At 61.2% G+C, this 56,057-nt stretch carries 55 protein-coding genes (2 of these 55 only partly in view); 13 read left to right on the top strand and 42 right to left on the bottom strand.

Annotation, left to right across the window (positions count from 1 at the left end):
- The 12 genes from ACMUVN_RS17680 to ACMUVN_RS17625 all read right to left on the bottom strand — a co-directional run.
- Window positions 1–93, bottom strand: the beginning of a protein-coding gene (locus ACMUVN_RS17680; RefSeq protein ID WP_027682592.1) for a hypothetical protein. Its footprint begins 147 nt before the window's first position; the window shows 93 of its 240 coding nt (coding positions 1–93); the start codon lies at window positions 91–93; its stop codon lies off the left edge, out of view.
- On the bottom strand, window positions 93–1,529 hold the full coding sequence (atpD, locus tag ACMUVN_RS17675) for a F0F1 ATP synthase subunit beta (protein WP_028755841.1): 1,437 nt from the start codon (window positions 1,527–1,529) through the stop codon (window positions 93–95). The genes ACMUVN_RS17680 and atpD overlap by 1 nt, the downstream gene beginning before the upstream one ends.
- A 23-nt stretch (window positions 1,530–1,552) precedes the next feature.
- Window positions 1,553–2,437 carry a F0F1 ATP synthase subunit gamma gene (locus ACMUVN_RS17670; RefSeq protein ID WP_028755842.1) on the bottom strand — a complete coding sequence of 295 codons (885 nt, stop codon included), beginning with the start codon at window positions 2,435–2,437 and terminating at the stop codon, window positions 1,553–1,555.
- Window positions 2,438–2,465: 28 nt separating this feature from the next.
- On the bottom strand, window positions 2,466–3,995 hold the full coding sequence (atpA, locus tag ACMUVN_RS17665; RefSeq protein ID WP_028755843.1) for a F0F1 ATP synthase subunit alpha: 1,530 nt from the start codon (window positions 3,993–3,995) through the stop codon (window positions 2,466–2,468).
- Entirely contained in the window at window positions 3,995–4,561 is a 567-nt protein-coding gene (locus ACMUVN_RS17660; protein WP_028755844.1) for a F0F1 ATP synthase subunit delta, read from the bottom strand. The genes atpA and ACMUVN_RS17660 overlap by 1 nt, the downstream gene beginning before the upstream one ends.
- A 255-nt stretch (window positions 4,562–4,816) precedes the next feature.
- Window positions 4,817–5,206, bottom strand: coding sequence for a DUF4345 family protein (locus tag ACMUVN_RS17655; protein ID WP_028755845.1), 390 nt, complete (start codon window positions 5,204–5,206; stop codon window positions 4,817–4,819).
- A gap of 78 nt (window positions 5,207–5,284) precedes the next feature.
- Window positions 5,285–7,501 (bottom strand): primosomal protein N', encoded by a 2,217-nt coding sequence (locus ACMUVN_RS17650; protein WP_028755846.1) that lies wholly within the window; start codon window positions 7,499–7,501, stop codon window positions 5,285–5,287.
- 106 nt (window positions 7,502–7,607) lie between these two features.
- Window positions 7,608–8,498 carry an ABC transporter ATP-binding protein gene (locus ACMUVN_RS17645; RefSeq protein ID WP_047615555.1) on the bottom strand — a complete coding sequence of 297 codons (891 nt, stop codon included), beginning with the start codon at window positions 8,496–8,498 and terminating at the stop codon, window positions 7,608–7,610.
- Complete coding sequence (locus ACMUVN_RS17640; RefSeq protein WP_028755848.1) at window positions 8,495–9,529, bottom strand: ABC transporter ATP-binding protein; 1,035 nt, start codon at window positions 9,527–9,529, stop codon at window positions 8,495–8,497. Before ACMUVN_RS17640 ends, ACMUVN_RS17645 begins: the two co-directional genes overlap by 4 nt.
- Window positions 9,530–9,533: 4 nt before the next feature.
- On the bottom strand, window positions 9,534–10,391 hold the full coding sequence (locus tag ACMUVN_RS17635) for an ABC transporter permease (protein WP_028755849.1): 858 nt from the start codon (window positions 10,389–10,391) through the stop codon (window positions 9,534–9,536).
- Between the two features lie 6 nt (window positions 10,392–10,397).
- A complete protein-coding gene (locus tag ACMUVN_RS17630; RefSeq protein WP_414815343.1) occupies window positions 10,398–11,402 on the bottom strand; it encodes an ABC transporter permease in 1,005 nt (334 codons plus the stop codon).
- Between the two features lie 67 nt (window positions 11,403–11,469).
- A complete protein-coding gene (locus tag ACMUVN_RS17625; RefSeq protein ID WP_097543615.1) occupies window positions 11,470–13,371 on the bottom strand; it encodes an ABC transporter substrate-binding protein in 1,902 nt (633 codons plus the stop codon).
- A 349-nt stretch (window positions 13,372–13,720) separates the two neighbouring features.
- On the opposite strand from ACMUVN_RS17625, the gene ACMUVN_RS17620 reads away from it, so the two are divergent.
- Window positions 13,721–15,346 (top strand): GH39 family glycosyl hydrolase, encoded by a 1,626-nt coding sequence (locus ACMUVN_RS17620; protein ID WP_168333346.1) that lies wholly within the window; start codon window positions 13,721–13,723, stop codon window positions 15,344–15,346.
- A gap of 59 nt (window positions 15,347–15,405) precedes the next feature.
- Here ACMUVN_RS17620 and ACMUVN_RS17615 read toward each other — a convergent pair whose 3' ends face one another.
- Both ACMUVN_RS17615 and ACMUVN_RS17610 read right to left on the bottom strand, forming a co-directional pair.
- Window positions 15,406–16,077 carry a GntR family transcriptional regulator gene (locus ACMUVN_RS17615; protein ID WP_028755853.1) on the bottom strand — a complete coding sequence of 224 codons (672 nt, stop codon included), beginning with the start codon at window positions 16,075–16,077 and terminating at the stop codon, window positions 15,406–15,408.
- Between the two features lie 30 nt (window positions 16,078–16,107).
- Complete coding sequence (locus tag ACMUVN_RS17610) at window positions 16,108–17,133, bottom strand: Gfo/Idh/MocA family protein (protein ID WP_414815342.1); 1,026 nt, start codon at window positions 17,131–17,133, stop codon at window positions 16,108–16,110.
- 243 nt (window positions 17,134–17,376) lie between these two features.
- On the opposite strand from ACMUVN_RS17610, the gene ACMUVN_RS17605 reads away from it, so the two are divergent.
- From ACMUVN_RS17605 to ACMUVN_RS17595, 3 genes are read left to right on the top strand one after another with little or no spacing between them, the layout of a single operon-like run.
- Window positions 17,377–19,086 (top strand): IlvD/Edd family dehydratase, encoded by a 1,710-nt coding sequence (locus tag ACMUVN_RS17605; RefSeq protein WP_097543612.1) that lies wholly within the window; start codon window positions 17,377–17,379, stop codon window positions 19,084–19,086.
- On the top strand, window positions 19,086–19,958 hold the full coding sequence (locus ACMUVN_RS17600; RefSeq protein WP_414815347.1) for an amidohydrolase family protein: 873 nt from the start codon (window positions 19,086–19,088) through the stop codon (window positions 19,956–19,958). The genes ACMUVN_RS17605 and ACMUVN_RS17600 overlap by 1 nt, the downstream gene beginning before the upstream one ends.
- A 14-nt stretch (window positions 19,959–19,972) precedes the next feature.
- The gene (locus tag ACMUVN_RS17595; RefSeq protein WP_047615565.1) at window positions 19,973–20,905 is read left to right on the top strand and encodes a dihydrodipicolinate synthase family protein; all 933 of its coding nucleotides are present in this window, start codon (window positions 19,973–19,975) and stop codon (window positions 20,903–20,905) included.
- Here the strand turns inward: ACMUVN_RS17595 and ACMUVN_RS17590 are convergent.
- Both ACMUVN_RS17590 and ACMUVN_RS17585 read right to left on the bottom strand, forming a co-directional pair.
- Window positions 20,886–21,350, bottom strand: coding sequence for a GNAT family N-acetyltransferase (locus ACMUVN_RS17590; protein ID WP_414815341.1), 465 nt, complete (start codon window positions 21,348–21,350; stop codon window positions 20,886–20,888). The two genes, ACMUVN_RS17595 and ACMUVN_RS17590, sit on opposite strands and share 20 nt — an antisense overlap.
- A 14-nt stretch (window positions 21,351–21,364) precedes the next feature.
- On the bottom strand, window positions 21,365–22,315 hold the full coding sequence (locus ACMUVN_RS17585; protein ID WP_097543610.1) for a GNAT family N-acetyltransferase: 951 nt from the start codon (window positions 22,313–22,315) through the stop codon (window positions 21,365–21,367).
- Between the two features lie 139 nt (window positions 22,316–22,454).
- Between ACMUVN_RS17585 and ACMUVN_RS17580 the strand changes: the two genes are divergently transcribed.
- Window positions 22,455–23,390 (top strand): tyrosine recombinase XerC, encoded by a 936-nt coding sequence (locus ACMUVN_RS17580; protein WP_047615569.1) that lies wholly within the window; start codon window positions 22,455–22,457, stop codon window positions 23,388–23,390.
- Between the two features lie 101 nt (window positions 23,391–23,491).
- Entirely contained in the window at window positions 23,492–24,568 is a 1,077-nt protein-coding gene (locus ACMUVN_RS17575) for a TraB/GumN family protein (protein ID WP_414815340.1), read from the top strand.
- Between the two features lie 12 nt (window positions 24,569–24,580).
- Here the strand turns inward: ACMUVN_RS17575 and ACMUVN_RS17570 are convergent, their stop codons facing one another.
- The 19 genes from ACMUVN_RS17570 to sdhC all read right to left on the bottom strand — a co-directional run bounded on the left by ACMUVN_RS17570 (window position 24,581) and on the right by sdhC (window position 43,417).
- Complete coding sequence (locus ACMUVN_RS17570) at window positions 24,581–25,081, bottom strand: cytochrome b (RefSeq protein ID WP_414815339.1); 501 nt, start codon at window positions 25,079–25,081, stop codon at window positions 24,581–24,583.
- Window positions 25,082–25,186: 105 nt separating this feature from the next.
- The gene (gene lpdA / locus ACMUVN_RS17565) at window positions 25,187–26,593 is read right to left on the bottom strand and encodes a dihydrolipoyl dehydrogenase (protein ID WP_047615572.1); all 1,407 of its coding nucleotides are present in this window, start codon (window positions 26,591–26,593) and stop codon (window positions 25,187–25,189) included.
- Window positions 26,594–26,690: 97 nt separating this feature from the next.
- Window positions 26,691–27,443 carry an SDR family oxidoreductase gene (locus ACMUVN_RS17560; protein ID WP_063473446.1) on the bottom strand — a complete coding sequence of 251 codons (753 nt, stop codon included), beginning with the start codon at window positions 27,441–27,443 and terminating at the stop codon, window positions 26,691–26,693.
- Window positions 27,440–27,967, bottom strand: coding sequence for a hypothetical protein (locus ACMUVN_RS17555; RefSeq protein WP_414815338.1), 528 nt, complete (start codon window positions 27,965–27,967; stop codon window positions 27,440–27,442). The genes ACMUVN_RS17560 and ACMUVN_RS17555 overlap by 4 nt, the downstream gene beginning before the upstream one ends.
- Window positions 27,964–28,713 (bottom strand): DUF4241 domain-containing protein, encoded by a 750-nt coding sequence (locus tag ACMUVN_RS17550; protein ID WP_097543603.1) that lies wholly within the window; start codon window positions 28,711–28,713, stop codon window positions 27,964–27,966. The genes ACMUVN_RS17555 and ACMUVN_RS17550 overlap by 4 nt, the downstream gene beginning before the upstream one ends.
- 13 nt (window positions 28,714–28,726) lie before the next feature.
- The gene (gene odhB / locus ACMUVN_RS17545) at window positions 28,727–29,989 is read right to left on the bottom strand and encodes a 2-oxoglutarate dehydrogenase complex dihydrolipoyllysine-residue succinyltransferase (RefSeq protein ID WP_047615577.1); all 1,263 of its coding nucleotides are present in this window, start codon (window positions 29,987–29,989) and stop codon (window positions 28,727–28,729) included.
- Window positions 29,990–30,028: 39 nt separating this feature from the next.
- Complete coding sequence (locus ACMUVN_RS17540) at window positions 30,029–30,337, bottom strand: YciI family protein (RefSeq protein ID WP_047615578.1); 309 nt, start codon at window positions 30,335–30,337, stop codon at window positions 30,029–30,031.
- Window positions 30,338–30,352: 15 nt separating this feature from the next.
- Window positions 30,353–33,337, bottom strand: coding sequence for a 2-oxoglutarate dehydrogenase E1 component (locus tag ACMUVN_RS17535; RefSeq protein ID WP_063473907.1), 2,985 nt, complete (start codon window positions 33,335–33,337; stop codon window positions 30,353–30,355).
- A 172-nt stretch (window positions 33,338–33,509) separates the two neighbouring features.
- Window positions 33,510–34,412 (bottom strand): succinate--CoA ligase subunit alpha, encoded by a 903-nt coding sequence (gene sucD / locus ACMUVN_RS17530; RefSeq protein WP_063473779.1) that lies wholly within the window; start codon window positions 34,410–34,412, stop codon window positions 33,510–33,512.
- Between the two features lie 13 nt (window positions 34,413–34,425).
- Window positions 34,426–34,917, bottom strand: a complete 492-nt coding sequence (locus tag ACMUVN_RS17525) for a DUF1579 family protein (RefSeq protein WP_414815337.1) — start codon at window positions 34,915–34,917, stop codon at window positions 34,426–34,428.
- Window positions 34,918–34,925: 8 nt separating this feature from the next.
- Window positions 34,926–36,119, bottom strand: a complete 1,194-nt coding sequence (sucC, locus tag ACMUVN_RS17520; RefSeq protein ID WP_047616019.1) for an ADP-forming succinate--CoA ligase subunit beta — start codon at window positions 36,117–36,119, stop codon at window positions 34,926–34,928.
- 34 nt (window positions 36,120–36,153) lie between these two features.
- A complete protein-coding gene (gene mdh / locus ACMUVN_RS17515) occupies window positions 36,154–37,116 on the bottom strand; it encodes a malate dehydrogenase (protein ID WP_007822364.1) in 963 nt (320 codons plus the stop codon).
- A gap of 177 nt (window positions 37,117–37,293) precedes the next feature.
- On the bottom strand, window positions 37,294–38,457 hold the full coding sequence (gene zapE, locus ACMUVN_RS17510) for a cell division protein ZapE (protein WP_183905962.1): 1,164 nt from the start codon (window positions 38,455–38,457) through the stop codon (window positions 37,294–37,296).
- A gap of 47 nt (window positions 38,458–38,504) precedes the next feature.
- Window positions 38,505–39,023, bottom strand: a complete 519-nt coding sequence (locus tag ACMUVN_RS17505) for a protease inhibitor Inh/omp19 family protein (RefSeq protein WP_047616025.1) — start codon at window positions 39,021–39,023, stop codon at window positions 38,505–38,507.
- Between the two features lie 136 nt (window positions 39,024–39,159).
- Window positions 39,160–39,978, bottom strand: coding sequence for a DNA polymerase beta superfamily protein (locus ACMUVN_RS17500; RefSeq protein WP_414815346.1), 819 nt, complete (start codon window positions 39,976–39,978; stop codon window positions 39,160–39,162).
- Window positions 39,979–39,983: 5 nt separating this feature from the next.
- Window positions 39,984–40,763 carry a succinate dehydrogenase iron-sulfur subunit gene (locus tag ACMUVN_RS17495; protein ID WP_003567268.1) on the bottom strand — a complete coding sequence of 260 codons (780 nt, stop codon included), beginning with the start codon at window positions 40,761–40,763 and terminating at the stop codon, window positions 39,984–39,986.
- Window positions 40,764–40,781: 18 nt separating this feature from the next.
- Window positions 40,782–42,623 (bottom strand): succinate dehydrogenase flavoprotein subunit, encoded by a 1,842-nt coding sequence (gene sdhA / locus ACMUVN_RS17490; RefSeq protein ID WP_183904472.1) that lies wholly within the window; start codon window positions 42,621–42,623, stop codon window positions 40,782–40,784.
- A 7-nt stretch (window positions 42,624–42,630) separates the two neighbouring features.
- Complete coding sequence (sdhD, locus tag ACMUVN_RS17485; protein ID WP_047615588.1) at window positions 42,631–43,011, bottom strand: succinate dehydrogenase, hydrophobic membrane anchor protein; 381 nt, start codon at window positions 43,009–43,011, stop codon at window positions 42,631–42,633.
- Window positions 43,012–43,021: 10 nt separating this feature from the next.
- Window positions 43,022–43,417, bottom strand: coding sequence for a succinate dehydrogenase, cytochrome b556 subunit (gene sdhC, locus ACMUVN_RS17480; protein ID WP_047616030.1), 396 nt, complete (start codon window positions 43,415–43,417; stop codon window positions 43,022–43,024).
- 315 nt (window positions 43,418–43,732) lie between these two features.
- On the opposite strand from sdhC, the gene ACMUVN_RS17475 reads away from it, so the two are divergent.
- On the top strand, window positions 43,733–44,227 hold the full coding sequence (locus tag ACMUVN_RS17475) for a hypothetical protein (protein ID WP_414815336.1): 495 nt from the start codon (window positions 43,733–43,735) through the stop codon (window positions 44,225–44,227).
- Window positions 44,228–44,386: 159 nt separating this feature from the next.
- On the opposite strand, the gene ACMUVN_RS17470 is transcribed toward ACMUVN_RS17475, so the two are convergent.
- The 6 genes from ACMUVN_RS17470 to ACMUVN_RS17445 form a co-directional block, all read right to left on the bottom strand.
- Window positions 44,387–44,740 carry a RidA family protein gene (locus tag ACMUVN_RS17470; protein ID WP_047616157.1) on the bottom strand — a complete coding sequence of 118 codons (354 nt, stop codon included), beginning with the start codon at window positions 44,738–44,740 and terminating at the stop codon, window positions 44,387–44,389.
- 175 nt (window positions 44,741–44,915) lie between these two features.
- Entirely contained in the window at window positions 44,916–45,785 is an 870-nt protein-coding gene (locus ACMUVN_RS17465; protein ID WP_174824500.1) for a LysR family transcriptional regulator, read from the bottom strand.
- 132 nt (window positions 45,786–45,917) lie between these two features.
- Window positions 45,918–46,982 (bottom strand): ABC transporter ATP-binding protein, encoded by a 1,065-nt coding sequence (locus ACMUVN_RS17460; protein WP_183904474.1) that lies wholly within the window; start codon window positions 46,980–46,982, stop codon window positions 45,918–45,920.
- Window positions 46,983–46,992: 10 nt separating this feature from the next.
- The gene (locus tag ACMUVN_RS17455; RefSeq protein ID WP_414815335.1) at window positions 46,993–47,832 is read right to left on the bottom strand and encodes an ABC transporter permease; all 840 of its coding nucleotides are present in this window, start codon (window positions 47,830–47,832) and stop codon (window positions 46,993–46,995) included.
- Complete coding sequence (locus tag ACMUVN_RS17450; RefSeq protein ID WP_063473784.1) at window positions 47,829–48,713, bottom strand: ABC transporter permease; 885 nt, start codon at window positions 48,711–48,713, stop codon at window positions 47,829–47,831. Before ACMUVN_RS17450 ends, ACMUVN_RS17455 begins: the two co-directional genes overlap by 4 nt.
- Before the next feature lie 93 nt (window positions 48,714–48,806).
- Window positions 48,807–49,883, bottom strand: coding sequence for an extracellular solute-binding protein (locus ACMUVN_RS17445; RefSeq protein WP_414815334.1), 1,077 nt, complete (start codon window positions 49,881–49,883; stop codon window positions 48,807–48,809).
- Between the two features lie 260 nt (window positions 49,884–50,143).
- On the opposite strand from ACMUVN_RS17445, the gene speB reads away from it, so the two are divergent.
- The 5 genes from speB to ACMUVN_RS17420 all read left to right on the top strand — a co-directional run bounded on the left by speB (window position 50,144) and on the right by ACMUVN_RS17420 (window position 54,670).
- Window positions 50,144–51,205: an agmatinase gene (speB, locus tag ACMUVN_RS17440; protein ID WP_063473786.1), complete on the top strand. Its 1,062-nt coding sequence runs from the start codon at window positions 50,144–50,146 to the stop codon at window positions 51,203–51,205.
- 84 nt (window positions 51,206–51,289) lie between these two features.
- The gene (locus tag ACMUVN_RS17435; protein WP_047615601.1) at window positions 51,290–52,087 is read left to right on the top strand and encodes a transporter substrate-binding domain-containing protein; all 798 of its coding nucleotides are present in this window, start codon (window positions 51,290–51,292) and stop codon (window positions 52,085–52,087) included.
- A 141-nt stretch (window positions 52,088–52,228) separates the two neighbouring features.
- Window positions 52,229–52,897 carry an amino acid ABC transporter permease gene (locus tag ACMUVN_RS17430; protein ID WP_063473787.1) on the top strand — a complete coding sequence of 223 codons (669 nt, stop codon included), beginning with the start codon at window positions 52,229–52,231 and terminating at the stop codon, window positions 52,895–52,897.
- Window positions 52,894–53,541 (top strand): amino acid ABC transporter permease, encoded by a 648-nt coding sequence (locus ACMUVN_RS17425; protein WP_414815333.1) that lies wholly within the window; start codon window positions 52,894–52,896, stop codon window positions 53,539–53,541. Before ACMUVN_RS17430 ends, ACMUVN_RS17425 begins: the two co-directional genes overlap by 4 nt.
- A gap of 157 nt (window positions 53,542–53,698) precedes the next feature.
- The gene (locus ACMUVN_RS17420) at window positions 53,699–54,670 is read left to right on the top strand and encodes an ornithine cyclodeaminase family protein (RefSeq protein ID WP_414815332.1); all 972 of its coding nucleotides are present in this window, start codon (window positions 53,699–53,701) and stop codon (window positions 54,668–54,670) included.
- Window positions 54,671–54,806: 136 nt separating this feature from the next.
- On the opposite strand, the gene ACMUVN_RS17415 is transcribed toward ACMUVN_RS17420, so the two are convergent.
- Window positions 54,807–55,490, bottom strand: a complete 684-nt coding sequence (locus ACMUVN_RS17415; protein ID WP_063473790.1) for a GntR family transcriptional regulator — start codon at window positions 55,488–55,490, stop codon at window positions 54,807–54,809.
- A gap of 112 nt (window positions 55,491–55,602) precedes the next feature.
- Between ACMUVN_RS17415 and ACMUVN_RS17410 the strand changes: the two genes are divergently transcribed.
- On the top strand, window positions 55,603–56,057 hold the 5' portion of the coding sequence (locus tag ACMUVN_RS17410; protein WP_176707326.1) for a GntR family transcriptional regulator. Its footprint extends 199 nt past the window's final position; the window shows 455 of its 654 coding nt (coding positions 1–455); the start codon lies at window positions 55,603–55,605; the stop codon falls past the right edge of the window.

The following is a 56,057-nucleotide window of genomic DNA, read 5'->3' as shown; positions in this document are numbered from 1 at the left end:
GCGATAGATAGTCGGCGCGGCTGGTTCCGGAAGATCCGCCACGACCCCTTTCAGGGAGTCGCAGCAGAATATCTCGTCCAGCGCGTCGCTCATTAAGCAGCTGTGAGCTTCTTGGCCTTTTCGACCGCTTCTTCCATCGATCCGACCATATAGAAGGCAGATTCCGGCAGGTGATCATATTCGCCGTTAACGAGGCCCTTGAAGCCCTTGATCGTATCTTCGAGAGCAACGAGCTTGCCCGGCGAGCCGGTGAAGACTTCGGCGACGAAGAACGGCTGCGACAGGAAACGCTCGATCTTGCGGGCCCGGGCAACCGCGATCTTGTCCTCTTCGGACAGTTCGTCCATGCCAAGGATCGCGATGATGTCCTGCAAGGCCTTGTAACGCTGCAGCGTCGACTGGACCTTGCGGGCGACTTCGTAATGCTCTTCGCCGACGACCAGAGGGTCGAGCATGCGCGAGGTGGAGTCGAGCGGATCGACGGCCGGATAGATGCCCTTTTCGGCGATCGAGCGCGACAGAACCGTCGTTGCGTCAAGGTGCGCGAACGAGGTTGCCGGAGCCGGGTCGGTCAAGTCGTCGGCCGGGACGTAAATGGCCTGGACCGAGGTAATCGAGCCGGTCGTCGTCGTGGTGATGCGCTCCTGCATCTGGCCCATGTCGGTTGCGAGCGTCGGCTGATAGCCGACGGCCGACGGAATGCGGCCGAGCAGAGCCGACACTTCGGAACCTGCCTGCGTGAAGCGGAAGATGTTGTCGACGAAGAACAGAACGTCCTGGCCCTGGTCGCGGAAATGTTCAGCGACTGTCAGGCCGGTCAGGGCGACACGGGCGCGGGCGCCCGGCGGTTCGTTCATCTGGCCGTAAACCAGCGCAGCCTTCGAACCTTCGCCGCCGCCATGCTTGTTGACGTTCGATTCGATCATTTCGTGATAGAGGTCGTTGCCTTCGCGGGTACGTTCACCGACGCCCGCAAAAACCGAATAACCACCATGCGCCTTGGCGACGTTGTTGATCAGTTCCATGATCAAAACGGTCTTGCCGACGCCAGCGCCGCCGAACAGGCCGATCTTGCCGCCGCGTGCATAGGGAGCGAGAAGGTCAACGACCTTGATGCCGGTGACGAGAATCTGCGATTCCGTCGACTGCTCGACATAGGACGGCGCATCCTGGTGGATGGCGCGCTTGTGAGCGGTGACCAGCGGACCGGCTTCGTCGACCGGCTCGCCGATGACGTTCATGATGCGGCCGAGCGTCTCGTTGCCAACCGGAACCATGATCGGAGCGCCGGTATCGGCGACTTCCTGGCCGCGCACGAGACCGTCGCTCGAATCCATCGCGATGGTACGGACGACGTTTTCGCCAAGGTGTTGCGCAACTTCGAGAACCAGGCGGTTGCCATTGTTGCTGGTTTCCAGCGCATTCAGGATCTTCGGCAGTTCGCCTTCGAAAGCAACGTCGACGACGGCGCCGATAACCTGGGTGACTCTGCCGACAGAGCCGATCTTGGGGGTAGCTGCCTCAGCCATTTTCTGACCCTCTTTTCCTAGCCTCAGAGCGCTTCCGCGCCCGAAATGATTTCAATGAGTTCCTTGGTGATCTGCGCCTGACGCTGGCGGTTGTAGCTCAGCGTCAGCTTATTGATCATCTCACCGGCATTACGCGTCGCATTGTCCATCGCGCTCATCTTGGCGCCCATTTCACCCGCGACGTTCTCAAGAAGCGCGCGGAAGACCTGGACGGAGATGTTGCGCGGGATCAGATCTTCAAGGATCGATGCCGGATCCGGCTCGTATTCGTAGACAGCGCCTGCATGGGCGGCATCTTCGGCCTGCACAGCTCCCGTTGAAGCCGGGATGAGCTGCTGCGCTGTCGGAATCTGGCTGATCACCGATTTGAACTCGGAATAAAACAGCGTGCAGACGTCGAATTCGCCGGCAGCATACATCTCGATAAGGCGTTTACCGATCTGATCCGCATTCTCGAAGCCGACCCGCTTGACGTCCCGCAATTCCTTGCGCTCGATGATCAGCGAAGCGAATTCGCGGCGAAGAATGTCGTAACCCTTCTTGCCGACGGTGAAGATTTTCACCGTCTTGCCCTCGGCAACCAGCTTGCGCACATGTTCGCGCGCGAAGCGCGCAATCTGCGAGTTGAAACCGCCGCAAAGACCGCGTTCGGCCGTGCACACCACCAGCAGATGAACCTGGTCCTTGCCGGTGCCGGTCATCAGCGCCGGCGCGCCATCGGCGTCGGTGACAGCCTTGGCGATATTCGCCAGAACTGCACCCATGCGCTCCGAATATGGCCGAGCGGCCTCGGCCGCCTCCTGCGCGCGCCGAAGCTTCGCCGCGGCGACCATTTTCATCGCCTTGGTGATCTTCTGCGTCGCCTTGACGGAGGCGATCCGGTTTTTCAGATCCTTAAGTGAAGGCATCCGTTATCCGTCCTAACTTAGGGCCCGATTACGAGAAAGACTTTGCGAAGCTATCGAGAGCAGCGGTAAGCTTGCCCCTGGTATCGTCGCTGATTGCCTTTTCCGTGCGGATCGCGTCGAGGATGGCGGAGCCTTCCGAACGCAGATATGAGAGGAAGCCCTGCTCGAACTTGCCGACCGAAGCGACCGGCAGCTTGTCGAGATAGCCGTTGACGCCTGCAAAGATCACGGCGACCTGCTCTTCCGTCTTCAGCGGCGAGAACTGCGGCTGCTTCAGGAGTTCGGTCAGGCGTGCGCCGCGGTTCAGCAGGCGCTGCGTCGCAGCGTCGAGGTCCGAACCGAACTGGGCGAAGGCGGCCATTTCGCGATACTGGGCGAGTTCGCCCTTGATCGAGCCGGCAACCTGCTTCATCGCCTTGATCTGTGCCGCAGAGCCGACGCGGGAAACCGACAGACCGACGTTCACGGCCGGGCGGATACCCTGGTAGAACAGGTCGGTTTCAAGGAAGATCTGACCGTCGGTGATCGAGATCACGTTGGTCGGAATGAAGGCCGATACGTCGTTGCCCTGCGTTTCGATAACCGGCAGAGCGGTCAGCGAACCGGCGCCCTTGTCGTCGTTCATCTTCGCAGCGCGCTCGAGCAGGCGCGAGTGCAGGTAGAAAACGTCGCCCGGATAGGCTTCGCGGCCCGGCGGGCGGCGCAGCAGCAGCGACATCTGGCGGTAGGACACGGCCTGCTTGGACAGGTCGTCGTAACCGATCAGCGCATGCATGCCGTTGTCACGGAAATATTCGCCCATGGCGCAACCGGCAAACGGAGCCAGGAACTGCATCGGCGCCGGATCGGACGCGGTGGCGGCGACGATGATCGAGTACTTGAGCGCGCCGCGCTCTTCGAGCACCTTGACGAACTGCGCGACGGTCGAACGCTTCTGGCCGACAGCGACGTAGACGCAATAAAGCTTCTCGCCTTCCGGACCGTTGTCGTGAATAGCCTTCTGGTTGAGGAAGGCATCGAGAAGGATCGCGGTCTTGCCGGTCTGGCGGTCGCCGATAACAAGCTCGCGCTGGCCGCGGCCGACCGGGATCAGCGCGTCGATGGCCTTGAGGCCGGTCGACATCGGCTCGTGAACCGACTTGCGCGGAATGATGCCGGGAGCCTTGATGTCGACGCGCGAACGGCGCGTCGCGTTGATCGGGCCCTTGCCATCGATCGGATTACCGAGCGCGTCGACCACGCGGCCGAGCAGCTCAGGGCCGATCGGAACGTCGACGATGGCGCCAGTCCGCTTGACGGTGTCACCTTCCTTGATGTCGCGGTCGGCGCCGAAGATGACGACACCGACATTGTCGGCTTCAAGGTTCAGCGCCATGCCGCGGATGCCGCCCGGGAACTCGACCATTTCACCGGCCTGGACATTGTCCAGACCATAGACACGAGCGATACCGTCACCGACGGAGAGAACCTGGCCGACTTCCGAGACTTCTGCCTCTTTGCCGAAATTTTTAATCTGGTCTTTGAGAATTGCGGAAATTTCCGCGGCGCGGATATCCATCAGCCAACCTCTTTCAATGCGAGCTTAAGGGTAGAGAGTTTGGTACGAAGAGACGTATCAATCTGACGGGACCCGACCTTCACGATCAGACCACCAAGAATTGACGGATCAACCGTGACGGCAATCGTCACGTCTTTGCCGGTAACGCTCTTGAGTGCCACCTTCAATTCGGTTTCCTGCGCTTGTGAAAGCGCATGCGCCGAGGTGACCTCGGCGGAGATTTCACCGCGATGGTTCGCGGCGATGATGCGGAAGGCCTTGATCATGCCCGGCAGGGCGAACAGGCGGCGATTGCGCGCCACGACCTTCAGGAAATTGGCGAAGAAACCGCTGATGCCAGCCTTCTCGCTGATGGCGACGATCGCCTTCAGCTGGTCGTCGGCGGAGAAAACCGGGCTTACGACGAAGCGCTTAAGATCGGCGCTCTCATCCAGCATCGCCTGGAAACGGTCAAGATCTGCGGTTACGCTGTCCACGGCGCCCTGCTCGAGCGCCAGTTCGAAAAGCGACGAGGCATAGCGCTCGGCAACGCCAGAAGTAAGCTGGGACGTGTCTGCCACTGGCACAAATTTCCCTGATTTCAACCCAAAATCCGGCTCTCGGCGGGCGCCGAACCTATGATCTTGAATTCGTTTTGATTTCCCCCAGAAATCACAAGAGAAGCCTCTTGCTTCTTCCGAAATTCGGGGTCCGTCTAACATAGGATGTTCGGACTCGCAACACGCGTAATGCCCGAATACGCCTTTCACATGAATTTCTGTCCGCAAAATTGCGCAATGGCCTGAAAGCAGGCCACGGAAGCCGTCTGCCGGCAGCAAGAGTTACGTCTGGGTGAAGCCGAAAACGTAGAGCAGTGGTAACGCGGCCAAAGCGATCTGCACAACCAGGAGTAAATAGTTGACGATATTACTCCCCTTATCGGACAGGATCGAGATGATCCGGGCAAAGGCAGCCATGGCGAAGGAGGCACCGAGCGCCATGTAGATCCAGTCCTGGGCGAGCATGATCGCCGACAGGCCGAAGCCGAGATAAAAGCCGCCCATCGAGCGTCCCTCGCCGAAGCCTTCCGGCCGCCCCTCCTGTGCCTGCAGACCGAGGAGACGGAAAGTTTGGCCCGGGGCGAACATCATGATGAAGCCGGCGAGCGCCGTGAAAGCGGCGGAGCAAAAGGCAAGCTGCTCGCCAAGCTCGGTCGGAAAATAAAACTCCATGCGTCAGCCCCAAATCACCCGGATGAATCAGTGTTTTATGGCATGCGCCGAAAAAGGATGAAATGGCGACGTTCTGTTTTAGAGAAAACTCTGCGGATCGATATCCAGCTGCACCTGCACCGATCCGCGCTCCTTGGGCGATTGCGACAGCATCACCCGCAAGAACCCCTGCATGTCGGAGTTCCGCCGCCCGTGCACCAGCAGGCGGAAACGGTGGCGGCCGCGCACCAGCGCGAGCGGCGCTTCGGCCGGGCCGAGGACCGAGATGCCCGACACCTGAGGTGCGGCGTTGCGCATGCCGCGCGCATGGTTTTCGGCGTCGTGGCGGGTTTCGGCCGAAACGATAATCGAGGCGAGCCGGCCGAAGGGCGGCAATACGGCGCGTTCGCGTTCGGTGATCTCGCGCTCATAGAAGGCGTCGGAATCGCCTGACACGATCGCCTGCATGACCGGATGCTGCGGCTGGTAGGTCTGCAGCAGCCCATGGCTCTTGAGGCCGGTGCGCCCGGCACGGCCGGTCACCTGCGACAAAAGCTGGAAGGTGCGCTCGGCCGCGCGCGGGTCGCCATTGGCAAGGCCGAGATCGGCATCGACGATGCCGACCAGTGTCATCAGTGGAAAATTATGCCCCTTGGCGACGAGCTGGGTGCCGATGACGATATCGGCCTCGCCCTTGGCGATCGCGTCCAGCTCCAGCCGCAGCCGCTTCACCCCGCCCATGATATCCGAGGAAAGAACGATCGTTCGCGCCTCCGGGAAATGCCGCTCCACCTCCTCGGCGATGCGCTCGACTCCCGGCCCGCAGGCGACGAGATGGTCGAGCGTACCGCATTCCGGGCACGCTTCCGGCGTGCGCTCGGCATGGCCGCATTGATGGCATTGCAGCTGCTTGCGGAAGCGATGCTCCACCAGCCAGCTCGAACATTGCGGGCACTGGAATCGGTGACCGCAGACCCGGCAGAGCGTTAGCGGCGCATAACCGCGCCGGTTGAGAAAGAGCAGTGCCTGTTCGCGCTTCTCCACCGTCTTGCCGATCGCCCGGATCAGCACCGGCGACAGGAAGCCGCCTCGCTCCGGCGCATGCCGGCGCATATCGATGAGATGCAGGTCCGGCAGCGCCGCATCGCCGAAACGCGTCGGCAGGTGAACGGTGCTGTAGCGGCCGCTCTGCCCGTTGACCTGGCTTTCGACCGACGGCGTCGCCGACACCAGAATGACGGGAAAATCGCCGATGCGGCCGCGCACGACGGCCATGTCGCGGGCATTGTAGAAGACGCGATCCTCCTGCTTGTAGGCGGGATCGTGTTCCTCGTCGACGATGATCAGACCGAGATCCTCGAAGGGCAGGAAGAGCGCCGAGCGGGCGCCCGCCACCACGCGCACTTCGCCGGTCACCGCCTGGCGCCAGACCTTTTCGCGCATGCGCGGCGCCAGATCGGAATGCCATTCGGCCGGCTTTGCCCCGAAACGATCCTGGAAGCGCTCCATGAAACTTGCCGTCAGCGCGATCTCCGGCAGCAGGATCAGCACCTGCTTGCCGCGCTTCAGCGTCTCGGCAATCGCCTCGAAATAGACCTCCGTCTTGCCGGAGCCGGTCACCCCGTCGATCAGCGACACCGAAAACTCGCCCTTGCGGACGTCGGAAACGATCTCCTCGGCCGCCTGCTTCTGGGGTCCTTCGAGACGGGCTGCGGCAAAATCCGGATCCGGCATCGCCACCACCGGCGGCGGCGGCAAAAATATCGTCTCGAAGATGCCGAGCGTGATCAGCCCATCGACGACACTCGTCGAAACGCCCGCCGCATGCGCCAGGCCGCTGCGCGTCCAGGAAAAGCCGTCGGAGGCCGTGTCGAGCACCCGGGCGCGCGCCGGCGTCATCCGCTCCGGGTCGCCGCCGACGAACTTCAACCCCTCCACCATCGGTTCCGGCTCGAAGGCGTTCGGCGCCCGCAGCGCCATGCGCGCGACGAGGCCGGGCGGCGAGAGCGTATAGGTGGCCACCCAATCGATGAAATCCCGCATCTCTTTGGAAAGCGGCGGGCAATCGAAGACATGGCTGATCGGCCGGAGCTTCTTCGGATCGACGCCGTCCTCGCCGCCGTCCCAGACGACGCCGATCACCTGCCGCGGGCCGAGCGGCACCTGCACGACCGAGCCGGGCTCGACCGCCATGCCATCCGGCACCGAATAGGAATAGGGCTTTGGCGCCGGCATCGGCACCAGCACCGGAACCGTTCGGTTCGCGGGCGGTGCCTCGAAAAGCGCGCCAAAGAGATCGGACGAATCTGTGCTCATCGGGCGAGACCATGCCCGCAAATCGATGGAATTGGAACCGCAAAGACAGAGCGATGGGTTCCGGGGCGTCGCGACGATTTGACGACCGAAGCTCAGAGCGCCAGCTTCATCTGGCCAAGCGGTCGCCATCGCCGGAATAGGCTTCATTTGTCTCGCCGTTGCGCTGCCGCAGGCGGATGATCGCCGACGCGTCGCGAGGATTGGGCGGTAGCACCGCGTTCTTCAAGGCGATCGAATAGGCGTGTTTCGGATGTTCCAGCACGTCCCTGGCATCTCCGCTCTCCACCACCACACCCTTGCGCATGATCACCACGCGATCGGAAATGTAATAGGCGGTCGCAAGATCATGGGTGATGTAGACGATCGAGACGTTGAGAGAGTCGCGCAGATCGCGGAAGAGATTGACGATCGACATGCGAAGCGATGCGTCCACCATCGAGACGGGCTCATCGGCGACGATCAGCTTCGGCTCCGGTATCAGGGCGCGGGCGACGGCAATGCGCTGCAACTGACCGCCTGAAAGCTCATGCGAGAAACGACCTTTTATCTCCGCCATCGAAAGGCCGACGCGCTGAAGGGCAACGTCGGCAAGCGCCTCTTTCTCGGCGCGGCTCTTCGCGCCCTTGAAGCGATGGGCGGTGGCCAGCAGATACTCGTCGATCCGGGTCAGCGGATTGAAGGCCTCGAACGGATTTTGGAAGACCGGCTGGACCTTTGCCATGAAAGCCTCGCGGTCCCTGCGGGAATGCACCGACTTCACATCAGCGCCGTCGAAGCGGATGCTGCCCCGATCGGCCTTTTCATTACCGAGGATCATCTTTGCCAGCGTCGATTTGCCGGAACCGGATTCACCGACGATCGTGAATATCTCGGGCTTGTCGGCGGCAAGGGCGAAGCTGACATCGTTCACCGCCTTCATCTTTTCGCGCGAGAAGAAACCGCCGATCGGAAAGAGCTTGGTCACATGGTCGAGTTCGAGGAGGAAATGGCTGCTCATTGGATCTGGTACTCCCCGGCGCGGAAGCATGCGACCCGCCCGCCTGTGGCGCTCGGCAGCATGGCCGGCACTTCACGGGCGCATTTGTCGATCGCAATCGGACAGCGTGGATGGAACCGGCATCCTGAAGGCGGATCCGAAAGCGCCGGCGGCTTGCCTTTAAGGCTCTTTCGCGTCGAGACGTCGCCGATGCGCGGCAGGCTGCCGATCAGATGGACGGTATAGGGATGCTGGGGATTGTCGAAGATCGCCTGCGTCGGCCCCTCCTCCGCCAGCCGGCCCGCATACATGATGGCCAACCGGTCGGTGATGGCGGCATGCACGGACATATCGTGCGTCACGAAGATGACCGAGGACTGCATGCGCATCTGCACTTCCTTGATCAGCGCCAGCACGTCCTGCTGGACGAGCACGTCGAGCGCCGTCGTCGGCTCGTCGGCGATGATGAATTCCGGCTCGCAGACAGTTGCAAGGGCGATCGTCAGACGCTGGCGCATGCCGCCCGAAAGCTGGTGCGGAAAGGCATCGAGCACATGGGGATCGAGATGCAGCCGGGCAAGATGTGCTTCGACACGGGCGTGGAAGGCAGCGGGATCGAGGTTCATATGGCGGGAGGCGAAATCGGTGAAGGCGTGTTTGACCCTTCTGACCGGGTTCAGCACGTTCATCGAGCCCTGCATGATGTAGGAAAGGTGGCGCCAGCGTGCCGCCTTCATCTTGTCCGGTTCGGCATAGACATCGATGGGCCCGTCGGCAAAATTGAATTTCACCGTTCCGCCGACGACGCGCATCGGCGGGCGGATGGCGCCGGCCAAAGTCTTGATCAGCGATGTCTTGCCGCTCGAGGATTCGCCGGCAATGCCGTAGATCTCGTTTTTGCGGATGGTCAGGCTGATATCGTCGACGGCGCGGATCTCCCGCCGCACGCCGAAATAATCATTGACGTAGTAGCATTTCAGCCCATCGATCGTCAGGGCGTCCATGGCGTTTTCGGCAAGGGTCAACGGCCGCCTTCTCATCAGATTCTGCATCTCCTTAAGCTCCCATCCGGGCCAGGCGCGAACGCGGGTCGATATATTCGTTCACCGACATGGCGAGCATGAACAGGCCGAGGAACAGGATGACGACGAAGAGCATCGGGAAGGCGACCCACCACCATATGCCCGATACCATTGCGGAATGCGCATTGGCCCAGTAGATCATGCCGCCGATCGTCGGCCGGTTGATGTCGGAAAACCCAAGCACCGAGAGCGTCACCTCGAGGCCGATCGCCCAGATCAGGTTGTTCATCGTCGTGAAGAAGACGATCGGCATCACATAGGGCAGATGCTCGCGGATGAGGATCTGCCGTGTGCGCATGCCCGAGAAGACCGCGTGCCGGGTGAATTCCCGGTGGCGGAGAGACAGGGCGACGGAGCGGATCAGACGACTGTCATGCGTCCATCCAAGCAGCGCTGCGGTGATCGCCAGCATGAACCACGTCATCTGGTCGCGAAGCACGAAAACCAGAAGCAGCAGGATCGGAATATTCGGCAGGGCGCCGAGCGTATCGTTGACCGCCATGATGATCTGGTCTGTCCGGCCGCCGATATAGCCCGAGATCAGCCCCACGGCGATGGCGATGATGCGGCTGACGAAAGCGACGATGATGCCGAAGAACAGCGTGTTGCGCATCGAGGCGGCGATCTGCCAGAAAACCTCCTGGCCGCGCGAGGTGGTGCCGAGCCAGAATTCGGCCGAAGGCGGCATGTCGGGCGCGACGACATAGATGGCGTTCTCGTCATAGGGCGAGAAGAACGATGCCACGATCAACGCCAGGATGAGGCAGATCAGGACGGTTCCGAGCAGGAACTCCTTGTTGTAGCGCAGCAGGTCTCTGAGGACTTTGAACATCACGGATTATCCCAGTTTCACGCGCGGATCGATCAGCGGATAGATGATGTCGATCACGAAAACCGCGGCGGCGACGGCGATGATGGCGATGGTGGTGACGCCGAGCACGAGGCTATAATCGCCGGAATAAATGCCGGAGATCAAAAGCTTGCCGATCCCGGGATAATTGAAGACGAACTCGACGATGACGGCGCCGCCGAAGACGTTGCCGAGACTGAGCGCCAGGCCGGTGACCTGCGGCAGCATGGCGTTGCGCGCGACATATTGTGAAAAGATGCTGCGCGAGCGCACGCCGCCGAGTTCAGCGTAAACGACATGATCGTCGGTGACGATGTTGGATACGAGCGAGCGCATCGAGATGAACCAGCCGCCGACGCCGACGAGCACGAGGGTCAGGGCCGGCAAGATGCCATGCTCGATCACCGAGCTGATGAAGGCCCAGTTGAAGCCGGGCGGGAGATTGACCTGTGCGCCGTCGCTGATCGGCAGGATAGGCCAGATGAAACCGAAGAGGATCACCAGGCTGAGGCCGATGATGTAGGTCGGGATCGGCTGTAGCGCCATGATGACGACACCGGCGACCTTCAGCAACTTACTGCTGTGGAAATAACCGGCAAGCGCGCCGAGGAAATTGCCGATGATCCAGGAAATGATCATTGCGAGCGTCAGAAGCCCGACCGTCCAGGGAAGAGCCCGGCCGATCACGGTCATGACGGGGGTCGGGAAGGAAGAGAGCGATGGACCGAAATCGCCGGTCAGGACGCGGCCCCAGAAGGTGACGTACTGGTCCAGCAACGGCCCGCCGGTGCCGTAGAGTTCACGCAGCGATTCGCGAAGGATCTCGACGGCCTGCGGATCGGTGGAGCCGAAGCTCGTCAGCAGCGACACGGTCTGCTCGATCGGATCGACCGGCGAAAAATGCGCGATCAGGAAGGCCAGCGTGATGCCGGTGAAGACCACGAAGAGAAATTGCAGAAAACGTTTTGCCGCATAGATCAGAAAGCCATTCATGACATCGACCCTTCAATAGCAGAACGGAAACAGCCGGCGGCCGGCTGTCTCCTTTATGGTGCCCCGATCAAGGCTTCGGCGTATCCGGGTTGGCCTTCAGCCCGACCACCATGTAGCGGATGTTCGACCAGTTCGGACCCGAGGCCGAATAGGGATTGTCCGCGCTTGGATAATTGGTCCAATAGGTCGTATCGAGCGGCGCGAACTTGTTGTAGGCCATCAGCGGGATCATCGGCATTTCCTCGACGGCGAGCTTCAGGAAGTCCTGACCGAGCTTGGCGACATCCGGCGAATCGAAGGCGATCGATCGGTTCTTCTCGATGAGCAGGTCGAGACGCGGATCCTGCCAGCGCTGCAGATTGCGCGGCGGCTGGATCTGCCCGAGCGGCTTGATGAACTCCGAATGATAGCTGTCGAGGAAGAAGGAGAGATCGGGATGACCGCCCCAGGTCTCGATGCTCCAGTAGATCGCCGTCTCGAAATCGCCTGTGCTGAGGCGTTGACCGTTGGTTGGGCCGGCGACATCGACCTTGGTCGCGATGCCCGCCTGCGTCCATTGCTGAGCAATCACCGTGCCGGCGCGGGCCAGTGTCGGAATGGCATCGCCTTCCACCTGCAGACGGATCGTAAAGGGCGTTCCGTCAGGCTTTACCCACTGGCGACCGCTCTTCTTGAAGCCTGCCTTCTGCAGCAGTTCGGTGGCGGCCTGAACGTCCTTCTTCCACCAGCCGAAGCCGAATGTACGCTGTAGTTTGGCCGGATCCGTCGGGATCTGATCGGCCCATTGGCTGCGCACCATATTGGCGATCTGCGCCGAGATGTTCGGATCGTAAGGCTTGATCTTGCGGGAACCGGTGTCGAGCTCGAAATTCGTCAGCCAGTCTTGCATCGGTGCGTAATAGTCGTCAGGGGCAGAACCCGTCGGTGGCGTGGCTAGGGCTGCGATATTGGCCGCACCGCGATAGGAGCCGAGCGCCACTTCGCGGATATCGATCAGCAGCGCGAGAGCCCAGCGAACATCCTTATTGTCGAAGGGCGCCTTCTTCGTATTGAAGAGAACGGAAGGCAGCGTCGGATCCGGATGCGCGAAAGGGAAACCCTTCAGCCACGAGGCCGTACTCTTGCTGTTACGCATGATCGAGAACATGCCCTCGGGCGCCATGTCGTTGATGACGTCGAGATTGTGGTTGCGCTGTTCGATAACGCGGGCTTCCGGATTGCCGGCGGCGCGATAGACGACGTATTTGACCTCGGGCGGCTGTTTCGCAGCCAGGCCGATCGACGTGCGCTGCCAGTCGTCGCGCAGCCTCCAGATCGTCCAGTTGCCGCCCTTGTCATAGCTTTGCAGCTGATAGGGCCCGAGCGAGACCGGCGGGTTGTTGTTGAACGACAGCGGATCTGCAGCCTTCTCGAAGACATGCTTCGGCATGATCCAGGCGGCATTCCAGCGAACGGTGAAAAGCGTGTGGAAGCGCGAGTTCGGTTTCTTCAGATGGAAGACGACCGTTTGCGGATCCGGATTTTCCATGCTCGCGACATTGACGGTGAAGGGCGCGCTCCAGGCCATGCCGGGATGATCGATCTGCGTCTGCACGGTATAGACCACATCGTCACTGGTGAATTCGACACCGTCGCTCCAGAAGATGCCCTTGCGCAGCTTCACCGTCATCTCGGTGAAATCGGCGTTGTAGCTCGGGGGCTCGCTGGCAAGGGCGTTCTGCCAGGCGTCCTTGCCGCCTTCGGGATTGATGAACCATAGCGTATCGGTGGTCAGCTGCTGCAGGCCGTTGAGGTTTGCCGCCGCCCCGCCCCCAGGAGCCCAGAGGTTGAACCAGTCGGCATTCTGCTGCGGCGTGCCTTGGATAATCAGCGTTTCGTTGCGCGGTATGCCGGCAATGAAATCCTGCGCAAATGCCGGAAGGGCCATAAGAGACATTAGCGCGATGGCTGCATATCTACGGAACTTCATCGGATGTTCCTCCTCCTCAACTCGCCACGGCGAGCGCTTCCCGTAATCAATTGACGATGCGTCCAGCAAACCCCTGCCTGCGCGTGCCGCAGGGACACATGCACTCCTCGACGGCGGGCGAGCTCACGCCACAGTTATCGACAATTTTTCAAGAAACGGCAACCGATAATTTTGGTGACTATAAAAAATAGCGCATTTTCAGGCATTTTTGACGCTCAATGATAAAGCATATTTTTATATTATTGACAAAGTGAGCATTTGGCTTAGCTTTTGCGGCGAGCGCGGCACCCTCCCAAGAGGCCGTACTTCATCACCAGACAGGTCGGCCGCTTTCGGGAGGGGCTTTGGCATGATCGTTCAAGAGGACACCACGATGAGCAGCCCTTATGACGTGACGATCTCCGTTCACGCCAACCGGCCGACCGGCAAATACGAACCCTTGTGGAACTGGTTCGGCTACGACGAGCCGAATTACACTTACTCCCCACACGGCAGGAAGCTGCTCAAGGAACTCACAGAACTCAGCCCCGAGCCGCCCCGCATCCGCGCGCACAATCTTCTGACCAGCGGCGACGGCCTGCCTGCCCTCAAATGGGGTTCGACCAATGCCTATACCGAGGATGCTGACGGCAATCCGGTCTACGACTGGACGATCATCGACAAGATCTTCGACACCTATGTCGAAGCCGGCAACATTCCGCTGATCCAGATCGGCTTCACACCGGAAGCTCTCTCCGATTTCAACGGTCCTTACCGTCACCAATGGGAGCCGGCCGATAAATACGCGACGATCACCACCGGCTGGACGGCTCCGCCGAAGGACCTGAAGAAATGGAGCGACCTGATCGAAGCATGGGCGCGCCATCTCGCCGAAAGATATGGCGAGGCCGTCGTTTCAAGCTGGCCGTGGGAAGTCTGGAACGAGCCGGACGGTCACTACTGGACCGGCACCATCCCGCAATTCTGCGAAATGTATGATGTCAGCGCCAAGGCTCTGAAGCGTGCCTTGCCGAATGCCCGTGTCGGCGGACCGCATACCTGTGGCGCCTTTGCCAACGAAAAGGCCCAGACCTTCCTGCGTGCCTTCCTCAAGCATGTCGTCGAGAACAAGTCGCCAATCGATTTCCTCGCTTTCCACGCCAAGGGCAATCCGGTGATCTATGAGGGTCACGTTCGGATGGGCCTGCACAAACAGCTCCGTGACATCGAGACAAACCTTGCCATCATCAATGAATTTCCGGAACTCCGGCACCTGCCCGTGGTAATCGGCGAATCCGATCCGGAAGGCTGCGCGGCCTGTTCCGCACGCGTCCATCCCCAGAACGGCTATCGCAATGGTCCGCTCTACGGCGTCTATATCGTCGAGAGTATGATCCGCACCTATGAGCTTGCAAGACGCGCCAACATCCATATCGAAGGGGCGGTCACCTGGGCCTTCCTCTTCGACGACCAGCCCTATTTCGACGGTTTCCGCGATCTTGCGACCAACGGCGTCGACAAGGCCGTTCTCAATGGCTTCCGCATGCTCGGCAAACTCGGCGGCGAGTGGCTGGAATCGGAAAGCGATTATCGCCGCGACATCGAGGATATCATGAACCACGGCGTGCGCGGCAAGCCCGATGTCAATGTCGTGGCGACCCGCGACGATAAGGGCGTTTCCATTCTGCTCTGGCATTATCACGACGATGATGAAGCCGGGCCGTCCGCAGACATTTCGGTCAATCTCGACGGCTGGGGCGACAAGTCCGCGTCACTCAGGCATTTCAGAATGGACGAGGAACATTCCAACGCCTTCGGCGTCTGGACGGCGATGGGCAAGCCGCAGAATCCGACCGGCGAAGGTTATGCCAGGCTGGAAGCGTCGGGAAAGCTCGCCGAGATCGACGAGGCATCGGTTAAGGTTGATGGCGGCAAGATCGTCCTCAAGGTCTCCCTACCGCGTCAAGGCGTGTCTCTGCTGCGCCTCGATTGGTGAGCCGGTAGGCGAAGGGAGCGCAATCGAACGATGCGCTCCCCTTCAAACGGCTAGCCGCGTCAATGATCGCTGACATAGGCGAGATAACGTTTCTTGCTGGGCTGCAGATGGTCGACACAGAGCTGGGCGAGAACCCAGTTGTCAGTGCCGCGCAGCATCTCGATCATCAGCCGGTGATGCTCATGCGAGATGCGCAGCGACTCCTTGCTCGACATCGAATTGGCGCGCACCGGCAGGCTGAGACGCATATAGAGCTCGATCGATTGCACGAGATGCGCATTGCCGCAGGCGCCGAAAAGCGTCAGGTGGAATTTGTCGTTGGCCTCGTGCACGCCTCTGAGATAACCGGATTCGACGTGACGGCCATGCTCCTCGTGCAGCGCCAGCAGTTCCTCGATCAACGCTTCAGGTGCCGGCAACTTTATCCACAGCGCAGCCTGCCGTTGCAGCAACTCACGGACATCGTAGATTTCCTGAACCTGGCGAGCAGTCAGCGAGCGGACGGTCGCCCCTTTGTTGCGCTCCCGAACCACGATACCCATCGTCTCGAGCTGCACGATCGCCTGGCGGGCGAAATGGCGCGTGACGTGAAAGCGGGCTAGAAGCGCGTCTTCGGTCAGACGGGTCCCGGGCGCAAGCCGGCCGAAAATAATGTCCTCCTCCAGCGCGCGGGCAATGCTTAGATCATCATGCTCGATGCCGTCTTCGCGGCTTTCGTTGAGCGTCTGCAATGTCATCTCCTCTGACGGGCGCGCGCCATATTACCGTGGATTGCGCTCCGGGTCGAACCGGCTCAAGCGATAGATATCCTCGACAAGAGCAAGCGTCTTCATGTTATCGCCCGGCGATGTTTCCATCGCGACCTTTCCATCGAGACTGTCGAGGAAATGCACAATGGTCGCGTCATAAGCGCCTTGGTAGGTCTCGTCGAGATCGAAGCTCTCCCGGCGCTGCTCCGCACCCTGCGCTAAGAGCAGATTGCCTTGGAGTTCGAGCGTGGCGCGCGTTCCGAAGATGCGTAAGTGATCACGCGGCACCGGCGGAGCGCCATGCGCGGCGAGATTGGCGTTGACGGTGACAAGAACGCCGTCGCCCAGCCGGCGCAGGACGACGCATGCCACATCCTCCGCGACGATATCGCGATTGCTCCTCTCAAGCCGCGCACCGACCACCTCCATCTCGCCCAGAAGATATCTCAGCGTATCGAGATGATGAATCATGACCTCCATGACCAGCAGCCGCTCCTGCGTCCGGAAGAAGGGTTGGCGCACCAGCGCCGGCCTTCGCCCCTCTGCATCCGCTAGCATGCCGCTGGACAGGAATTCGAACTGCGCCTGACGGACATCGCCTGCAAGTCCTTCGTCGAGCCATGCCTTCAGCCGCCGATAATAGGCGCGGAACCGCCAGTTCTCGTGGATCATCAGCCTGCCCTTGCCGGAAAGCTCTGCCAGCAGGTGAACAGCCTCGTCGTAGGAAGAGGCGAGCGGCTTCTGACAGATAATATCGAGCCCCCTTGCCGCCGCCAGCCGGACCAGTTCGGCGTGAAACTCCCGCGGCGCGCAGATATCGACGGCATCGAGCTGCTCGGCTTCCAGCATCGCCTCAGCGCCCGCATAGTTGCGCGCGACCTCGAAGGCGGTCAGCCGGGCCTCGATCGCGCTCCGCGACGGGTCGGCGATCGCCACGACCTCGGCGCGATGCAATTGCCGCCTCCATGCCGATAGATGGTAGGCGCTGACCCAGCCGGCGCCGACCATTCCGATACGCCGTCGTCTCGTCCCCGTCATGGCGCTTCCCTCTGCTTCAAGTTCATTTTATCAATAATCTATCCGGCTTCCTCATGAAAGCCAATCATCGACTCATCAAAATAAGGCGACGATCGATCGATATTTCCTTGGAAATTTATGAGTATCGCTGAAGATATCCAAAAATACGATATGGTGCCGCCATCTTATTTATTGACAATCCTCCATATCCCACTACGCTGACAGCACATTGGCCATGGTCAAGTTGGCGAGGGAGGAACAGGTTTGTCGAACGGTCTTCGTCGCAAGCTGACGAGTTATGGCGATCAGGGATTCTCCCTTTTCCTGCGCAAGGCATTCATCAAGGCCATGGGCTATTCTGACGATGCACTCGACCGTCCCATCGTCGGCATCGCCAATACTTACAGCGATTTCAATCCCTGTCACGGCAATGTGCCGCAACTCATCGAGGCCACCAAACGCGGCGTTATGCTGGCGGGCGCGATGCCCATGGTGTTTCCGACCATCTCGATCCACGAGAGCTTTGCCTCGCCGACCTCGATGTATCTGCGCAATCTGATGGCGATGGAAACGGAAGAGATGATCCGCGCCCAGCCGATGGATGCCGTCGTGCTGATTGGTGGCTGCGACAAGACCTTGCCGGCCCAGATCATGGCGGCCGCCAGCAGCGAGATACCGGCGATCTTCCTGCCGACCGGTCCGATGGCCGTCGGCCACCACAGGGGCGAACGGCTTGGTGCCTGCACGGATTGCCGCCGTTTCTGGGGGCGCTTCCGCGCCGGAGAGATCGACGAGGCCGAGATCACCGAGGTCAATAACAAGCTGGCCAGCTCGATCGGCACCTGCACGGTGATGGGCACGGCGAGCACCATGGCGAACCTGACCGAAGTCATGGGTCTCTGCCTTCCCCGCGCCGGTTCGGCACCCGCCGTCGAATCCGAACGCGTCCGCCTTGCCGAGGAGACCGGCCGTGTCGCCGCACGGCTCGCCGTGGATGAGGCCGCCCCGACGGTGCGCGAGATCCTGACGCCACAGGCGATCCGCAACGGCCTCGTGGCGTTGCAGGCGATGGGCGGCTCGACCAATGCCGTCGTGCATCTTGCCGCAATCACCGGCCGCCTCGGCCGTCGCCTCGACATGGCCGAACTCGACCGGCTGGGCCGGAGCATACCCCTGCTCGTCGACTTGCAGCCGTCCGGCCAGCATTATATGGAGCAGTTTCACGAGGCGGGCGGCGTCCCGGCGCTGTTGAAGGCGGTGCGTCATGAAATCGATGGCAGCGCCCCGACGGTCTACGGCAGGACGATCGGCGAGATTATCGACAACGTCGTCGACGAGCCGGGCCAGACGATCATCCGCACCGTCGAGAAACCGTTAAAGCCGATCGGCACGATCGCCGTCCTGCACGGCAATCTTGCGCCGCGCGGCGCCGTCATCAAACAATCCGCCGCCTCCAAGGATCTTCTCCAACATATTGGCCGCGCCGTCGTTTTTGATTCCGTCGAGGATATGACGCTGCGCATCGACAGCGACGATCTCGACGTCAAGGCCGACGATGTTCTGGTCCTGCGCAATGCCGGGCCGAAAGGCGCGCCCGGCATGCCGGAAGCCGGCTATCTACCCATTCCCCGCAAACTCGCCCGGCAGGGCGTGAAGGACATGGTGCGGATTTCCGATGCCCGGATGAGCGGCACGGCTTTCGGTACGATCATCCTCCACATCGCGCCTGAAGCCGCCGATGGCGGCCCGCTGGCGATCGTCCGTACCGGCGATCGCATTCGCCTCGATGTCGAGGGCCGGCGCATCGACATCGATATCGACCAGGCGGAATTCGATCGCCGCATGCTGGAGATCATCGACCGACCCTCCCCTGCCCCGTTGCGCGGCTATGCAAAACTTTATCAGGAACGCGTGCTCCAGGCTGACGAAGGCGCCGATTTCGATTTCCTGCAAAGCGACGAGCTCGACGCATGATGAGTACCGCTGATATAGAGGCCCCGCTTTGCCTGCCCCGCCGGCAACTGGCGCGCTTGCCGCGGCCGGCACTGCCGCAAGGCACGGTCGATACGCATTTCCACGTCTTTCGCGCCGACGCTCCGCTCAACACCCCGCGCAGCTATACGCCTGACATCACGACGATTGCCGACTGGATCGAATTCTCAGAAAGCCTTGGCATCGCCAAGGGCGTATTGGTACAGCCAAGCGTCTATGGCCTCGACAATAGCGTGCTGCTGGAAGCGCTCGCCGCCTTTCCGGGCCGTTTGCGCGGCATCGTCGTCATTGATCCCGAAACTGGAGAGACCGAGATCGAGCGGCTCCACCGGCACGGCGTGCGCGGAGTGCGGATCAACACACGCAACAAGGGCGGCCTTCCCTTGGCTACCGCCAGGACACTGGCGGAAAGGATTGCGCCTTTCGGCTGGTCGCTGCAACTGCAGATCAATCCCGAACAGCTTCCCGATCTTCCGGCAACATTATCCGGCATCCGCCTGCCCATCGTTGTCGATCATCTCGGCTTCATTCCGCTTGCCACAGAGACGAGACCACGGCATGTCGATGCGCTGAAAAGGCTGATGGACGCGGCTGATGCCTATGTCAAAGTGACCGCGCCCTATCGGTTGACGAAGGAGACGAACGACCAAGGCTTCGCCGAGGTCACCCGCACGCTTGCCGCGAGCCATGGGGAGAGGCTGCTCTGGGGCAGCGATTGGCCGCACACCGAATTATGGGATGGCATGCCCGATGACGCCGAGTTGATCGAGGCCATGCAGGCCGCCATCGACGATCCCACGGCTGCCGAAAAGATTTTTGTTCGAAATGCCGAAGTGCTGTTCTTCGGCCGCTGAATGGGAGACCACGAATGGCCAGACTGACCGAAGATGCCAAGGGCGTCTATGTGATCGCCGTAACCCCCTTCACCGATGATGGCTCTCTCGATCTCGCCAGCATCGACAGCATGGTCGATTTCTACGAAGGCGCCGGCGTCACCGGGCTGACGGTGCTTGGCCAGCTCGGCGAGGCCCCGAAATTGACCGCCGAGGAATCGAGGGCCGTGGTCGAACGGGTCCTGAAGCGCCTTGACGGGCGCCTTCCCGTCGTTGTCGGCGTCTCGGCGCCGGGACTTGCGCCGATGCGCGAACTCGCCGAAGCCGTCATGGGGGCGGGTGCCGCCGGCGTCATGGTCGCGCCGCCCTGGACCGTCAAGACCGACGATCAGGCTTTCGCCTTCTACCAGTCGGTCGGCGAAACCCTTGGCGATACGCCCTTCGTGCTGCAGGATTATCCGCTCACCACCAATGTGACGATCGCGCCTAAGGTCATCGAGCGCATCGTCAACGAGGTGCCGAATTGCGTCATGCTCAAGCACGAGGATTGGCCGGGTCTTTCGAAAATATCAGCGCTTCGCGCTGCCAGCGACAGGGGCGCCATGCGGCGCATATCCATCCTTTGCGGCAATGGCGGGCTTTTCCTGCCCGAAGAGATGGGCCGCGGCGCCGATGGCGCCATGACCGGCTTTTGTTATCCGGAGATGATGGTCGGCGTCGTCGAGGCCTATGCGGCCGGAAATCCCGATCGCGCCCATGCGATCTTCGATGCCTATCTGCCGCTCGCCCGCTATGAACAGCAGCAGGGCATCGGCCTTGCCTCGCGCAAATACGTGCTCGCCAAGCGCGGCGTGATCAGGTCCGCCGCCCTGCGCAAGCCGGGCGCCGGGCTGTCGGCGCTCGATATTGCCGATGTCGAGCGGCTGCTGGCGCGCCAGGCCATCCGCCTCAACGAGATCGGGGCGTGAAGCTCGACCCATGCAGATCGAAACGATGTGTGTGTCCGCACTGCCCGTTGGCCTGAAATCCGAGCGACTCCCAGAATTTCGCCGCGCCATCGTTTCCCGCATGAACGGTGACGATGCAGTAGCACGACCGCGCATGGTCGAGCAGTGCCAGGGCAAGCATCCGGCCGATGCCGCGCCCGCGCATTGCGGGACTGATATAGAAACGCCGCATCCGCAACGCCCCTGACATGGCCGCTTCGACGGTCATGCCCCCGACGCCGGCAAGCACCGCATCGACATAAGCGCCGAGCAGCCTTTCGCCGTTACCCTCGAACCTGACATCGCCGGCCGACCATTCGTCGATAAGGCGGGTGATATGGCGATAACCTTCCTGCCGGGCCTCGCTTTCGAGATCTGCAATCTGCTGCGGCAATCGATCGCGGATCATGCGGATATCGATTGTCATGGTGGTGCGCGAATCTAGGCTGCAGGGACCGGAATCTCGCGGCGCACTGCCGCATCCGGCAGGCCGACCGGAGCGAAGGTCGCATCACCATCGACCGCCATGTCACGCACCGTATGTTTCTCCAGCGCTTTCGTCACCTCGGTGAGGTCGCCGTCCAGATGTTCGGCCGGGATGAGATTGCCGATCACGAAATCGAAGCGATCGCCGCGTTTGTTCAGCAACTCGTGAAACACCGTCATGTCGCGAAGCTCGGTCGACCATTTCGCCAGCCAGTAGAACAGGCCGGAATTGCGCGCCGTCATATGGACGGGAAGGATCGGCAGATTGTATTTGCGCGCCAGTCCGACGGCCGAGGTCTTCCATGGGCGTTCGTTCAGCCGGCCGTTCGCCCAATAGGCGATGCGGCCTGAGGGAAAGAGCACGGTCGCCTTGCCCTCCTTCACCGCATGGTTCGTCAGTTGCAGCGTCTCGCGCGCCTTCAGCTTGCTCTTGTGCTCCTCCCGCCATTCGACGGGAATGATCATCTCGGCAAAGCGCGGATTGACGCGGATGGCATCGCGATTGGCAAAGAACATCATATCAGGCCGGCGTGCTTTCAGGAGATCGAACACGGCAACACCGTCGGCGATGCCGGTCGGATGGTTGCTGACGAGGATGAAGCCGCCGGTTTCCGGAATGCGTTCGCCATGGCTGATGCCGATGTCGAGTTTCAGCACGTCGCTCAGATATTCGAACGACTGGAAGCCCGGCATTTTCGCAACCGCATTGGCGAATTCGAGCGCCTTGTTGTAGCGCAGCAGCGTGTAGAGGAACGGTCGCATCACCGGCCAGAGTGGATTTTTGACGATCCTCTGGCCGCGTTCGGCAATCAGCGTGTCGACGATATGACCGGGCTTTCCCTGTGAAACGAGAGCGATCGCTTCCGCGAGCTGTCCGAAAGCCGTCATGGAATCGCGCCGTGCCATGAAAGATCCTGTCTATGGGGTATAAGCTATCGCAGTACAATATGATCGAAGGATGACAAAGGCTTGGCCGGCATTAGCAATTCCATAACCGTTCCTGCTTCAAATTGGCGGACTTGAAGGCAAATTCAAGGCTCGCGACGTGAACGAACTGCTTGTTATCGCCGATCCGCGCCTGATGGCGGAGCGGGCCGCATGGCTCGAAAACCTCGCCCGCGAGCGCCGTCTTTCCGAGCACACGCTGGACGCTTACGAACGCGACACCCGCCAGTTTCTGACCTTTCTGACCGGCCACCTCGCCGGACCGGCGACGCTTGGCGACATCAGGGAATTGCGCCCCGCCGATTTCCGCGCCTTCCTGGCCGCCCGACGCAAGCAGGGTTCCGGCGCCCGATCGCTCGGCCGCAATCTCGCCGGCCTTCGCTCGCTGCTGCGCCATCTCGAAAAGAAGGGCCTGGTCAATGCCGCCGGTGCTGCCGCGATACGCTCGCCGAAACAGCCGAAATCATTGCCCAAGCCACTCTCGGATACCCAGGCGATCACCGTCGTCAGCGACGAAGCCCAGCTCCATGACGAACCCTGGATCGCCGCGCGCGATGCGGCTGTGATGACGCTGCTCTACGGCTGCGGCCTGCGCATCTCCGAAGCGCTGGATCTCGTTCCCGCCGACCTGCAGAAGGGCGCGACGACACTGCGCATCACCGGCAAGGGCAACAAGACGCGGCTGGTGCCGCTGCTGCCAGTGGTCTTCGACGCGGTCGAGAAATATCGCGCGCTCTGCCCATATCACCTCGAAAGTAGCGAACCGCTGTTTCGCGGCGCCCGCGGCGGCAGGCTGCAGCCGGCGATCATTCAGCGGACCATGCAGAAGATGCGCAGCGCCTTCGGCCTGCCGGAGACGGCGACACCGCATGCGTTGCGCCATTCCTTTGCCACCCACCTGCTTGCCGGCGGCGGCGATCTGCGCACCATTCAGGAACTGCTCGGCCATGCCAGCCTTTCCACAACGCAGGTCTATACCGGCGTCGATGCGTCGCGGCTGCTCGAGGTGTATGATCGGGCGCATCCGCGCGCGTAACTTTTCGTTCGCAACTTTTCGTTAACGCATTCTCTTAAAGGAATATGCGCAAGCCGGGCGTAGAGCATGAAGCCACCAGAGCATGTGACGGAACACCCATCATGACGACATCAATCGGCCGCCGGACGTCTTACCTCGCAGTGCCGGCTCATCTGTTGCTCTGGCTGATTGCAGCCTTTCACATGCTGCTTCTTGCCGCGCTGTTTGTCGCTTTCCTGGCTGCAAGGCCGGCGGCGGCCGAAGAGGCGGCCTGCGCCGGCCGCAACCTGATGGTCGAGCTGCAGCAGAACGATCCCGCCCGCTACGCCGAGGCGCTGAAGGAAGCCGACGCCACGCCGAATGGCAAGGGCATTTTCTGGAAGATCGAAAAGCCGGGACTGGCACCCTCGTGGCTGCTCGGCAGCATGCATGTCACCGATCCGCGCGTGCTGGCTCTGCCGCCCCGCGCCCAGGCCGCCCATGACGCCGCCGGCACGATCATCATCGAATCCGACGAGATCCTCGACGAGCGGAAGGCAACCGCAGCCCTGCTCGCAAAGCCTGAATTGACGATGTTTACCGATGGCACGACGATCGACAAGCTGCTTTCTCCCGAAGATTACAAGCGCCTTGAAGCCGGGCTGAAGCAGCGCGGCATTCCGCTCGGTGCCGTTTCCCGCATGCGGCCCTGGATGATTTCGAGCGCCGTCGCCCTGCCGGCCTGCGAAATCGCCCGCAAGGCGAAAGGCGTGCAGTTCCTCGACCAGAAGATCGCCACCGACGCCGTTGCTCAGGGCAAACAGGTCAAGGGGCTGGAAACCCTTGCCGAGCAGATCCAGGCCATGGCCGATCTGCCGATCGAATTCCATCTGAAGTCGCTGATCGAGACGTTGGAACTCGGCGACAAGATGAGCGATGTCGTCGAGACGATGACCGACCTCTACCTCTCCGGCGACATCGGCCTGACGATGCCGATGTTGAAAACCATAACACCGGAAGACAAAGGCGAAACCAACGATTATGCGGCCTTCGAGCAGCGCGTCATCCTCGACCGCAACAAGGTGATGGCCGAGCGCGCCGCTCCCATCCTCGACGGCGGCAACGTCTTCATGGCCGTCGGCGCCCTGCACCTGCCCGGCAAGGACGGCGTCATCGAACTGCTGCGCCAGCAAGGCTTTACCGTCACCGCGATAAACTGAACCCGCCGACGGTCAGCCGAGCGTCATGCGGCGCAGCACGTTGCTTTTCCAATAGAACTGATGGACGAGGGCGCCGGCGACATGCGCCACGATCAGCGCCCAGAGAATAACCTTCATGATATCCGCGTGGAACGAACCGGCGGGAACGATGCCGAAGTAGTAGGCGGCGATGCCCGAAAGCGGCATCGCGAAGATCAGGATGTAGAGGCCGGCATGGGCAAGCCTGGCGGCAAGACGGAAGATCGCCGGCTCCTGCGCGACCTCGGCCGGCACGCCCTTGCTAAAACGCAGTCCCAGCCTGAGAACGGCAAGCAGCAGGATGGCGATGCCGACATAGGCGTGGATATTCGCCGACGAAATCTGTTCCGGCGTCGGCACCTCGCCTCTGCGTATCAGCCGACGCCAGGTATTAATGCCATCGGGAAACAGCAGGTTGAAGAAAATCAGCAGCGCGATCGCCCAGTGAAGAAAACGCTGGCTCAGGCTGTAACCCGCAATGGACGGCTGCTCCATTTTTCCTCACCTTCGTCCGATATTTGAATTCTGCAATGCGCAACAATTAAAACAGCCGCCTGCCTCACGGCAAGCGGCTGCATGCTTTGTTACGAATATGTAAGATTACATATGGATCGGCTTGAAGAAGGTCGCGAGCGCAGCCTCCTTGACCGCTTCCGACATCGTGGGATGCGCATGGCAGGTCCGGCCGAGATCTTCTGACGAACCGCCGAACTCCATCAGCACGGCAATCTCGTGGATCATCTCGCCGGCGCCGAAGCCGACGATATGGCCGCCGAGCACCCGGTCGGTTTCCTTGTCGGCAAGGATCTTGACGAAGCCGTCGGTTGCCAGCATCGCGCGGGCGCGCCCGTTCGCAGTGAAGGGGAACTTGCCGACCTTATAGGCGACGCCTGCCGCTTTCAGCTCTTCCTCGGTCTTGCCGACGGAAGCGATTTCCGGCTGGGTGTAGACGACGCTCGGAATGACCTCGTAGTTCACATGGCCATGTTGCCCGGCGAGGATTTCGGCAAGCGCCACGCCCTCGTCTTCCGCCTTGTGCGCGAGCATCGGACCCTTGACCACATCGCCGATCGCATAGATGCCGTCGATATTGGTCTTGAAGTGACCGTCGATCTCCACGCGGCCGCGATTGTCGAGCACGACACCGGCCTCTTCCAGCCCGAGACCCGCCGTATAGGGCTTGCGGCCGGTGGCGATCAGCACGACTTCGGCGTCGAGTGTCACCTTGTCGCCGCCCTTGACCGGCTCGAACGTGACCTTGGCGCCCTTGTCGCCCTTTTCGACGCCGGTGACCTTGGCGCTGAGATTGAAATCGATGCCCTGCTTGGCGAGCATGCGCTGGAACTGCTTGGAGACTTCGCCGTCCATGCCGCCGAGGATGGTGTCGAGATATTCGACCACCGTCACCTTGGCGCCGAGGCGCGACCAGACCGAACCGAGCTCGAGGCCGATGACGCCGCCGCCGACGACGATCAGCGTTTCCGGCACCTTCTCCAGCGCGATGCCGCCGGTGGACGAGATGATGGTCTTTTCATCGATCTCGACCTGCACACCGGGAATGCCGGCGACGTCCGAGCCAGTGGCGATGACGATGTTCTTACCCTCGATCTCCTGCACCTTGCCGTCGTCGGCGGTGACGGAAACCTTGCCGGCCGAAACGACCTTGCCGGTGCCCTGGAAGGCATCGATCTTGTTCTTCTTGAAGAGGAAGGCGACGCCGTCGACATTCGCCTTCACCGTCGCATCCTTGTGGGCCATCATATTGCCGAGGTTGAGCGTCGGCGCCGAGACGTCGATGCCGAGAGCGCCCATCCCGTGGCCGGCTTGATGGAACATTTCGGAGGCATGCAGCAGCGCCTTCGACGGAATGCAGCCGACGTTCAGGCAGGTGCCGCCATAGGTCGCCCGCTTTTCGACGACGGCGACCTTGAGGCCGAGCTGGGCTGCCTTCACAGCGCAGACATAGCCGCCCGGGCCGGTTCCGATAATGATCACATCGTAGGACATTGTTTCTTTCCCTTTGGATTTTTCGTTTAATCGGCCGCGCGCGACGTCAGGCCGAGGAATTCGAGAATATGCTGCATGCTGTTTTCACCCTGTCGCTCTAACGGCCGCCGCTCACATTGAGGATCGCGCCGGTGATATAGGAAGCCGAAGGTGACAGAAGATAGAGGATCGCATCGGCCACCTCCTCGGGCGTGCCCGCCCGCTGCATCGGGATCGACGGCGCCAGCTCGCGCGGGCGATCCGGCAAACCGCCGGAAGCATGGAGGTCGGTTTCGATGACACCCGGCCTTATGGCATTCACGCGGACGCCCTCGGCGGCAACCTCGCGCGCCAGCCCGACGGTGAACGTGTCGATCGCCGCTTTCGAGGCGGCATAATCGACATACTGCGTCGCCGAACCGAGCACCGCCGCCATCGACGAGATATTGACGATCGCGCCGCCCTGGCCGCCATGCCGGCTCGACATGCGGCGTATCGCTTCTGCGGCGCAGAGGATGGAGCCGGTCACATTGACGCGCAGCATGCGCTCGATCCGCTCCACCGACATCTCGTCGACCCGCTGGGGATAGTCGACGATGCCGGCATTGTTGACGAGCCCGTCGAGGCGGCCGAAATGCCGGTCGACCGCCGCAAATATTGAGACGATATCCGCTGCCTTGCCGACGTCACCCAGGATCGCCACGGCCTCGCCGCCGGCCCCCGTGATCGAAGCCACGACGGCATCCGCGGCTTGACGGTTGGCGGCGTAATTCACCGCGACACGCCAGCCCTGGCGCGCGGCGAGCCGTGCGGCGGCGGCACCGATACCCCGGCTTCCGCCGGTAATGAGAACAACGGGGGCATCGCTCATGTCGCACACTCCTTGAAAATCAGCACGTCCCAGGGGGCTACCATAGCCTTGCCCTCGCCCCAGGCGCTGGATTCGCGAATGGCGGGACCAAGGCCGGGGAGAACGACCTTTTCGGCCGCCGCGGCGCCCTCGGGCTGCAGATTGTCCATCTCGCCCTCGGCATCCATGCCATAGACGGCGCCCTGCCAGACCGTGCAGGCATTAAGATCGGCGCCGGTCGCATCACCCTCTGGGCAGTTGAACATCAGGATGCCGATGGCCCGCACCGGATCCTCCGATGGCATGACATAACCTTCCATCACGACTGACGTCTTGAGCGCGCTGATCTTGAATTGGTTGCTGGCGGCAGCCGACGGAGAATTCAGCGGCGCAAAGCGCAATTCATAGGCGCCGTCGCGATCGACGTAGACGGCTCGTTCCTGCTTGCAGGCGGCAGCAAAGGCGGACACCGGAGCGGCGAAAAACACTGCGGCTGCGATTGCAGCCACGCCTTTCCCCGCCGTGATCCCGATCTTTCCGCTCATTGCAGCTTTGGCTCCTTCCGCCCGTCGGCATTCTCGACAACGCTGAAATCCGTCAGCAGCACCAGCGCGCGACCGTCCTTGTCGAGGCCCCAAAAGACAGGATAAAAACCGTCGCCCCAGCCGCTCCAGAACACCGCAACATTGCCCTTCTTGCCGGCAACCGGCCGATGCAGCGCATAGGCGCCCTTGTTGGCATCGAGGTCCGAGGCCAGCACGTCGTCGTAATAATTGACGTCGGCATCGGTTTTTTGCGCCTGCGCCTGCGCTTCGCGCTCTCCGATCAGATCAAGCGTATCGGCATCCATGTAGCAGCCGAGGCCGGCATCGACGGGATAGCCGAAAATCTCTCCGTCCTTCAGCGTCGCCGGATCCTGCCCGGCCAGGACCGCAAGCTCCCAATGATCCGGCTTGCCCTCGGCAAACCGCATGCTGGCGGCAGCGATGCGCCCGAACGCCTGGTAGAGCGTCACCGGATATTCGCCCGGTGCAACCGTTCTGGCGAGCGCCGGACGATCGGGCTGGGCGAGCGGATCGGCCGCGACGATGCGCCCCGACGTCAATTCGACATTGCCCATATGGATCACGCCGATCGATCGGCCGGAGAGTTCGGCATCGGTGAGCGCCACCAGGTCGAAATTGCTGCTTGCCTTGCTGATGTCCCAGCCGGCGGCCGATGCGGAGACCGGGACATGCGCGGCGGCAGCGCAAAGAAGAAGGCGCGCCGCTCGCATGATCCGGTTCCGCATCGAAAGCGCTCCCTTAGAGATCGAGAACCAGACGTTCCGGATCTTCCAGGCTTTCCTTGACGCGCACGAGGAAGGTGACCGCTTCCTTGCCGTCGACGATGCGGTGATCGTAGGACAGCGCCAGATACATCATCGGACGGATGACCACCTGGCCGCCGATCGCGACCGGCCGCTCCTGGATCTTGTGCATGCCGAGAATGCCGGACTGCGGCGCGTTGAGGATCGGCGAAGACATGAGCGAACCGTAGACGCCGCCATTGGTGATGGTGAAGGTGCCGCCCTGCATGTCGGCCATGGAGAGCGAGCCATCACGGGCTGCCTTGGCAAGACGGCCGAGTTCCTTCTCGATTTCGGCGATCGACATCTGGTCGGCGTCGCGGATGACAGGAACGACGAGGCCCTTGTCCGTGCCGACGGCCATGCCGACATGGCAATAGTTCTTGTAGATGACGTCGGTGCCGTCGATCTCGGCATTAACAGCCGGCAGTTCCTTCAGCGCATGCGTCACCGCTTTGGTGAAGAAGCCCATGAAGCCGAGCTTGACGCCGTGCTTCTTCTCGAAAATGTCCTTGTACTTGTTGCGCAGATCCATGACCGCCTTCATGTCCACCTCATTGTAGGTGGTGAGCATGGCGGCAGTGTTCTGCGCGTCCTTGAGGCGCTTGGCGATCGTCTGGCGCAGGCGCGTCATCTTCACGCGTTCTTCGCGCGAGGCATCCTCGACCGTCGACGGGCCGCGTGCAGCAGCAGGGGCGGCGGGTGCGGCCGCCGGAGCGGAAATGCCCTTGGCGACGGCGGCGATGACATCGCCCTTCAGCACCTGGCCGCGCTTGCCGCTGCCGTCGACCTGGTCGGCGGAAAGATTGTTTTCAGCCAGCATCTTCGAAGCCGCCGGGGCCGGCGGCATGGTGGAGACGGAGGCGCTTGCCGACGATGCCGCCGCAGCGGCAACCGGTGCCGGCTGAGCGGGAGCAGCCGGGGCCGGCTGAGCGGGCGCGGCGGCCGGTGCAGCAGCAGCCGGCGCGGCAGCAGCGGCAGCGCCTTCGGCGATCTGGCCGAGCAGTGCGCCGAGACCGACGGTTTCGCCGGCGGCAGCGACGATTTCCGAAAGCGTGCCGGAGGCGGGTGCCGGAACTTCGATGGTCACCTTGTCGGTTTCAAGCTCGAGAATCGGCTCGTCGGCCTTGATGGCGTCGCCGACCTTCTTGAACCAGGTGCCGACGGTTGCCTCGCTGACGGATTCACCGAGAGTTGGAACGCGGATTTCTGTGGCCATTGTTCAAATCCTGATTTCGTGTGTTTTCGTTTATGCGTTTCAGACGGCGGGTGGCCGCGAGATGATCGAGGGCATCGGCAGGATATCGAAACGGAAACCGAAACCGGAAGCGATGATCGGATCGCCGTCGGCGAGGGCCTGTGCCGCCGCCTGATCCTCGACTTCGACGATTGCCATGCCCCAGGCGCCTTCACCCTCGAAGACGGGGCCGACTATAACAGCCGATCCCGCAAGGGCGTGCCGATGCCAGTATTCGACATGGCGTTTCATCGCCGCCATTTCCTCCCCGGTCCCGTCATGCGGGAAAGTGGGGCGCGGCGGCAGCAGTCTCAGAAAGAAATAAGCCATTGCGCCCCCCTAATTTTAGCCGCCCAATGCATCCTCGAGGAATGCGGCGAGCTGCGACAGATGCTTGGACATCAGGCCCGTCGCCGGCGAGGCGGCGGCCGGACGGCCGGTATAACGAACGCGCTGATACTTCGCGTCGATATGGGCGAGCACCCATTCGAGGAAGGGGTCGATGAACGACCATGCGCCCATGTTTTTCGGCTCTTCCTGGCACCAGACCATCTCGGCATTGCGGAAGCGCGACAGCTCGTTGATCAGCGCCTTTGCCGGGAACGGATAGAGCTGCTCGACACGCAGGAGATAGATGTCGTCGATGCCACGCTTCTCACGCTCTTCCAGAAGATCGTAATAGACCTTGCCGGAGCACATGACGACACGACGGATCTTGTTGTCCTTCTGCAGCTTGATCGGGCCGTCTTTGATCACCTCGGCATCATCCCAGAGCAGGCGATGGAAGGCGGATTCGCCGGCCATTTCGGCAAGGGTGGAGACTGCCCGCTTGTGGCGCAGCAGCGACTTCGGCGTCATCAGGATCAGCGGCTTGCGGAAGTCGCGCTTCAGCTGCCGGCGCAGGATGTGGAAGTAGTTCGCCGGCGTCGTGACGTTGGCGACCTGCATGTTGTCTTCGGCGCAAAGCTGTAGGAAACGCTCGAGGCGGGCCGAGGAGTGTTCCGGACCCTGGCCCTCATAGCCGTGCGGCAGCAGGCAGACGAGGCCCGACATGCGCAGCCACTTGCGTTCGCCCGACGAGATGAACTGGTCGAAGACCACCTGCGCGCCGTTGGCGAAATCGCCGAACTGCGCTTCCCAGAGCGTCAGCGCATTCGGGCGGGCGAGCGAATAGCCGTATTCGAAACCGAGCACGGCCTCTTCCGAAAGCATCGAATTGATGACTTCGTAGCGCCCCTGCGTCGGCGAAAGATTGGCGAGCGGGATGTAGCGCTCTTCGGTTTCCTGATCGTAGAGAACCGAGTGGCGCTGCGAGAAGGTGCCGCGTTCGCAATCCTGGCCGGACAGACGGATCTTGCTGCCTTCGACGCAGAGCGCGCCGAAAGACAGCGCTTCGGCCATCGCCCAGTCGATGCCCTCGCCGGTGGCGATCATGTTGGCGCGGTTTTCCATGAAGCGCTGGATCGTCCGGTGCACATTGAAGCCGGCCGGGATCTCGGACAGCTTGCGGCCAATCTCCTTCAGAGTCTTCATCGGCACGGCGGTCTTGCCGCGGCGCTGCTCGTCGGCATTGTCGGCCGTGCGCAGGCCCGACCACTCGCCGTCCAGCCAGTCGGCCTTGTTGGGCTTATACTGCTGGCCAGCCTCGAATTCCTGCTCGAGGTGGAGGCGCCAATCAGCCTTCATCTTCTCGACTTCGCCTTCAGTGAGCAGGCCCTCGGCGACGAGGCGGGCCGCATAGAGCTGCAGCACGGTCTTGTGGGCGCGGATCACCTTGTACATCTTCGGCTGCGTGAAGGACGGTTCGTCGCCTTCATTGTGGCCGTAGCGGCGATAGCAGAACATGTCGAGCACCACAGGCTTGTGGAACTTCATGCGGAATTCGGTGGCGATCTTCGCCGCATAGACCACCGCTTCCGGATCGTCGCCGTTGACGTGCAGGATCGGCGCCTCGATCATCTTGGCGACATCGGACGGATAGGGCGACGAGCGCGAGAAGGCCGGGTTCGTGGTGAAGCCGATCTGGTTGTTGATGATCACATGCATGGTGCCGGCGACGCGGTGGCCGCGCAGACCGGAAAGGCCGAGGATTTCGGCAATGACACCCTGACCGGCAAAAGCCGCGTCGCCGTGGATCAGCAGCGGCAGAACCTTGGCGCGTTCGGAAAGCGGGATGATGTCACCGTCCCAGACCGCGGCATTCATGTCCTGCTTGGCGCGGGCTTTGCCCATGACGACGGGATCGACGATTTCGAGATGCGACGGGTTCGCCGTCAGCGAAACGTGGATCTTGTTGCCGTCGAATTCGCGGTCTGAGGAGGCACCGAGATGGTACTTGACGTCGCCCGAGCCCTCGACCTCGTCGGGAGCGGCCGAGCCGCCCTTGAATTCGTGGAAGATCGCCCGGTGCGGCTTGCCCATGACCTGGGAGAGCACGTTCAGGCGGCCGCGATGGGCCATGCCGAACACGGCTTCCTTGAGGCCGAGATGGCCGCCGCGCTTGAGGATCTGTTCCAGCGCCGGGATCAGCGATTCGCCGCCATCGAGGCCGAAACGCTTCGTGCCCTTGAACTTGACGTCGAGGAACTGCTCGTAGCCTTCGGCTTCGACAAGTTTGGCAAGGATCGCCTTCTTGCCTTCCGGCGTGAAGGCCACGCCCTTGTCCGGTCCTTCGATGCGCTCCTGGATCCAGGCCTTTTCTTCAGGATTGGAGATATGCATGAATTCGACGCCGAGCGTCGAGCAATAGGTGCGCTCGAGGATTTCGATCATCTCACGGATGGTCGCGTATTCCAGGCCGAGCACGTTGTCGATGAAGATCTTGCGGTCGTAATCGGCGGCCGTGAAGCCGTAATTCTCCGCCGACAGCTCGCGATAATCGTCAACCGGAGCGGCGATGCCGAGCGGGTCGAGCTTGGCATGCAGGTGGCCACGCATGCGGTAGGCGCGGATCATCATGATGGCGCGCACGGAATCGCGCGTCGCCTGCAGCACCTCGGTGCTGTCGGCAGGCTTGCCCGCAGCTTCGGCCTTGGCCTTGACCTTGGTCTCAATCACCTTCTCGACGATGCCCCAGTCGCCATCGAGCGCCGAGACGAGATCGCCGCTTGCCTGCAGCGGCCAGTTCTTCTTGCGCCAGGAAGCGCCCTTGGCCGCCTTCTTCACATCGTTCGGATCGTCTTCCAGCGCCTTGAAGAAGGACCGCCACTGATCGTCGACCGAGTTGGGATCGTCTTCATAACGGGCGTAGAGCTGCTCGATATAGGCAGCATTGGCGCCATCCAGAAACGAGGTGATCTGAAATTGCTCGTTGGCTTCTTGCCGTGCCATGGTGATATGCGGACGCTTCCGTCCGCCTCCTGACTTTGATGAATTTGCCGGCTCGATCGCCGGCTGCCGCATTCCGATTGCCGCCTGTCCGCGGCGCATCTGCTGGTCTCGTACCGTCAAGGCCGGGCGGAAGGCGCAGATGCCGTTCCTCCGCCCGGGTCTTTAAGTGGTTTTAGCCTTTGAGGACTTCAACCAGCGTCTTGCCGAGGCGGGCCGGAGACGGCGACACTTTGATGCCTGCCGATTCCATCGCCGCGATCTTCGATTCCGCATCGCCCTTGCCGCCGGAAACCACAGCACCGGCATGGCCCATGGTGCGGCCCTTCGGCGCCGTACGGCCGGCAATGAAGCCAGCCATCGGCTTTTTGCGGCCCTTCTTGGCTTCGTCCTTGAGGAACTGCGCAGCATCCTCTTCAGCCGAACCGCCGATTTCGCCGATCATGATGATCGACTGGGTGGCTGCGTCGGCCAGGAACATTTCCAGGACGTCGATGAACTCGGTGCCCTTGACCGGGTCGCCGCCGATGCCGACGGCCGTCGTCTGGCCGAGGCCTTCGTTTGACGTCTGGAAGACGGCTTCATAGGTCAGCGTGCCCGAGCGGGAAACGATACCGACCGAACCCTTGCGGAAGATCGAGCCCGGCATGATGCCGATCTTGCACTCTTCCGGCGTCAGGATACCCGGGCAGTTCGGGCCGAGCAGGCGCGACTTGGAGCGGTCGAGGCGCGCCTTGACGCGCACCATGTCCATGACCGGGATACCTTCGGTGATGCAGGTGATGAACGGGATCTCGGCGTCGATCGCCTCGATGATCGCATCGGCAGCACCAGCCGGCGGAACATAGATGACGGTCGCGTCGGCGCCGGTCTTTTCCTTGCCTTCGGCAACGGTTGCGAAGATCGGCAGGCTTTCGCCCTTTGCGCCGGTCCAGGTTTCGCCGCCCTTCTTCGGATGGATGCCGCCGACCATCTGGGTGCCGTAGTAAGCGAGCGCCTGTTCGGTGTGGAACGTGCCGGTCTTGCCGGTTAGGCCCTGAACGAGAACCTTGGTGTCTTTGTTGACGAGAATGGACATGCGAGGCCTTTGTTTAGGAGAGGTTGGAAGACGTGGAGGACGCGCGACGATAGACGCCGCCGACGACCTCCTGCCAAGTATCGCTGCCTGCAGGCGAAAAGCTGACGCCCATCCGGTAGCAGTCTTCATTTTCAAACGTGAATACGGTGCGCTGGCTGCCGCGCGGCGAAGTCTTCATCAGCACAAGCTCACTGCCGTTCCACTCGCCGGACGCCGGTACGGGCGGCGCAAAACCTGCGGAGTCGAACTGGTAGAGTTTGTAGGTCTGGTCCGAAGCATCGAAGCCGAAAATATTTCGCGCCTCGAACGAAACAGCACCATCCCGCGTCTGGCGATAGCGCTGCTCGAGGAAGAATCCGCCGAACAACGCCTCGCCGGAAAACTCAGCACTGGCCTTGCCTTCGCTCGTCCACGCCGACGCCGCGACGCGCTCGTCCCCTTCCCACACGCCGGCGAAGGCGTTGAGGCGGAAATGAGCAGCGGAGGGCGTGGACTGGAAGGCCATGATCGTCCTCAGCCGTTGATCGCCGCGACGATCTTCTTGGCCGCATCGTCCAAGTCGTCAGCCGCCGTGATCGCGAGACCCGACTCGTTCAGGATCTTCTTGCCGAGCTCGACATTGGTGCCCTCAAGGCGCACGACGAGCGGAACCTTGAGACCGACTTCCTTGACCGCGGCAATCACGCCCTCGGCGATGACATCGCATTTCATGATGCCGCCGAAGATGTTGACGAGAATACCTTCAACCTTGGGGTCCGCGGTGATGATCTTGAAAGCCGCTGCCACCTTCTCCTTGCCGGCGCCGCCGCCGACGTCGCAGAAGTTGGCCGGCTCCTTGCCGTAAAGCTTGATGATATCCATGGTCGCCATGGCAAGGCCGGCGCCGTTGACCATGCAGCCGATATTGCCGTCGAGCGCGACATAGGCGAGGTCCCACTTCGAGGCCTCGATTTCCTTGGCATCTTCTTCGGTCTCGTCGCGCAGCGTCTTGACGTCGTCGTGACGGAAAAGCGCGTTGCCATCGAAAGACATCTTGGCATCGAGGACGCGCAGATGGCCATCCTTCATGACGATCAGCGGATTGACTTCCAGGAGAGCCATGTCCTTTTCGCCGAATGCCTTGTAGAGCGCCGGGAAGAGCGACTTCGCATCTTCGGCGGCAGCGCCGTCAAGCTGAAGCGCCTTGGAGATCGCGGCAACGTCGGCAGCCGTCACGCCGGCTTCCGGATCGATGGCGATCGTCTGGATCTTTTCGGGTGTGTCGTGGGCGACAGCCTCGATGTCCATACCGCCTTCGGTCGATACGACGAAGGCAACCCGGCCGACCGAGCGGTCGACCAGCAGCGAGCAATAGAGCTCGCGGGCGATGTCGGCGCCGTCTTCGATGTAAAGGCGGTTGACCTGCTTGCCGGCTTCGCCGGTCTGCGCGGTCACCAGCGTGTTTCCGAGCATTTCCTTGGCGTGAGAAACGACTTCCTCGATCGACTTGGCGAGGCGAACGCCGCCCTTGGCATCCGGACCGAGTTCCTTGAACTTGCCCTTGCCGCGGCCGCCGGCATGGATCTGGCTCTTGACCACGTAAAGCGGACCGGGAAGCGACTTGGCGGCAGCCTCGGCTTCTTCAACCTTGAGAATGGCCACACCCTCGGCAACCGGCGCGCCATAGCCCTTCAGCAGAGCCTTGGCCTGATATTCATGAATGTTCATGGGTCTATCCCTGTTTCGATTACTTCAGCGCCGATTACTTGAGGGCAGGCGCGATGTTGATGCAGGCCTCGCAGAGACCGGCGACGGCGCCGACGGACTTGTCGAAGGCTTCCTTCTCGGTCTTGTTGAGGTCGATCTCGATGATGCGCTCGACGCCGCCGGCGCCGATGACGGTGGGAACGCCGACATACATGTCCTTGACGCCGTACTGGCCGGTGAGATGGGCCGCGCAGGGCAGAACGCGCTTCTTGTCCTTGAGGTAGGATTCGGCCATCTCGATCGCCGAGGCGGCCGGCGCATAATAGGCCGAGCCGGTCTTCAGCAGGCCGACAATTTCGGCGCCGCCGTCACGGGTGCGCTGGATGATTTCTTCGAGGCGTTCCTTGGTGACCCAGCCCATGGTGACGAGATCGGTGAGCGGAATGCCACCGACCGTCGAGTAGCGGGCGAGCGGCACCATCGTGTCGCCATGACCACCGAGCACGAAGGCCGTGACATCCTGGACGGAGACGTTGAATTCCTTGGCGAGGAAAAGACGGAAACGCGAGGAGTCGAGAACGCCGGCCATGCCGACGACCTTGTTGGCCGGAAGGCCGGAGAATTTCTGCAGCGCCCAGACCATGGCGTCGAGCGGGTTGGTGATGCAGATCACGAAGGCGTTCGGCGCATACTTCTTGATGCCGGCACCGACCTGCTCCATGACCTTGAGGTTGATGCCGAGAAGGTCGTCGCGGCTCATGCCAGGCTTGCGCGGAACACCGGCAGTGACGATGCAGACGTCAGCGCCCTCAATCGCCGAATAGTCGCTGGCGCCGGTCAGATTGGCATCGAAGCCTTCGACCGGAGAGGACTGTGCGATGTCGAGGCCCTTGCCCTGGGGAATACCGTCCGCGATGTCGAACAGGACGATGTCGCCCAGTTCCTTCAGGCCGGCGAGGTGCGCCAGCGTGCCACCAATCATGCCAGAACCAATGAGTGCGATCTTGTTACGCGCCATTTCGCTGTTTCCTTTGCGATCAAATTCGTCGGACGGACGCAACAAGGCACCGCCCAATGACGCAATCGCATAGACCCAAAGCCAAAAAATGGCAATCCATTAATTTTGATGCAGCGTTTTCAATCGTTTAGATACAAAAATTCTTACGTAAACGTAAGACGTTTCGTTACCGGATTGTTACTCGGCGGCGCGTTTCTCATGGTGCAGCGCAAGATATTCTGCACTGCGCATCTCGAAAAGCCGCGACGTCGTGCGGTCGAATTCGAAACCTTCGGTACCCTTGCGGTGCACCAATAGTTCCTCCGGCATCGCCGCCGCGGAGATGTAAAGCCGCACGGCATGATCGTAGAGCGTATCGACCAGAATGATGAACCGTTTGATCTGGTTCCGCTTTTCCGGCCCGAGCAACGGAATGTGATCGACGAAGACCATATCGAAGCGTTCGGCGATTGCCAGAAAGTCGGCTGCTCCGAGCGGCTTGTCACAAAGATCGGTGAAGGAAAACCGCGCCATCCGGTCGACGGCGAACGGCACATGGATGTGGCGCCCCTTCATCGGGATATCCAGCGGCTGCGCCTTGCGCCCATGCAGCGCCTGCGTCCAGGACGCATCCATCGCCATGTCATTATGCTCGTTGATCGGCACCAGATAGACCGGCTGGCTGTTCAGCTTCTCCATCCGGTAATCGGTGGGCGAATCCAGCGTTACGACATCGACATGCTGCTTGAGTAAGGTGACGAAAGGCAGGAAGAGGCCGCGATTGAGGCCATCCTTATAGAGATTGTCGGGCTCGACGTTCGAGGTCGCGACCAGCACGCATCCGCGTGCGAAAAGCTCGGAGAACAGCCGCGACAGGATCATCGCATCGGCGATATCCGTGACCGTGAACTCGTCGAAGCAGAGAAGCTCGGCTTCCTCGTAAAGCGCGGCGGCGACGGGCGGCATCGGATCGGCCTGCTTCGTCTCGCCATTCTTGAGCTTCAGCCGGTGCGCGGCGATGCGGTTATGCACATCCGCCATGAATTCGTGGAAATGCGCCCGGCGCTTCTTCCTGCACGGCGCCATCGAGAAGAACATGTCCATCAGCATGGTCTTGCCGCGCCCGACGCTGCCGTGGATGTAAAGCCCCTTGTGGCCGTCGACGGATTTCTTCTTGGCGGCAAACAGCCAGCCAAGCGCGCTCGATTTTGCCGCCGGCCGCCGTTGCTTGAGCCCGGCAAGCACCCGGTCGAGGCTCTTTGCCACGTCCATCTGTGCGGAATCGACCTGAAGTGCCCCCGATGCGGTCAGCGCTTTAAGCTGTTCGCAGACGCTGAGCGCATAATCCGGCATTGGTTGCATGAGGGCATATCCGCCTGTCAGTCGTCGCAGCAGAGCTGCCGGAACATTTACCGGCTGAGGCTGATCGGCTGACCCGTGTTCGTCTGTCCGTCAAAGCGGTTGTCGGCCGTCTTGTAGACGCTGCCTATCTGGTTGCCGGAACGGTCCTTGAGCAGCACCTGCTTGCCGGAGACCTCCCAGGACCCCATCGCCGTCAGCTCGCCGACACAGCCGCGGGTCCCGCCGCGCGAACCGCTGCCGAGATTGGTCAGCGTCAGGAACATGTCGCAGCCGCCGTTGACGCGCCAGCTTCCGACCATCGATTCCTTGGTGACGTCAAGCGCATTCGCGGCCATTGCGCCAGGCTGAGCGCCCGGCATCGATGCCGTCGTCGCCGTCGGCGCCGCCGGAAACTGCGAGCTGCCGGTCGGCGGCGGAAGCTGCCCGCCCTGCACCGAGGGAACCGGCTGCGCCGTCAACGGCGCCGGCCCGGCATTCGGGCTGGAGCTGTAATCATATGCCGTACGCTGACAACCGGCTAGCGCGAGAGCCACCACCAGACCTGTCATCGCATATCGCAACTGCATCATCATACTCCTGAATTCGGCTATCGCCGTAGAGAAACGGGCGTGAGACAAGTCCGATTATCGTAATTCGCTTTGGTTAATCAAGTGAGGCTGCATAAATTGCCCGTCACAACAACTAACCGAAAAACGATACAGTTCAACTGTCCCGCTGCAAAACTTCCTGCACATAGAATTTGTCAGCAAGGTGTTGCGCGCGCTGATCTCTGCCAGGATCCCTGTCGAACTCGCGCAATGTCGCGGAATAGCGCTCCAGTGCCCCCTGCAGGAACACTTGCACCAGTGCCGGTGGCAGGCCCACACCCATTTCACGCGTCTGCTTCTTGACATGCACGAGATCGAGTATCGCTGCCCGAAATTCCGGCGCGACGGAGATCGTCTCAAGGCATTCCAGCATATTCATCGGCGGCAGCACGCGATATGAACGCTGCCGCATCCATTCGAGCGCGATGGCTGGACGCAGGGCATAGAGCAGCGTCTTCAGCTTCATCACGTCTTCGCCATGACTTTGAAAATGCCGCCGCATAAGTCCGACATAATGCGCAGCGACCTTCTCCGGCACCATGACGCGATCAAGAAACGCGCCGAGACGGGAGCGAAAACCAGCTTCCTCTTCGTAGGCGATCGGCGATTTCAGCCATTCGACCACCACGGCGTTTCCCTTGAGCGCAAGCCGCAACGCCTTTCTGAGATCCCAGCCACCGGTATCGATATCGCCAATGATCGGGAACTCGATGACATCGCGCGCCGAAACAAGAGCAAGATGATGTTCGACGGGACGGATGTAGACAAAGCGACAATCATAATCGCTGTCGGGAGATGGAAAGCCCCAGGCGCGGCTGCCACTTTCGATCCCAAAACCGATGCGGATGCCCTGTTCACGCACCGAGGCAAGCCGCGACCTGATCTCTGTGACGGCTTCGGGATCGAAGCCGTCGATTCCGACATCGGTATGCACGCTGATCAAACCCGGCGCTCGACCATCATCTTCTTGATTTCGGCGATCGCCTTAGCCGGGTTGAGGCCCTTCGGGCAGGTCTGCGCACAGTTCATGATCGTGTGGCAGCGATAGAGACGGAACGGATCCTCGAGATTGTCGAGGCGTTCGCCGGTCGCCTCGTCTCTGGAATCGATCAGCCAGCGATAGGCCTGCAGCAGAACGGCCGGACCGAGATAACGGTCGCCATTCCACCAGTAGCTCGGACAGGAGGTCGAGCAGCAGGCGCAGAGGATGCATTCATACAGGCCGTCGAGCTTCTGCCGGTCCTCATGGCTCTGCTTCCATTCCTTGGCCGGTGCCGGCGACACCGTCTTCAGCCACGGCTCGATCGAACGATGCTGGGCATAGAAGTTGGTGAGGTCGGGAACCAGATCCTTGACGACGGGCAGATGCGGCAGCGGATAGATCTTCACCGCACCCTTGATATCGTCGAGGCCCTTGGTGCAGGCGAGCGTGTTGGTGCCGTCGATATTCATCGCGCAGGATCCGCAGATGCCCTCGCGACAGGAACGGCGCAGCGTCAGCGTCGGGTCGATCTTGTTTTTAATGTAGAGCAGACCATCGAGCACCATCGGCCCGCAATCGTCGACATCGATGTAGAACGTATCGATCGACGGGTTCTGGCCGTCGTCCGGGCTCCAGCGATAGACGCGAAACTCGCGGGTGTTCTTGGCACCCGCTGGCTTCGGCCAGACCTTGCCTTCGCGCATCTGAGAATTCTTGGGGAGAGCGAGTTCAACCATAGCAGGTTCCTCTTGAGATCAGTACACGCGAGCCTTCGGCGCGATCTTCTGCGGATCGATGCCTTCGGCGATGAGCTCGGTGTGGACCGGCCGGTAGTCGAGTTTCACGTCGCCTGCCTCGTTGACCCAGGCGAGCGTGTGCTTGCGCCAGTTGACGTCGTCGCGGCCGGCGAATGCACCCTCGGTATAGTCCTCGCGCGCATGCGAACCACGGCTCTCCTTGCGGGCCTCGGCGCCGTAGATCGTCGTGATGGCGTTGGCCATCAGGTTCTGCAGCTCGAGTGTCTCCACGAGATCGGAGTTCCAGATCATCGAACGGTCGGTGACCTTCAGATCGCCCATTTCCTGCCAGATCGCCGAAATGCGCCGGCAACCGGATTCCAGCGATTCCTGCGTGCGGAAGACGGCGGCGTCCTCCTGCATGGCGCGCTGCATCTTCTCGCGCAGTTCCGCCGTCGGCGTGCCGCCGCTGGCGTGGCGCAGACCGTCGAAGCGGTCCATGATCCTGTCGCAGGCTGCGACATTGAGATGCGGGACCGGCGCTGCGCGGTCGATCACCTCGCCGGCGCGGATCGCAGCGGCGCGGCCGAAGACCACGAGGTCGATCAGCGAGTTGGAGCCGAGGCGGTTGGCGCCGTGCACCGAAGCGCAGCCGGCTTCACCCACGGCCATCAGGCCGGGGATGATCCGTTCCGGATTGGCGCTGTCGGCGTTCAGCACTTCGCCCCAATAATTCGTGGGAATGCCGCCCATATTGTAATGAACGGTCGGCAGAACCGGGATCGGCTCGCGCGTGACGTCGACGCCGGCGAAGATCTTGGCGCTCTCGGAAATCCCCGGCAGGCGTTCATGCAGAACGGCCGGATCGAGATGGTCGAGATGCAGGAAGATGTGGTCCTTGTTCTTGCCGACGCCCCGGCCCTCGCGGATCTCAAGCGTCATGCAGCGCGAAACGACGTCGCGCGAGGCAAGGTCCTTGGCCGAAGGCGCGTAACGCTCCATGAAGCGCTCGCCCTCGGAGTTGACGAGGTAACCGCCTTCGCCGCGGGCGCCTTCGGTGATCAGACAGCCCGAACCATAGATGCCGGTCGGGTGGAACTGCACGAATTCCATATCCTGCAGCGGCAGGCCGGCACGCGCCACCATGCCGCCGCCGTCGCCGGTGCAGGTGTGGGCCGAGGTTGCCGAGAAATAGGCGCGGCCGTAACCGCCGGTCGCCAGCACCACCATCTTGGCGGCGAAGCGATGGATCGTGCCGTCGTCAAGGCACCAGGCGACGACGCCGGTGCAGCGGCTGCCGTCTTCCGACATGATCAGGTCGAGCGCGAAATACTCGATGAAGAATTCGGCATTGTTGCGCAGCGACTGGCCGTAGAGCGTATGCAGGATGGCGTGGCCGGTACGGTCGGCAACGGCGCAGGTGCGCTGGACCGGCGGGCCTTCGCCGTAATTCTGCATGTGGCCGCCGAACGGGCGCTGGTAGATCTTGCCTTCCTCGTTGCGCGAGAACGGCACGCCGTAATGCTCGAGCTCATAGACCGCCTTCGGCGCTTCCATGGTGAGATACTGCATGGCGTCGACGTCGCCGAGCCAGTCGGAACCCTTGACGGTGTCGTAGAGGTGCCACTGCCAGCTGTCCGGCGTCATGTTGCGCAGCGAGGCGGCGATGCCGCCCTGGGCCGCGACCGTATGCGAGCGGGTCGGGAATACTTTGGTGATGCAGGCGGTGCGGAAGCCCTGCTCGGCCATGCCGAGCGTGGCGCGCAAGCCGGCGCCGCCGGCGCCGACGACGATCACGTCGTAGGAGTGATCGACATACTTGTAGGCCTTGCCATTCTGGGCGGGTGAAGTCGGTGCCATATCAAGCTTATCCTACGAATGCGATTTTCAGAATGGCGAAGAGACAGAGGCCGGCGATCAGGATTGCAAAGAACGTGTTCAGCATCAGCAGCGCGATCTTGCCGAACTCACCGTGCACGTAATCCTCGATGATGACCTGCATGCCGAGTTTCATGTGGATGACGCCGGAGATCACCATCAGCCCCATGACAACAGCGACGAAGGGGTTCGACAGCGCGCGAACCACATCCGCATAAGGCGCGCCGGCATAGACGAGCATGAAGATGAGAAAGAAGAGGATGAGCGGAACATTGGCGACGGCCGTCAGCCGCTGGCGCCAGAAATGGTCCGTGCCGTCCTTGGCGGAGCCGAGCCCGCGAACCTTGCCGAGGGGGGTGCGCATATCCATGAGAGGACCTTCAGAAGCGAATGAGGAAGCCGATCACCCAGACCAGCACGGTCAGACAGAGCGACCCGATGATGTTGGCGATGGCGAGCTTGGTCGAGAATTCCTTCCCGAAACCGTAACCGAGATCCCACATGAAGTGGCGAAAGCCGCCGAGCATGTGGTGCAGCAGCGCCCAGGTGTAACCGAGAAGCACGAGCTTGCCGAGGAGGCTGCCGAGCACCCAGTTGGCCCAATCGTAGGAGCCCTGGCCGCTTGCCGCCGCGATCAGCCACCAGGCGACGAGCAGCGTGCCGACGTATAGGGCGCCACCGGTAATGCGGTGGACGATGGACATGATCATGGTGGGAATAGGTTTGTAAATCTGCAGATGCGGCGATAGGGGCCGGTTATTTGTCACGTTCGCCATCAGAACCTCGCGGCGGCTTCTCTGCGCTCCCGGATTTCGGAGCATGCTCAGTCAACCACACGAATGACAAAATTCTCTGTGTGCGTTGCATCAATTGCGACGTTTAATCACCGGAAACGCCGACGACAAGCACAATCGCTGTCTGCTTTTAATTTAATCGATTCGCGTTACCGGGAAGTTTGCAGGCTAAAGAAACTGGTCTCTTCCGCTCAAATTTGATGCCGATGCTCGGACCTGAATGGACAAGCTTCGGCTTTTGGCGCAATCTGGCGTTAACGATTTGTTAAGGATCGGAATTCCGGAGGCCGGCCACCCATGTTTCGCAGTCTGTCCGCAGTCACCCTGCTTGCCCTGTCCGCACTTGCCGCCTTGCCCGCCGAAGCCGGCGACCGCCGCAGCGATCATCGCTTTCCCGGCCATCGCCACGCTGTCCACGGCGGATTGTTCCTCGGCGAACGTGCCGGCTGGCGCGATCGCGGCATCCGTTTCGACGATGCCTATCGGTATCGCAACCGCAAAGAGCGGATGCCGTTCCTGAAACAGTTTTCATCGCCGGCGACAAATCGCATCGCCCGCAGCAATCTCATCTTCTTCCTGCCCCAAGCGCAGGGTGGCGACAGCGGCGGCACCTATGCCGGCTCTTCCTATGCCTATCAGGTCGATGGCGGAACCTATGTCGGCGGCGACGGCTATGGTTTCTATCCGGCCCCGCGGCCTGAACAGCTGGCGCCGAAGGCGAAGGTCATCGACGTCGCCGTGCAGGACGATCCCTGCACCTACGAGGCCAATGTCTGCATCATCCGGCCTTAATGCATGTCGCCCAAAAGTGTACAGCGGTTTTGGGGCAACGACATGCATAAAACAATGACTTAAAGCGCGTCGCATGATTCCGATTTGACGCGACGCGCTTTAGAGCCTTTCCTGATCAGCTTTGCTGACAAGGATATGAAGATGACGAACGCCGGCGGCTCAAATTTGCCCGGCCCCACTCTTTCGCGACGCGGCTACGTCAATACGGATGGCGCACATCGGCGGGAGATTCTTGTCCTCAAACGTCGCCCGCCGTGGCGTTCCGCTTTCCGGCATCCAGGCATCCCAGGCTCTGTTCATTTCCTCGAATGAGGCAAGGTCGCTGAGCCAAATGTTGGCGAGAATGATCTCCGCCTTATCGGTCCCTTCGCGCAGCAGCATGTCATCGATGCGCTCCAGTATTTCGTTGGTTTGCGCCGTCACGCTCGCTCCTCTCGTCAGGTTTGCGACCTGACCGGGCAGATAGGCGGCATCTGCGAGGAGAGTTTCGTCAACTTTGGCTTGCCCCATCATCGTATTCGCGACTTCCATGAATGCTTGAGATTGGGCCGTTCGACCCTTCATTGGAATCACTGTGGGGCTTGGCTGGCCATTCCGGTAGGGGGAATTAAGTTGAGCCGATATAATAGAAGCTGAACGCTCCTAAAGCCTTCCTGGTCAGATTGAAGCATTCTGTTGGCTCAAGGCTTTAGCTGGACAAAATGGCCGTATGCCGCGAAATGAAGTCCACAAGGTAGCGCGCGCCCTCGGCCGTCTCGGACTGAGCATAGAGACCGATCTCGATGCGCACCGGCCCGGGCAGATCCGCCGATTTGTCAAGCGTCCGGCAGCCCTCCGGTTTCGTGTTGAGCATCATCGGTGCGATACCGATACCGACGCGAACCGCGGTCGCCATGGCCACCAGCGTCGATGCGACGCACGCCGTCTTCCACTTGATGTTCCGCTGAGACAGAGCGGCAATCGTCGGGAGCGTCCAGGGACACTCCTCCTCGAACATAATGATGGGAAGCGGTTTTTCCGCATCCGCCACAAAGTCGGATCTGACCGTCCACATCAAATATTCGGTCCAGATCAGGGTCGGTTTTCGCGAGAGGCAGGTGATGTCGCAAACCACGAGATCCAGCTTCCTGTCTTCAAACAGGCTGGCGAGGCGGCGATTCGGCTCGACGATGATATCGATCTCGACCTTCGGGTTCTGGGCTCTGAAGTCGCTAAGAATGTCGATCAGGTGGCCGGCTGCGAAGTCCTCAACGACGCCGAGGCGGATGCGGTCCTCGATCATCTTGCCTGTCAGCCTTTTCTCGACCTCGTCGCTGAGGGCGACCATTTCGCGGGCATAAGCCAGCATGATCTGCCCATGGCTCGTGAGCTCGAGGCCTTTTGACGAACGCGAAAACAGCGTAACGCCGACAAGCTCCTCCAGCTTGCGGATCTGCATGCTCACCGCCGCCTGCGTTCTGTTCAGCTTGGCGGCTGCTCCATTGACGGTGCCGATCTCCGCGACGGTCAGAAATGCACGAAGCAGATAGGAATCAAGATCAAGCATCAGGAGCCGCATTCCATACTTTGTGGCGCTCGAGAGCCGAGGGCTTCTCTGCCGATAAGCGGATATTGGACGAACCATGTTCTTCCGGCAACCGGCGATCCTTTGCCCGGGGCGCAGCGCAAGCTGCGTCCCGTCAATGCCAGCTTATCGCGCGAAGAGGACGCATGCCTCCGGCGGAATGGAAACGCTGATCTCCTGCCCGCGAGCGAAGGCTATGTCTGGACGGTTAGGGCAAGCCGAGATTATGCGGTCACCGCTGACGAGGTCCAGAACGATATGCCTGAACGCACCTAGTGTCACAACGTCGGCAACGCGTCCGGGCATGGCCCCGGCTCCCGGAGCGCCGGACGATATCTCGACGCTTTCCGGCCTCACGCAAATCTCGGCGGCACCGGAAAGGCTTCCCGTGGACGCGACCGGAAACTCCCAGCCGGATTCGGAGCGAAATTTGCGCGCCGATCCGCCCGCTGCCAAAATCGAGCCGTGAATCCAATTCGTCCGTCCCATGAAATCCGCGACGAAACGCGAGTCTGGACGCCAATACACATCATCCGGCCTGCCGGATTGCATGATTGCTCCACGGTTCATCACGAATATGCGCTCTCCCAGGCTCATCGCCTCTTCCTGGTCGTGGGTTACCACGATTGCGGTCGAGCCGACCGCGGCGAGCACATCCTTTAATTCAGTGCGCAACTCATGCCGAAGCTTGGCGTCGAGGGCCGACAAGGGCTCATCCAGAAGAACAAGGCTCGGATGGGTGGCAAGCGCCCGCGCCAGCGCAACACGCTGCTGCTGGCCGCCGCTCAACTGGTGCGGCCGCCGCTGTCCGAAACCGACGAGCCGGACGAGCTCAAGCATCTCGGCAATGCGGCGAGGTATTTGCTCCGGCGGATGGTTGCGATGGCGAAGTCCGTAGCCGATGTTCTGTTCGACGGTCATATGCGGGAAAAGAGCGTAATGCTGGAACAGCAGCCCGACATTGCGCTCATAGGGTTTCAATCCGGCCATCGGCTCGCCGTCGATCAAGATCGAGCCTTTGTCGGGCCGCTCGAATCCGGCAATGAGCCGAAGAATGGTGGTCTTGCCGCAGCCGCTTGGTCCGAGCAGTGCGATTGTTTCACCTGGATTCACCGAGAAGGAGATATTACCGAGGGCGACGGTTTCGCCGAAGCGCTTGCTGACCCCTTGAAATTCCACGGCAGAAATCATCGTATTGTCCTCAAGAACGAAACAAACCCTGGCCGACGACAGTGTCGAAGCCGACGACCCGGTCCAGCACGACGATCAGCAACGCGGTGACGGCAATCAGGACCACGGCCGCCGCAGCGATCGTCAGGTCGAAAGCCGCCCGCATGTTGCTGACCAGCGTAACAGGCAAGGTCGTTGCGGACGGATCGCTCAGAAAGAGACTGATCGATACGTCATCTATTGAAATGGCGAAGGCGAAGATCGCCCCGGTGACGACGCCCGTCCGCATGAGCGGCAGGGTAATGGTCCAGAAGGCCTGGCGCTCGGTGGCGCCGAGAACCATTGCGGCTTCCGTCAATCGTTGATCGCTGCCGAGAAGGCTGGCGAGACTGGTCCTTATGCAATAGGGCAACGTCACGATCACGTGGCCGAGGAGCAGGCGCGCCATACCATTCGTGATGCCGGCCTTGGAAAGAAAAAGCAGCAGGCCGAATCCAATGACGACGGGCGGGACGATGAGTGGCGAGAGAAAGACCGAAGTCAGCGCCGCCTTTCCTGGAAAATTGCCACGGGCAAGGCCAACAGCCGCCGCAGTTCCAATCGTGACGGACAGAACCGTCGTGAGTACCGCCAAGATGAGGCTGGTGCGTAGGCTGGTAAGGATATCCGCCTGGGAAACCAGCCGTTCGAACCAGTGAAGCGACAAGGCAGGTGGCGGCATTGGACCAAGGTAGGTCCTGGCGTCGAAAGCCATGATGCATGTTATCACCAACGGGATGGCGAGGAACGCCAATCCAAGGCCGATGACACCGTAGGCAAGGGAAACGGCGATCCGGTCTCCGGTTCGCGCTGCAAGAGACTGTCTGCTCATCGGGAAACCTTCCAGGCCTGCGCAAACGTTATGACAGCGACCACCGCCAACGCCGCCGCAAGCATGACGAGCGAGATCGCCGCGCCGCTCGGATAGTTGGCGATATCGCTGAACCGGGTGTAGATGACGTTCGATATGAAAAGCACCCGGCCCCTCCCGAGCACCATGGGAATGACGAAGGCGCTGATCGCGAAAGTCAGCGAGACAAGCGTGCTTGAGATCAGAGCCGGGAAGCTCAGGGGAAGCGTGATCGACAGATGGGCTTTCCATCCCGGCGCGCCGAGCGACTGGGCTGCATCGAGCAGACGCGGATCGATCGATTGCATCGCGCCAATCAGCGTCAGCGTTGCGACCGGTATGATCGAGTGAACCAGACCCGCAGTCACGACGATATTGATATATTCGCGGCTGTTGGGCGAAAGGCCAAGTGTCAAGAGGAAGGGGCGGAAGATGCCGACCGACCCGAAGGTCAGTTCGATCGCATAGGTCTTGATCAGGACGCTGGAGAGAACAAGCGTAATCAAAAAGCCGAGAGTGAGCGCCCGCATCCGCGGGGAAATGCGCCGTACGATGAAGTAGGCCAGCGGGAATGCCACGAGCTGGCCGATGATCGCGGCAGCTCCACCGATCCAGAAAGTCGTCAGCAGGACGCTCGCAAACGCCTGGTTTGCCAGCTCATAGTAGTTTTGAACTGTCGCCGCGGCATTTTCAACGGAACCGACGCGCCCCGGCGTAAACTCCTTCAAGCTTTCGATTGCCAGATTGACTAATGGCGACAGAAAACCGAAGGCGAACACCAGCAGGGCTGGTCCGAGCGTCAGGGCGACATCTCGGCGATCAGGAATAGAAATGGCAACGGGTTGCCGCCTTGCTTTGGTCATGGTGGAACAGCCTTTTCCTCGCCCTTGCGGGGCATGAGAAAGGGAGGTTATCGAAGCCCGCGTCGCGCCTTCGATAACCTGCCGCGAGGTGCCTTAGAGCAACGGAGCAATGTCCTGTTCCCAGCGTTTGGACCAGGCATCCTGCTGTTCGAGAACGACATTGTAGTCCGGCACATAGACGAAGCTCGAAAACTCGTCCGGCGTGAAGGACAGATGCTTGAGATTGTCGGGGGTGACCGCCTTGCTGTTCAACGGCGCTTCGCCCGCCACCTTGGCGTAGAGCGAGTTCATGTCCGGGCTGATCGCGAAGTTGACGAAATCGAGCGTTGCCTTGGTGTTCGGCCTATTCTTCAGCACGCCGAAACCGCTCTGGTAGAGGAAGGCCTTGAAGTTGCTGTCCTTGGTGAAACGCGTAACCGGGAAGTTCTTCGCCACGGCCGCCCAGCCGGGCTCAGCGAAGAAGCCGACGGAGGTCTCGCCAGACGTCAACGAATTGGTGAAATCGATATCGGTGATGGCGACGCGGCCGATATTGCCGGATTTCGCCAGTTCCGTCATGAGCTTCCACCCGGGTTCCATATTCGTTTCACTGCCGCCGGCGTGAAGGGCGAGCGCGACGATCTGGAGCATCATGCTCTGTGTCGGGCCTGGCCAGCAGATCGCCCCCTTAAGATCGGGGCTCAGCAGATCATCGATGGTCTTCACAGCGATCGGAGCCGTGTCGGTTCGGGCGCCGAAATACATGCCGCCAACGGCGCGTGGGACCGCTTTGATATTCCCCTTGCCGTCCCGAATGATGATTTTCTCGGGAATATTCGCAAGGTTGGGAACATCGGCAGGATTGATGGTCTCGAGCCAATCCTCCTTCACCATGCTGTTGAATGAGCCCTCCCAGCCGGCGACGTAGTCGTAGTCGACATTCGGCCAGACGGCCTTGATCTTTGGCAGGATCGCGCCCGCGCCGCCCTGATGGAGAACCCAGTTGAACGTCGCCGCATTCTGGTCGGCGGCAATCTGCTTCATGGCCTCGACGACATCGCCGCCCCATTCAACGGCGGTCAGATTGCCGCTGCCGGCTGCGGCGGATCTCGCAAACCCGGTCATCGTGCCGGCAATCCCCGCGGCAGCGGCGGATCCGAGGAAGCGGCGGCGTGTCATATCGTGCAACATGGTAGGTTCCCTTTGTTGTCGGCCCTCTGCCGGACCGTTCGTATCGGAGACTGCTGGGAGGTTGCCGACCGCGGTAGTGGGAAAATTCTCGCCGGGTTATAAAGTTTTCTGAACATACCGATGAATGCACAACCCGCATCGCGGCGCCTCGGCGGATCCGAGCTATCAGCAATCGTTATATCCCCTCTCGAATTTTCGCGGTTCCAAGAGAAGCGTGCGGCGCTGATGATGACGGCTGCATCAATACGTGGGAGCCTGCCTTGACCATTGATCGGGATTTTCTGGAAAACTTGAGAAAGCGCTTCGGCAGCGCCGCAGGCGGGGAGATGGAAGATCCGCACTTCCGCGCCGTGGCGGCGAGCGTGTTCAAGGACGGCGACAGCCGCAAATGGCCCTTTGCCGATCCTGCGACCTTTCTGGACGCCCGTTTCATCGAGAACGGCTTGCGGCCCGAGGTGCTTGAGGCGCTTGACGTGGCTCTGATCGGCGTGCCGATGGACCTCGGCGTCACCAATCGCGCCGGCGCGCGGCTGGGGCCGCGGGCCGTCCGGGCGATCGAGCGTGTCGGCCCCTACGAGCATGTTCTGCGTGTCGCGCCGATGGGAGGGTTGAAAGTCGCCGATGTCGGCGACGTGCCGATGCGCAGCCGGTTCGGCCTGGCCGAATGCCATGCCGATATCGAGGCCTGCTACCGGATGATCGCGGCAACCGGGGTTATTCCGCTGTCGGTCGGCGGCGACCATTCGATCTCCGGCGCCATTCTCAAGGGCCTGGCGGCCAGCCGGCCGGTAGGCATGATCCACATCGACGCTCATTGCGACACCGCAGGTCCCTATGAGGGCTCCAAGTTCCATCACGGCGCGCCGTTCCGCGAGGCGGTTCTGGCGGGCGTGCTCGATCCGAAGCGGACGATCCAGATCGGCATCCGCGGCGGCGGCGAATATCTCTGGGAGTTCTCCTTTGCCTCCGGCATGACCGTCATCCACGCAGAAGAGGTGGCGGAGATGGGTCTCAAGGCCGTGATCGCAAAGGCTCTGGAGGTTGTCGGCGCCGGTCCGACCTATCTCAGTTTCGACGTGGACAGCCTTGATCCGGCCTTCGCTCCGGGAACCGGCACGCCAGAAGTGGGCGGGCTTCAGCCGAGGGAGGCCTTGACCCTGCTGCGCGGCTTCAAAGGCATCAACCTCATCGGCGGCGACGTCGTGGAAATCGCGCCGCAATACGACAACACCACCAACACCGCGCAGATCGCCGCGCAGGTCCTGTTCGAACTCCTGTGCCTCGCGATGTTCAGTCCCGCGGCCAGGACAAACGTGACCTGAGAACCAGCTTCACACCGGCAGCGTGCCTCGTGTCCGCTGCCATCCATCACCTGTCGCACAAGACGTCTCAAAAAGGGGAACGACATGACTGCTCTTATGAAATTGCGCTACGCCGCCACCGCAGCAATTGCCGTGTTCGGCATCCTGGCAGGGGCCGCACAGGCCGACGAACTTGCCGATATCAAAGCTGCAGGCGAGATCAACATCGGCATCTTCTCCGATTTCCCGCCCTTCTCTTCGGCAAGCGCCGATATGAGCATCAAAGGCTATGACGTCGACGTCGCCCAGAAGATCGCCGACGGGCTCGGCGTGAAACTCAATCTCGTGAGCGTGACTGGTCAGAACAGGATCGCCTACCTGAACGACGACCGCGTCGATCTGCTGATGAGCGTCGGCTATTCGAAGGAGCGTGCCGAGGTTATCGATTTTGCCGCCCCGTACGCCCCCTACTATATCGCCGTCATCGGTCCGGCTGCGCTGAAGGTGAGCGGCAAGGAAGACCTTGCCGACAAGACCGTTGCCGTCAATCGTGGGACGCTCGAAGACACCTCGCTGACCGCCGCCGCCCCCGGCTCGGCTGCGATCCAGCGTTTCGAGAACTACAATTCGGTCATCCAGGCTTTCATATCCGGCCAGACCCAGTTGATGGTCGTCGGCAACGATGTCGGTGCGCAGGTTCTGGCACGACAGGACGAACTGAAGCCGGAGCAGAAATTCCAGCTCCTCAGCTCGCCCTCGCACATCGCACTCCGCAAGGGCGAGGAAGGCCTGAAGAAGGCCGTCAATGATAGCGTCGCCGCAATGATTGCCGATGGTTCACTCGACGCAAGCTCGAAGAGCTGGCTGAAAGCACCGCTCAACCCTGAAAACCTGAAGGACTGAGGTCGGCCACCCCCTCACCAGAGCATGATGTCGAAAACCGCAAGCGATTCCGGCGGCATCATGCTCCAATTCTTTGGTTGAGAGGCGGATCGAGATTTCGGGCCGACCCAGCCCAGGTCATCCGGCTCCAAAGGACAAGCGATGAGATACAGCCTCGATTTCAATTGGCTATGGGACGGAATGGGCGCTCTGGCTTATGGCGCGGGCACGACGCTTGCACTGACGGCCTCCACATCGGTCCTCGGGATCGTTCTCAGCGTTCTCGGCGCGGCCGCGCGCCGGGGACCTTATCCATGGTTGCGCAAGGCCGTCGGCCTGTATGTGGAAGTCATGCGCAATACGCCATTCCTGGTGCAGCTGTTCTTCATCTTCTTTGGCTTGCCCAGCCTCGGCATTCGCCTTGATCCGATCTCTGCCGCAGTTCTTGCCATGACCCTCAACATGGCGGCCTACACGATCGAGGTGGTCGGGGCCGGGCTCGATGCCATACCGAGAGGCCAGAAGGAGGCGGCACAGGCACTCGGCCTCAGACCTCGGCTGGTGTTCTTCAAGATCATTCTGCCGCAAGCGCTCGCCATCATTTTTCCGGCGCTGACGAGCCAGATCATCATCATGATGCTGGAATCGGCGGTGGTTTCGCAAATATCCGTCCGCGAGCTGGCGCAGGAGGCCGATCTGCTTCAGTCGCGCACCTTCCGCTCCTTCGAGACCTATCTGGTGGCGACGTTGATCTACCTTTCGATGTCCGCCGCACTTCGCCGGCTTCTTTTCGCCGGGAAACGCCGTTTTCTGGGAGCCGGTCTGGCATGATTGAGTTCACCTTCTGGGACATTCTGCGCAATCTTGTCTTCGCAACACGCTGGACCCTGCTGCTTTCGCTCGCAGCCTTTGTCGGCGGCGCCATCGTTGGCCTGGCGATCCTCTCTGCACGGATATCGAAAACGCGCTGGTCGCGCAGCTTCGCGTCCGGCTACATTGCCCTGTTTCAGGGAACGCCGCTCCTGATGCAGCTCTTTCTGATGTTCTTCGGCCTGCCGATGCTGGGTTTCCGCATCGAGTCATGGACTGCCGCCGTCTGCGGCCTGACGTTCTATGCCAGCGCCTATCTGGCCGAAATCTGGCGGAGCGGCGTCGAGGCGGTGCCGCGCGGACAATGGGACGCCGCAGCCAGCCTGGGTTTGCACCGTCTCCTCGAACTTCGCCTTGTCATCCTGCCGCAGGCTTTCCGGATCACGCGCGCGCCGACCGTCGGGTTCTTGGTTCAGTTGATCAAGAGCACCGCACTGGCCTCGATCCTCGGCTTCGAAGAACTGCTGAAGACCGCAAACGCCATCAACAACGCGACCTTCGAACCGTTCAAGGTCTACGGTCTCGTCGCCGTGATCTTCTTCGCCCTGTGCTATCCGCTGACGCAATACGCCAGAATTCTGGAGAAGAAGGCGGCGTTTGGCTGAGCGGTGCCGAGTTGCCCCGCATTCCGATCGCAACGGAGTGTCCAAAGGGCCGATGCCGGTTGAAAAGCTGGTGCGCCGCGCAGCGGCGACGCGGCCTCGTTCAATCACACAGAACTCGCTTTATCCAGCAGTCAGAACTCACTGAGAGATCGCTTCAATGACCGACACACAAATCCGTATTCTCGATGCCCGGACAACGGGCGAGTTTCTGCCTTTCGACGCGCTGGTTGCGACTTTGCGGCAAGCATTTGCCGAAGGCTGTGTTGTGCCGGTACGGCATCACCACACGATAGCCAATAGCGGCGAGCCGGATGCGACCCAGCTTCTGATGCCGGCCTGGCATGAAACGCACCGGTCGGAGCGCTACCTTGGCATCAAGATCGTTACCGTCTTTCCCGGAAACACGGCGCGCGGCATTCCCGGTTTGACCTCGACCTACATGCTCTATGATGGCCGGACCGGGATGCAGCTTGCGCTCCTTGACGGTAACACGATCACGGCGCGCCGTACGGTGGCGGCATCGGCCCTTGCCGCGGATTATCTTGCCCGAAAGGACGCGCACCGTCTGCTGGTGATCGGCGCAGGCCGCGTCGCGAGCCTCATACCCGATGCCTACCGCGCCGTCCGGCCGATCGCGCATGTCGATATCTGGGATATCGATCCCGCCAGCGCGGAACGGCTGGCGCAGAGCCTCCGACGACGCGGCCTCCAGGCCACCGCCGTCACGGATCTGGAAGCCGGGACGCGGCAAGCCGATATCGTCAGCGCAGCGACGCTGGCGACCGCACCGCTTATCCGAGGCGAATGGCTGAAGCCGGGCACCCATGTCGATCTGATCGGCGGCTTCACGCCGGCGATGCGCGAGGCCGATGACGAAGCGCTTCGGCGCTCCTCGGTCTATATCGACACGCACGAAGCCCTTCACGAAGCGGGCGATCTGGTTCAGCCGATCAGGGCTGGCGTCATGTCTACAGATGCAGTGCGTGCGACACTTGACGAGCTGTGCCGCCGGGATATTCCGGCGCGGACGTCCAACGACGAGATCACGCTCTACAAGGCAGTCGGAACGGCGTTGGCTGATCTTGCCGCCGCGACGATGGTCTATGAAGGCGCCTTGATCGCCGGCTGACGTCTTTTGGTCCGGGCGATGCCCAGCGAAAAGAAGATGGCTGATCGAGGCATCGAGGACTTTGACTCGAACAAAAGCCTCTGATTGAGGCTCCATCATCGTTTCACCGGGCTTGCTCCTACGGTCCACTCGATCGCTAGAGGTCAGCGACGTGTAGATGCATCCGGGTAAATGCGATTAAGCTTTCGATGTGGTGGGCGACAGCTCGGCGAGTTTCCTCGACGTCGCCCCGGTCGATCGCCTCGATGATAACGAGGTGTTCCGTGGAGTCCGGCTTCAGGCGATCTTTCAGGCGGTCAATTTCGAAGAGACGCGTGGTCGCCCGAAGCTCCCGTAGTACCTTGGCCATTACCGCGTTGCCGCAATGATCGATGATCATATTATGGAGATTGTCGTCCGAGAACCAATGGGCGTCTGTGTGATACGCCGTGGCGTCCAGAAGGTCGTGGATTTCCTGCCGGACGCTCATCAAAAGTCGTCGCGGAATAGCGTTTATCGACAGTACTGCTGCTTCAGGTTCGATCAACAACCTCAGTTTCAAGCTTTGAAGATACTCGCCGACATCCACCTGTCGCACGACGTAGTTTCGGCCGTCGCCCTTGCGAACCAGGCCTTCGCCCTCCAACCTCTGCAGCGCTTCCCGCAGCGGCGTCCTCGAAATCCCAAGTGTCTCGGCAAGCCTTGCCTCAACGATGACATGCCCGCCTTTCAGCCGGCGATGCCGGATCATGTCGGACACGGCCTTGTAGGTCAGCGATGCAAGATTATGCTGCCCTTTCTCCGCAATTTTCCGACCCGAGGCCTCTAAGGCGTCTGTCACCGTTTGCCATTTCCTTGTTCTTTAGGTCGTTGGCCGCTCGACGCGGCATCGTGCTTTCCTTACGCGATCACTTGTTACATATGATAGCCGATTTGGAAAAGGACTGGAACGAGTGCAGATGGACGATGGTCTGAATGAAGTTGGCGACTCCAGCCTTGCTGACGAAACCTACCGTTCCCTGCTGGCCGATATTCTATCAGCCAGGCTCGCGGGGGGATCGGTCGTCCAGCAACGTCGCCTGGCGACCAAACATGCTGTTTCGCGTTCTCCTATGCGTCACGCGCTGGGACGTCTCGAAGGGGAAGGACTTCTTGTCAGAAACGAAAAAGGCGTTCTCTCGGTCAGGGTCATCAGTCTCAAGGACTACCTTGACAGCCTCACCATGAGGATGCTGCTCGAACCAACTGCGGCCGCGCTCGCCAGTCCCCACGTTTCGCGACTTGAACTGGACGCTTTGACAAGGATGCTTGACGAGATCGAGGACGACCCCGAACCTGACCCTGAGGTAGTCTGGGCGTTTGACGATGCGCTTCACAACTATATCGCAAGCGAGAGCCGCAACCCCTT

Origin of the sequence: Rhizobium sp. IY2 (genome assembly GCF_047532935.1) — a bacterium.
Classification (GTDB): domain Bacteria; phylum Pseudomonadota; class Alphaproteobacteria; order Rhizobiales; family Rhizobiaceae; genus Rhizobium; species Rhizobium anhuiense.
Note: the sequence above shows the minus strand (reverse complement) of the source record. Positions and strands in the feature narration are given on the sequence as shown.

Excerpts from the sequence above, each read along its gene's own strand:
- atpD (WP_028755841.1), bottom strand. The coding sequence starts at position 1,529 with ATGGCTGAGGCAGCTACCCCCAAGATCGGCTCTGTCGGCAGAGTCACC.
- ACMUVN_RS17670 (WP_028755842.1), bottom strand. The coding sequence starts at position 2,437 with ATGCCTTCACTTAAGGATCTGAAAAACCGGATCGCCTCCGTCAAGGCG.
- atpA (WP_028755843.1), bottom strand. The coding sequence starts at position 3,995 with ATGGATATCCGCGCCGCGGAAATTTCCGCAATTCTCAAAGACCAGATT.
- ACMUVN_RS17655 (WP_028755845.1), bottom strand. The coding sequence starts at position 5,206 with ATGGAGTTTTATTTTCCGACCGAGCTTGGCGAGCAGCTTGCCTTTTGC.
- ACMUVN_RS17650 (WP_028755846.1), bottom strand. The coding sequence starts at position 7,501 with ATGAGCACAGATTCGTCCGATCTCTTTGGCGCGCTTTTCGAGGCACCG.
- ACMUVN_RS17645 (WP_047615555.1), bottom strand. The coding sequence starts at position 8,498 with ATGAGCAGCCATTTCCTCCTCGAACTCGACCATGTGACCAAGCTCTTT.
- ACMUVN_RS17640 (WP_028755848.1), bottom strand. The coding sequence starts at position 9,529 with ATGCAGAATCTGATGAGAAGGCGGCCGTTGACCCTTGCCGAAAACGCC.
- ACMUVN_RS17635 (WP_028755849.1), bottom strand. The coding sequence starts at position 10,391 with ATGTTCAAAGTCCTCAGAGACCTGCTGCGCTACAACAAGGAGTTCCTG.
- ACMUVN_RS17630 (WP_414815343.1), bottom strand. The coding sequence starts at position 11,402 with ATGAATGGCTTTCTGATCTATGCGGCAAAACGTTTTCTGCAATTTCTC.
- ACMUVN_RS17625 (WP_097543615.1), bottom strand. The coding sequence starts at position 13,371 with ATGAAGTTCCGTAGATATGCAGCCATCGCGCTAATGTCTCTTATGGCC.
- ACMUVN_RS17620 (WP_168333346.1), top strand. The coding sequence starts at position 13,721 with ATGATCGTTCAAGAGGACACCACGATGAGCAGCCCTTATGACGTGACG.
- ACMUVN_RS17610 (WP_414815342.1), bottom strand. The coding sequence starts at position 17,133 with ATGACGGGGACGAGACGACGGCGTATCGGAATGGTCGGCGCCGGCTGG.
- ACMUVN_RS17600 (WP_414815347.1), top strand. The coding sequence starts at position 19,086 with ATGAGTACCGCTGATATAGAGGCCCCGCTTTGCCTGCCCCGCCGGCAA.
- ACMUVN_RS17595 (WP_047615565.1), top strand. The coding sequence starts at position 19,973 with ATGGCCAGACTGACCGAAGATGCCAAGGGCGTCTATGTGATCGCCGTA.
- ACMUVN_RS17590 (WP_414815341.1), bottom strand. The coding sequence starts at position 21,350 with ATGACAATCGATATCCGCATGATCCGCGATCGATTGCCGCAGCAGATT.
- ACMUVN_RS17585 (WP_097543610.1), bottom strand. The coding sequence starts at position 22,315 with ATGGCACGGCGCGATTCCATGACGGCTTTCGGACAGCTCGCGGAAGCG.
- ACMUVN_RS17575 (WP_414815340.1), top strand. The coding sequence starts at position 23,492 with ATGACGACATCAATCGGCCGCCGGACGTCTTACCTCGCAGTGCCGGCT.
- ACMUVN_RS17570 (WP_414815339.1), bottom strand. The coding sequence starts at position 25,081 with ATGGAGCAGCCGTCCATTGCGGGTTACAGCCTGAGCCAGCGTTTTCTT.
- lpdA (WP_047615572.1), bottom strand. The coding sequence starts at position 26,593 with ATGTCCTACGATGTGATCATTATCGGAACCGGCCCGGGCGGCTATGTC.
- ACMUVN_RS17560 (WP_063473446.1), bottom strand. The coding sequence starts at position 27,443 with ATGAGCGATGCCCCCGTTGTTCTCATTACCGGCGGAAGCCGGGGTATC.
- ACMUVN_RS17555 (WP_414815338.1), bottom strand. The coding sequence starts at position 27,967 with ATGAGCGGAAAGATCGGGATCACGGCGGGGAAAGGCGTGGCTGCAATC.
- ACMUVN_RS17550 (WP_097543603.1), bottom strand. The coding sequence starts at position 28,713 with ATGCGGAACCGGATCATGCGAGCGGCGCGCCTTCTTCTTTGCGCTGCC.
- odhB (WP_047615577.1), bottom strand. The coding sequence starts at position 29,989 with ATGGCCACAGAAATCCGCGTTCCAACTCTCGGTGAATCCGTCAGCGAG.
- ACMUVN_RS17540 (WP_047615578.1), bottom strand. The coding sequence starts at position 30,337 with ATGGCTTATTTCTTTCTGAGACTGCTGCCGCCGCGCCCCACTTTCCCG.
- ACMUVN_RS17535 (WP_063473907.1), bottom strand. The coding sequence starts at position 33,337 with ATGGCACGGCAAGAAGCCAACGAGCAATTTCAGATCACCTCGTTTCTG.
- sucD (WP_063473779.1), bottom strand. The coding sequence starts at position 34,412 with ATGTCCATTCTCGTCAACAAAGACACCAAGGTTCTCGTTCAGGGCCTA.
- ACMUVN_RS17525 (WP_414815337.1), bottom strand. The coding sequence starts at position 34,917 with ATGGCCTTCCAGTCCACGCCCTCCGCTGCTCATTTCCGCCTCAACGCC.
- sucC (WP_047616019.1), bottom strand. The coding sequence starts at position 36,119 with ATGAACATTCATGAATATCAGGCCAAGGCTCTGCTGAAGGGCTATGGC.
- mdh (WP_007822364.1), bottom strand. The coding sequence starts at position 37,116 with ATGGCGCGTAACAAGATCGCACTCATTGGTTCTGGCATGATTGGTGGC.
- zapE (WP_183905962.1), bottom strand. The coding sequence starts at position 38,457 with ATGCAACCAATGCCGGATTATGCGCTCAGCGTCTGCGAACAGCTTAAA.
- ACMUVN_RS17505 (WP_047616025.1), bottom strand. The coding sequence starts at position 39,023 with ATGCAGTTGCGATATGCGATGACAGGTCTGGTGGTGGCTCTCGCGCTA.
- ACMUVN_RS17495 (WP_003567268.1), bottom strand. The coding sequence starts at position 40,763 with ATGGTTGAACTCGCTCTCCCCAAGAATTCTCAGATGCGCGAAGGCAAG.
- sdhA (WP_183904472.1), bottom strand. The coding sequence starts at position 42,623 with ATGGCACCGACTTCACCCGCCCAGAATGGCAAGGCCTACAAGTATGTC.
- sdhD (WP_047615588.1), bottom strand. The coding sequence starts at position 43,011 with ATGGATATGCGCACCCCCCTCGGCAAGGTTCGCGGGCTCGGCTCCGCC.
- sdhC (WP_047616030.1), bottom strand. The coding sequence starts at position 43,417 with ATGGCGAACGTGACAAATAACCGGCCCCTATCGCCGCATCTGCAGATT.
- ACMUVN_RS17475 (WP_414815336.1), top strand. The coding sequence starts at position 43,733 with ATGTTTCGCAGTCTGTCCGCAGTCACCCTGCTTGCCCTGTCCGCACTT.
- ACMUVN_RS17470 (WP_047616157.1), bottom strand. The coding sequence starts at position 44,740 with ATGATGGGGCAAGCCAAAGTTGACGAAACTCTCCTCGCAGATGCCGCC.
- ACMUVN_RS17465 (WP_174824500.1), bottom strand. The coding sequence starts at position 45,785 with ATGCGGCTCCTGATGCTTGATCTTGATTCCTATCTGCTTCGTGCATTT.
- ACMUVN_RS17460 (WP_183904474.1), bottom strand. The coding sequence starts at position 46,982 with ATGATTTCTGCCGTGGAATTTCAAGGGGTCAGCAAGCGCTTCGGCGAA.
- ACMUVN_RS17455 (WP_414815335.1), bottom strand. The coding sequence starts at position 47,832 with ATGAGCAGACAGTCTCTTGCAGCGCGAACCGGAGACCGGATCGCCGTT.
- ACMUVN_RS17450 (WP_063473784.1), bottom strand. The coding sequence starts at position 48,713 with ATGACCAAAGCAAGGCGGCAACCCGTTGCCATTTCTATTCCTGATCGC.
- ACMUVN_RS17445 (WP_414815334.1), bottom strand. The coding sequence starts at position 49,883 with ATGTTGCACGATATGACACGCCGCCGCTTCCTCGGATCCGCCGCTGCC.
- ACMUVN_RS17435 (WP_047615601.1), top strand. The coding sequence starts at position 51,290 with ATGACTGCTCTTATGAAATTGCGCTACGCCGCCACCGCAGCAATTGCC.
- ACMUVN_RS17430 (WP_063473787.1), top strand. The coding sequence starts at position 52,229 with ATGAGATACAGCCTCGATTTCAATTGGCTATGGGACGGAATGGGCGCT.
- ACMUVN_RS17425 (WP_414815333.1), top strand. The coding sequence starts at position 52,894 with ATGATTGAGTTCACCTTCTGGGACATTCTGCGCAATCTTGTCTTCGCA.
- ACMUVN_RS17420 (WP_414815332.1), top strand. The coding sequence starts at position 53,699 with ATGACCGACACACAAATCCGTATTCTCGATGCCCGGACAACGGGCGAG.